This is a genomic window from Aeromonas sp. QDB23, from assembly GCF_027707745.1.
GTDB lineage: Bacteria > Pseudomonadota > Gammaproteobacteria > Enterobacterales > Aeromonadaceae > Aeromonas > Aeromonas allosaccharophila.
In genome coordinates this window covers 1-56928 of the sequence record NZ_JAPCJA010000005.1, presented here as the reverse complement: position 1 = coordinate 56928, position 56928 = coordinate 1, and the positions used below count along the sequence as shown (strand labels likewise).

Genomic DNA, 56928 nt, shown 5'->3' with positions numbered 1-56928 from the left:
TGAGCTCAAGTGCAGCAAGCGCTCGGTGGCGCAGGCGCTGTCACTCTCGCTGGAGGAGGTGGATCGGGTGTTCCACCATCTGCTGTCGCAAGGGGTACTGGGGCAGGGGAGTAATCGCCACTACTACCTCAATCCGGCGCTGGAGCAGCAACCCGGGTAATGAGAAGGCCACCGGAATGCGGTGGCCTTTGTCGTTATAAAGCGGCGGTAGCACTCAGTGAGTCAGCACCATCATCAGGCTGAGGAAGGCGGCCAGTCCGCCACCGATACCGATGATCCAGTAAAACCCCTTGGCCCCCTGTTTGAGCGGGATGCGGAAGTAGAGCAGAAACGCCCACCACCCCAGTGCCAGCAACAGAGGAATAAGAAACATTCGAGCCATGGTGTCCTCGCTGTTATTCTGTTGACCCTTGATCAATCAACAGGATGGATTGTGCAATGACGCAACTACAGATTACCGCATTCGGTGACCCCTCGGTACTCAAGCTCAACCCTTCCCTCGATAAGGTGCCAGCCGATGGCGAAGTGCGGGTGCGCATCTGCTTTGCCGGGGTCAATCCCATCGATGCCAAAACCCGTGCAGGCCTTGGCTGGGCGGCGGCCCAGAACAAGGACAAGCTGCCCTGGACGCCGGGTTATGACGTCTCCGGCGTGGTGGAGAAGGTGGGCCCCGGCGTGACCTCGCTGGTCGAAGGTGATCAGGTGTGCGGCATGGTTGGGTTTCCCCTGAGCGCCGGTGGCTACGGGGAGTCTGTGGTGGCAAGCGAGAGCGAGCTGGTCAAACTCGACGGGGTGAGCCTCCAGCAGGGGGCTGCGTTGCCCTTGGCCGGTCTCACCGCCTGGCAGGGGCTGTTTGAGCACGGGGCCCTCCAGAGCGGCCAGCGGGTGTTGATCCTCGCCGGTGCCGGTGGTGTCGGCCATCTGGCGGTGCAGTTTGCCAGCGCCTATGGCGCCGAGGTGGTGGCTACCGCAAGCCCGGACAACCATGGCTTCCTGCACGCTCTGGGGGCGCGCTGGATGGTGGACTACCACGACGCAAACTGGCCAGCACGGGTGGTGGCAGAGGCCGGTCAGGTCGATCTGGTGCTGGATCTGGTGGGCGGCGAGAGCGGCAAGGCGGCGCTCGCCTGCGTCAAGCCGGGTGGCCGTCTGGTGACGGTGCCCACTATTACCGCCCAGCTGATCAAGGATGCGGGTGCTGCGGCGGGTATCGAGGTGGTCGGCATGCTGGTTCACCCCGATCAGAAGCAGCTGGGTCAGATGTTGATGCTGCTGCGTCAGGGGGAGGTGAAGGTCACCCTCGCCGGTGAGTTCGCTCTGGCTGAGGGTGCGCTGGCCCATCAGGCCATCGAAGGGGGCCATGTGCGTGGCAAGCTGTTGCTGCGGATGCCTGCGGCCGACGGCCTGCCCGGATGAATGGCATTACCGAGATGGGTCTGGGGTGGCTGTTTCTGAGCGCCTTCACCTCCGCCACCCTGCTGCCCGGCAGCTCCGAAGTGCTGCTGGGGGCCATGGCGGCCAAGGGGGAGTGGAGCATGGCGAGCCTGCTGCTGTGGGCGACGCTGGGCAATACCCTCGGCTCCATGACCACCTGGTGGCTCGGCTGGCTCGCCACCTTCAAGAAGAAACCGGAAGATTTTCAAGGCCGTGGGGAACAAAAAGCCTTAGGCTGGCTCAAACAACATGGTCACTGGTGTCTGCTGCTTGCCTGGACGCCGGTGGTCGGTGATGGTCTCTGTCTGTTGGCCGGTTGGCTGCGCTTCTCCTTCTGGCGCTCTCTTATCCTGATCGGGCTCGGCAAATTGTTCCGTTATGCCCTGGTTTTTCTGCTGGCCAGTCACATTTTCTAGCCTGTTTTTGTCACTCACGAGGTTACCGTGAACAAAGTCATACCTTTAACGATTCTGCTGGGCTTCACCCTGCCGGTGCTGGCGGCACCGACCCTGATCGCCGAACAGGGCAAGGAGGAGGGCAAGCTCGCCATCCCCTACCAGATGTACAAGCTGGACAACGGCCTGACCGTGATCCTGGCCCCCGATCGCTCCGATCCGCTGGTGCACCTCGATGTGACCTATCACGTCGGCTCATCCCGCGAGACGGTCGGCAAGTCCGGCTTCGCCCACTTCTTCGAGCACATGATGTTCCAGGGCTCGAAACACGTCGGTGATCAGGAGCATATGCGGATCATCAACGAGGCCGGTGGTGACATGAACGGCACCACCAACAAGGACCGCACCAACTACTACGAGACTGTGCCTGCCAACCAGCTGGAAAAAGTGCTCTGGCTGGAGGCGGATCGGATGGGCTTCCTGCTCGATGCTGTGAGCCAGAAGAAGTTCGAGATCCAGCGCGCCACCGTCAAGAACGAGCGGGCCCAGCGGGTCGATAACCAGCCATACGGGCTGGTGAGCGAGAAAGTGGGGGAGGCGCTCTATCCGCGCACTCACCCCTACTCCTGGCAGCCCATCGGTTACGTGGAAGATCTCGACCGGGTCGATGTGAACGACCTCAAGCAGTTCTTCCTGCGCTGGTATGGCCCCAACAACGCCACCCTGACACTGGGCGGCGACTTTGACAGCAAGCAGGCCCTCGCGTGGATTGAGCAGTACTTCGGCTCTATCCCGCGCGGCCCGGATGTGGCTGAGCCTGCTCCCAAGCCGGTGACCCTGCCCGAGACCCGTTATGTGACGCTGCAGGACAAGGTACACCTGCCGTTGCTCTATATCAGTTACCCCACCGTCTCTCTTGGCGATCCGCAGGAGCCGGCGCTCGACATGTTTGCCGACGTGCTCGGCGGCTCGGCCAGCTCCATGCTCTACCAGTCGCTGGTGAAAACCGGCAAGGCGATCGATGTGGGGGCGTCCCACTACTGTGAAGAGCTGGCCTGTACCCTGACCGTCTACGCCTACCCCAATCCGTCGCAGGACGGCAGCCTCAAGACCCTCAAGGGGGAGGTGGACAAGGTGATCGGCGAGTTCGCCCAGCGCGGTCTCAAGCCGGAAGATCTGGAGAAGGCGATCGCCAAGTACCGTGCCTCCGCCATCTGGGGTCTGGATAGCGTCTCCGGCAAGGTGAGCCAGCTCGCCATGGGTCAGGTGTTTACTCAGGATCCCAACTATGTATTCAAGACTCTCGATGCCATCGGCAAGGTGACCCCGGAGCAGGTGAAGGCCGCTTACGACCAGTTCATCGCGGGCAAACCGGCGGTGGTGCTGAGCGTGGTGCCCAAGGGCAAGACAGAGTGGCAGGTCGCTACCCCGAACTTTACCCCCGCCAAGCGTGAGCTGCCGGATTACAGCAAGCATGACGAGGCGCTGGCCGAACGACCGGTGAAAGACAATTTCGATCGCAGCGTGCAGCCCAAGGCAAGCGAGGCGGTGAGCGTCAAGGTGCCCGCCATCTGGCACGGCAAGCTCGACAAGAACATCGAGATTATCGGCACCAAGAGTGACGAGATCCCCGCCGTCTCCATCATGATCGCCCTGCCGGGCGGCATTCGTGCCGAAGATAAGGGGCAGCTTGGGCTGGCCAATCTGACTGCCGCCATGATGGGGCAGGGCACGGTGCGCCTGACCGAGGCTCAGCTCAGCGACGAGCTGCAAAAGCTGGGCTCTTCCATCGATGTCTCCAGCGCCCAGTACAACAACCTGATCACCGTCAGCTCTCTGGCGGACAAGTTGCCCCAGACGCTGGCGCTGGTGCGCGAGGTGCTGGAGCGCCCGGGCATGCGGGAGGCGGACTTCGAGCGGGTCAAGGCGCAGCTGCTGCAAGGGATGCAACAAGCGCAGCAACAGCCCGAGTGGCTGGCCGGGCAGGCGTTCCGCGAGCTGGTCTACGGTAAGCAGAACCGCCTCGGTCAGCCTTCCGACGGGGTGCCGGCCGATGTGGCCAAGCTGACGCTGGCGGATGTGAAGCACTTCTATCAGGCCTACTACAACCCCACCAATGCCAAAGTGGTAGTGGTCGGTGATGTGGGCCAGAAGCAGATCGAGGAGCAACTGGGCTTCCTGACCGAGTGGAAGGGGGCCACGCCGACCCTGGGGGATCTCAAGCTCAAGGGTGAGCAGGCCAAGCCGGGCATCTATCTGGTCGACAAGCCGGGGGCGCCCCAGTCGGTGATCCGCATCGGTCGTCGTGCCATGCCGTTCGATACCACGGGGGATTACTTCACCGCCGGGCTGATGAACTTCAACCTGGGTGGTAACTTCAACAGCCGCATCAATCTCAACCTGCGGGAAGAGAAGGGCTACACCTACGGCGCCAGCTCCGGTTTCTCCGCCAACCGCGAGGTGGGTACCTTCGCCACCGGCGCCAATGTGCGGGCCGATGCGACCGTCGATGCCATCCGTCAGTTCCTCAAGGAGATGGACACCTACCGCAAGAGCGGTCCGACCCCGGTCGAGCTGGCCTATATGCGCAGTGCGGTCTCCCAGCAGGATGCCCTCTCCTACGAGACCCTAGGCCAGAAGGCAGGCTTCCTGTTGCAGATGGTGATGTATGATCTGAAGCCGGACTATGTGCAGGCCCAGAGCAACCTGATCAAGACGGTGTCGCCCGAGGCGCTGAAGGCCAGTGCCGCCCGTTGGCTCAATCCGGCCGACATGGTGATCGTGGTGGTGGGAGACAAGCAAAAGCTTGAAAAACCCCTGCAGGAGCTTCATCTTCCCATCTATCCGCTGCAGTTGCCGTAACTGACGCTTTATAAAAATCAAGAGCCGCGCCGGATGGGGCGGCCTCACATGAGCCGTGAATATGACTACAACAAGCTTGTCGCTCACCGAGTTGCTGAATGCGTTGGGATCACCGGAGCGCCGCACCGCGCTCAAGGGGATCCGGCGCGGGATCGAACGTGAATGCCTGCGCATCACGCCGGATGGCCGACTTGCCCAGAGTGACCATCCCCGGGCGCTGGGCTCGGCCCTGACCCATCCCAATATCACCACCGACTACTCGGAGAGCCTGCTGGAGTTCATTACCCCGGCCACCGACTCCATCGACAGTCTGATGGATCAGCTCGGCGACATCCATCACCATGTGATTCAGCATCTGGGTAACGAGCGGATTTGGCCGCTCTCCATGCCCTGCTTCGTCGGCGGGGAAGAGAGCATCCGGCTGGCCCAGTACGGCAGCTCTAACATCGGCAAGATGAAGACCCTCTACCGGCAGGGCTTGAAGAACCGCTATGGCAGCCTGATGCAGGTGATCGCCGGGGTGCACTTCAACTTCTCCATGCCCGATAGCTTCTGGTGCGAGTGGCAGGATCTGGAGTGCGTCGGCTGCTGCAGCCAGCGCTTTATCTCCGACAAGTACATGGGGCTTATTCGCAACGTCTACCGCTTCGGCTGGCTGGTGCCCTATCTGTTTGGTGCCTCCCCGGCCATCTGCGAATCCTTCCTCAAAGGGCGCAAGAGCAACCTGCCGTTCGAGAAGACCGGCAAGGGCACCCTCTATCTGCCTTACGCCACCGCGCTGCGTCTCTCTGATCTCGGTTACACCAACAGTTCCCAGGCGGGGCTCAAGATCAGCCACGACAGCCTGCCGGCTTATGTCAGTAGCCTGCGCCGTGCCATCAATACCCATGACCCCGAGTTCGCCAAGATCGGGGTCAAGGTGAATGGCGAGTACCGTCAGCTCAACGACAACGTGCTGCAGCTGGAGAACGAGCTGTACGCCCCGATCCGCCCCAAGCGCACCCCGCGCAGCGGCGAGAAGCCCTCGGATGCGCTGGATCAGCGCGGCATCGAATACATCGAGCTGCGCACCGTGGACGTCAACCCCTTCACCCCGCTCGGTATCGATGCGGATCAGATTCGCTTCTTCGACCTGTTCCTGGTCTGGTGCCTGCTGCGCCCCTCTCCGGTGCTGAGTGACGAGGAGATTGCCCGCAACCGCCGCAACCAGAACAAGGTGGTGCTGGAAGGGCGTCGTCCCGGCCTGATGCTTGAAGATGAGCAGGGCAATGCCATTGGCCTCAAAGAGTACGGTCTCAAGCTGTTCGACGAGCTGGCTCAGGTAGCCGAGCTGCTGGATCGCTGCTGCGGCCGCAACCGCTACCGCGAGACGCTGGCGATGCACCGGGAGAAGCTGCTCGACCCCGAGCTCACCTACTCCGCCCGCATGCTCAAGGAGCTGCTGGAGAGCGGCAAGGACAATGGCTGCTACGGCGACAAGCTGGCGACCCGTTATCGCGAGGAGCTGCTTGCAGGGGAGCTGCAGTACTGGGATGAGGCCTACTTTGCCGGTGAGGCGAAGGATTCGCTGGCCAAGCAGCGGGAGCGCGAGCGCAGCGACAGCCTGTCGTTCGATGACTTCCTGGCCGACTACTTCGGTACCAGTACCACCACAGCCTGATATCAAATAAACCAGAAGCCGCTCGATGAGCGGCTTTTTTATTGGTTAAGGCGTTATGGATTGCGGCTGAGGCAAACCAGCCAGATGACGTAGTTGGGTCAGCAGATAATCCCGGTAGAACTGCCCGAACAGTTTGTTTGGCTCTATTGAGTCTAAAAATGTCTGACGCAGCCGCTCCAGATTGCTGGGCAGGCGGCGCACATGGGTATCGATCCAGACGATATTGCCGGCAGGGGATAGCATCAGGTTGCCCAGATGAAGATCCCGATGATAGTAGCCGTGCTTGGCCAGGTGATAGAGATCCTGGGCGAGCCGATGCAGCAGGGCCAGGCGATCGTTCTCCCCTGCCTGTTTGAAGTAGTGTTCGCCGGAGCAGTGCTCCGCCAGGTAGTGCACTGCCAGAAAAGAGGCATGGGGATTGAGTGGATTGAGGGCGATCCCGGCGGCCTTGCAGGGAACCACCTGTAGCCCGGCTTTGCGCAGACGGCGATTGCTCTGCCACTCGCGCAGGGCATCGATATGACCCACCAGACGCTTGCCGAGCAGATCCCGACGCCACCAGCCAAGGCTCCAGCGCGGGTACTTGTCTGGCACTATCTTGCACAGGCTGTTGCTGGCGGGATGTAGCCAGAATTGGCTGCTGGCAATGGACTCCAGCCTGCGGGTCAGCTCGCTCTGTTGCAGGGCCCAGTGATCCAGTCCGAGCTCGTCGTGGAGCAGCAGGTAATAGTGTTTCTTGCCGTGCAAGTCGAGAGTGGTCAGCGTCATGGCATCGGGTGTCAAATGGGGGGATGAATCTCATCCATAGGGGATGATGAATATCTGAACCACTTTATGCCCCCCTTGCTGACCGAGGCTGAATGAGCAACAAAAAAGCCGTCCCGGGAGGGGACGGCTTTCTTGGGGAGGACGTAGAGGCGATATCAGACGTGGTTATACATGGCCTCGATTTCGCTCTGGTACTTGGCCTCGATGATCTTGCGGCGCAGCTTCATGGTGGGGGTGAGTTCACCCAGCTCCATGGAGAAGGCGCTCGGCAGCAGGGTGAACTTCTTCACCTGCTCGAACTTGGCCAGCTCTTTTTGCAAGTCAGCGATGCGTGCTTCGAAGAACTCCTTCACCCGGGAGTTGCGCAGCAGCTCGCTCTTGCACTGGTATTGCAGGTTGATGGAGCGGGCGTACTCTTCCAGCGACTCGAAGCAGGGGACGATCAGTGCCGAGACGAAGTGGCGGGCATCGGCGACGATGGCGATCTGCTCGATAAAGCGATCCTTGCCGATGGTCCCTTCCACCAGTTGCGGGGCCACATATTTGCCGTTGGAGGTCTTCATCAGCTCCTTGAGGCGCTCGGTGAAGTAGATATTGCCCTGGCTATCGAGCTCACCGGCATCGCCGGTACGCAGGAAGCCATCTTCGGTCATCACCTCGGCAGTGGCGTCCGGTTTGTTGTAGTAGCCGCGCATCACGGTGGGGGAGCGCACCAGCAATTCGTTGTTCTCACCCAGCTTCACTTCGATGCCGTTCAGTGCTGTGCCGATGGAGCCGAGCTTGAACTGGCTGTCTTCATAGCAGCAGACGGTGGCTGTGGTTTCGGTCATGCCGTAGCCGTACTTGAGATTGAGCCCCATCGCCTGGAAGAAGAGGTTTACATCATCGGCCAGACGGGCGCCTGCCACCGGCAGGAAGCGGGTACGGCCGCCAAAGCGGGCACGCAGCTTGCGAAACACCAGTCGCTCCGCCAGCCAGAGCTGGGCATAGAGTTGCGGGGAGGCGGATTTGCCCGCCTGACGGGTAGCAACCATCTGCTTGCCTACCTTGGTCGCCCAGCCAAACAGGGCGCGACGCAGGGCCGGCGCCTGAGCCACCTTGGCCTGGATCATGGCGTAGGCCTTCTCGTAGAGGCGCGGCACGGCGCACATCACGGTCGGTTGTACTTCGCCAATCACATCCATCACTTTCTGCGGGTCGCGGATATAGACGTTTTCACCACCGCAGTAGAGCACGTAGAAACTCCAGACCCGCTCGAACACATGGCTGAGCGGCAGCATGCAGAGCGACACATCCTGCGGATTGAGGTCGAGGCGGCTGTTGTGCATCTCGAAACAGGCGGCAACGTTGGCAAAATCGAGCATCACCCCCTTGGGTTCGCCGGTGGTGCCGGAGGTGTAGATCAGGGTCAGCAGGTCGTCCATCCGGTACTGACTCTCGCGCTCCCGTAGCACCTGTTCGCTGGGCTGATGGTTGCCGGAGACCAGAAACTCCTGAAAGTGGCTCGCTTGCGGGCAGCCGTGCAGATTAACGTTGCCATCGAGGGCGACGATCTGGCGGATTTCGCCATCCTTTAACAAGTTGAGCGCCTGATCGAACTGGGGCTGTTCACCGACGAACAGCAGGCCGATGTTGGCATCGCGCACGATATAGCGCAGCTGTTCGAGGGTGCTGGTGGGGTAGATTGGGACACTGACGCCGCGGGCGGCAAGGATGCCGAGATCGGCCTGGGTCCACTCCGGCATGTTGCGGGCGTAGATGCCGACCATTTCGGTTGGCTGGTGGCCGGCACGGATCAGCGCCTGGGCGCAGTAGTCCATGGCCTGGCCCAGAGTACGCCAGCCGATGGCGCGCCACTGGCCATCTTGCTGAACCCGCAGGGCAGCCTTGTTGCCAAGCTGGGCAATACGTTCACGCATCAGTCGAACCAGATGAAGCTTCGGCATCAGTCAAACATCCTTTAATTACAGTTGTACGCCCGCGAGGGCACTAAAAATCGGGCTAGAGTTTAAACTCCAACATTACAGCTTACAAGTGTTCGCCGTTTGTCTTGGATCACAAAGAGTGCAAATAGCTACGCCTTCGGGCAGGCTGGCCGATACTGCAAGGGAGTGCAAAGAGGGTTAACGATATGAATCTGTGGGTGAAAGTAGCGTTGGCCGCAGTCGGGCTCATGGTGGTGGGTGGCGGTGCAGCCTGGTTCTTTTTTGGCAAGGGGGCTCAGGGGCCCGCCAATCCCTGGTATCAGGGAGCCGAGGGGTATCATCAGGCCCAGCAACAGGCGCTGGCGTTGGGTTATCCGCTGCTCTATGTGCTGGAGACCCCCAAGTGCCGCCGCTGCGGCGATCTGGAGAAGAAATTCTGGCAGAGCAAGGAGATGGCAGGCCCGCTCGCCCGGCTGGTGAAGGTGCGGCTCAACCCGGGCAAGGGGGATGGCAGCGAGCAGATCCTGCGCCGCTTTCCCAAGGTCGCCACACCGCCCGGTATCTATATCCAGCAGCCGGGTCAGCCCCTCAGGCCTATCAAGGTCGTGGTGGATATCGACCAGATCTGGATGCCCGGAAAAACCTGGCAGCGGGGCTTCTATATGCCGCTCTCTGCCGCCGGATTCGAGGCGGTGGTGCACACGACCCTCTCCTTGCAGGACCCCGCGCTGGACAACGCCCCCCTCGATTGAGGGGGCCAAGACGCCTGAGCACGGCGAATTGGCCGGATCAGCCGAAATCGAACAGTCGCGACATCAATACCGCATCTTCCCGATCGTTGCCGGTGCCGTAGTAGTCGGCGCGGCGGCAATATTCGGCAAAACCGGCGCTCTCGTAGAGGTTGATGGCGGTCTGGTTACCGGCCCGCACCTCGAGAAACCAGGCCTCTGCGCCGGCTTGCTTGCTGCGTGCCAGATAGGCCTGCAACAGCGCCCGTCCCAACCCCTTGCCCTGAAACGCCGGATGCACGCAGATGTTCATCAGCGAGCTGTCACCGGCCACCAGATCCGAGATATAAAAGCCCGCCGGGCGACCGTCGACCAGCATCAAGCCGTTGAGATAGCGAGGGCCGAAGCAGGAGAGCAGGTTGGCCTGACTCCACGGCTCCTTGTGAGCGGCTTGCTCGATGGGGTAAACAAGGTCGAAATCGCTCTCGAGCAGGGGACGAAACTCAGGCATGGGGGCTCCGGATGGCAAGATATTGGGCACTGGGGGTGGCAGGGGCGGCGTGTATAAAATCAGGTAAAAAGAGCGGCATCACGGTGGGGCTCGGCGGCATGATGCAGGATCACGCCGCGCTGGCCGCAAGGTGCTGGCGCAGTTGTTGCCACAGGGCGCGCTTTTGCGCGGCGCTGGGGACGAGCGGGCAGATCAGCGCATCCGGCCGCGCGGGGTTGGCCTCCGTCAGCCAGAGCAGGGGGGAGGTGTCCGCCCTTTGCAGGTCGGCGGGCGGCAGCTCGCTGAGCAGGGAGACCTCATCGGGCGTCATGCCGAGCAGCTGGCAGATATCCGCCAGCAGCGTGGTGGCAGGCAGTCTGGGCGCCAGCAGCCAGAGTTTGCCGCTGGGCAGCGGGGCGCTGCTGGCCGGGGCCGTCTGGCCGGTATGTTGCTCAAGTTCGGGAGCAGGTTCTGCGCCCAGCAATGCCGGACGACGCAGCTGCCAGCTTTGAATGCCCATGCGGGCCAACATGCTCTGACGAACGGGATCTTGCATCTGGGGCGACTCACTCTTGATCTGCATTGGGGAAAATCGTGTTGCGCAGGGTACACTCGAACCGGTTTTGCTGCACCCTTTGCAACGTATCATCTGGCGCATGCGGGCATGACACGCAGATCATGATGCTGATAACCACTCTGGTCACACATGGGCGCTGCAACGGTATCGCACCGCCCTGGCGTTTTTTCCTGCCAGAGTCGGGTATTCTGTGGCAAGAGATACCAGAATAAACATCATAACAAGACAAAACCCAAGGTCGAACAAATGGATATCGCACCTTGGGGCTATCATCATCCCAGCTTCGGAACAGTCTCTATGTCGTCTTTAGCTCAAGCCCAGAACCCCGCGCGTCTTATTCCCATCCAGGAGCGGCTGCCCCGGCTGCTGGCGGCCCTTGGCGAGGGGCTCTACGAACGGCAGGATGCCCTGCGCCTCGGTCTGCTGGCCGCCCTCAGCGGCGAGAGCCTCTTCTTGCTGGGCCCGCCCGGCATCGCCAAGAGCCTGATTGCCCGCCGCCTCAAGCTGGCATTTCACGACGCCCGCCACTTCGAATACCTGATGACCCGTTTCAGTACGCCGGAGGAGGTGTTTGGCCCCCTCTCCATTCAGGCGCTGAAAGAGGACGGCAAATACCTGCGCCTCACCGCCGGTTATCTGCCGGAGGCCGAGGTGGTGTTCCTCGACGAGATCTGGAAGGCGGGCCCCGCCATCCTCAATACCCTGCTCACCGCCATTAACGAGCGGCAGTTCCGTAATGGCGACAGTCAGCACCCCATCCCGATGCGCTTGCTGGTGACCGCCTCCAACGAATTGCCCGCGCCGGATAGCGGGCTGGAAGCGCTCTACGACCGGATGCTGGTGCGGATCTGGATGGACCGGGTGCAGGAGAAGTCGAACTTTCAGGCGATGCTGGCCAGCGATGGCCATGCTCACCAGAACTTGCCGGAATCCTTGCAGATCCGGGGCGATGAGTACGAGCAGTGGCAGAGCCAGATTGAGCAGGTGCGCCTGCCGGATGCCTGTTTCGAGCTCATCTACCAGCTGCGCCAGCAGCTCGACAGCCAGCTGGCCCACCGCTGTTATGTGTCGGATCGCCGCTGGAAGAAGGCGGTACGGCTCATCAAGGCGAGTGCCTTCTTCAATGGCCGCGACGAGGTGGCCCCCCTCGACCTGCTGCTGTTCAAGGATTGCCTCTGGCATGACGAGGAGTCCCGCACCACCCTGATGGAGATGATGACCGAGTTCTCCCGTCTCTATGGTTATCAGCAACTGGCGATGACTCGCCAGTTGCTGGCGCTGCGGGATCAGTTCAAACAGCTCAAACAGAGCGTGGCCCAGCGGCTCTGCACCAAAGCGCGCCAGCGTAAGCAGTGGTTTGGCCGCCGCGCCCGGGGCATCGAGATCCCGCTCGCCAATGCCAGACCCTTTGGCAAGCAGGTGCACTTTCATCTGCTCACTCCGGCGCCGCTGGATGGCAGCGATCCCGAGCGCCTCACCCGCACGCTGGTGTTCGATCGTACCCTGCTCTCCCACTGGCGCCCCACCGGCGAGGCGCTGGTCGGCTATCAGTTCGGCAACCCGAAAGAGGGGCACTACGAGTTGGTGCTCGATGATGAGCTGCGGCTGCAGGTGCTCGATATCCAGCGCCAGCAGATCCCGCTGGTATTGATGGAGCGCAACGCCATTCCCGAGGTGGTGCTGGAGCCCTGGTTGCAGGCGCTCGACGAGCAACTGGTCCAGGTCGGCAAGGTGATGCAGGAGCTCAAGCAGCAGCGCAGCCTGTTCGAGCGTCATCAACAACACCTCTTTATTTCCTCACGCTGGCTGCAGCAGGTGGAGGACAGCTTCTTCGTACTGAACCGGGATCTTGAACTGCTGCGCAGCGAGTTGGTGCAGTGGCGCGAACGGTTGCCGAGGCTGGACGAGTAAGGGACGCACATGCTTGAGATTGGCATGCTGGATCTGGGGCTCCTGATGGGCGAAGGGGAGCTGGCGGGTGAGGTGGCGCTCCTGCTGGCAGCCTCGCCCAAGATATCCGAATTTATCAAACGCTCCCCGCTGCAAGGCAAGCTGCTGAAAAAGCGCCTGCAGAGCTGGGGCGAACAGCTCGGCGAGGAGATCCGCCACAAGCCGGTGCCGGTGGCGCTGGAGCAGGAGTACCTGCTCTATCAGGCACACCGGCAACTGCCGATGACCGAGTTGATTGGTCGCCTGCCCGGCCTGCTGGAGTCGCTGGATCAGTACAGCCCCTTCGCCGGTGAGGCCCGCTCCTTGGTGCGCCAGCTGATGGCTCACCCCACCGAGGGGCTGCGCCAGCTCTTTATCGACAAGTGGCGCGCCAGTCTGGTGGGGAGCCTGTTGCAGTTGCAGCAGCAGATCGCCGAGTCGGAGCGGGAGAAGCAGCGTCAGGAGATTGAAGATCAGCTGCTGGCGAGCCGCACTCTGGCCGATGCCCTCGATCCCAACCAGATTTCTGCGGGCGGCCTTTGGGATCTGGCGCAGGGATACTGGCACAAGCGCAGTCTGGTGCTGATCAAGCAATATGCCCGCATGTTGCAGCGCGAGCCCTTGCTGGCGGAGATCGCGGGTCTGCTCGGGCGCAGCGAGCGGGATCGGCGGGCGCAGGAACAACCGGTGCCGCCGGTCGAGGTACTGGAGCTGGAGCCCGCCCCCAGCGATGATGTGCCGGACGATCTGGTGGGCATTCATCAGGCCAGCGATCTGATGCGCCTGCTGCCAAGCGAGGCGGTGATGCTGGGCTTGCCCGAACTGGAGCTGGAGTTCTACCGTCGCTATCTGGAGCGGCGCCTGCTCAGCTACCAGTCGCGCGGTACCCTGCCGCGCCAGCGTATCATGCTGCGCACCCCGGAGCAGGGCGGCAAGCAACTGCAGCAGCGCGGCCCCTTTATCGTCTGTGTCGATACTTCCGGCTCCATGGGCGGTTATCCCGAGGAGTGTGCCAAGGCGCTGTTTCTGGCGTTGCTCAAGGTGGCGATGGATGAGAAGCGCGGCTGCTACCTGATGCTCTTTTCCACCGAGGTGGCGACCCTCGAGATCACCGCCGATACCGGTCTGGAGAAGGCGGAGCGCTTTCTCTCCATGAGTTTTCACGGCGGTACCGATCTGGTGCCCTGCCTGGAAAAAGCGCTGGCCAAGCTCGATGATCCTGCCTTTGCCAAGGCCGATGTGCTGGTCATCTCCGACTTTATCGCCCAGAGCCTGCCGCACGCCCTGCTCGATCAGATGAATCGCTATCGTCAGCGCCAGACCCGTTTTCACGCTGTCGCCATGTCCCGCCATGCCAAACCGGCCTTGCTGCGGGTGTTCGACAACAGCTGGCTGCTCGATTGCGGCTTGCGTGGTCGGCTGCTGCGGCGCTGGCAGCATCACTAGTAACCGGGAGGGCCCTGCGTTACGTTGCGCCCTCTTGCCGCCGTGATTGTCCCGCGAGCGTTCAACTCAATGATGTCGCTGTAAAATGTGACCAGACAGCCATTCGGGCGGCAGCGTGGGACTCAGGTCTTTACAACCCTTGTTGCAGGGGAAAAGATAGTGATTTTCCGGCATCCACTGCCCGATGACCTCTCCCATTCACCCGGAGTCTTTATGCGTCACCTTGCTTTACTGCTGTTGCTGGCGGTGTTCGGGCTGGCGGCCCAACCCTTGTCACCCGCCCAGCTGGAGAGCGAACTGGATGATATGGAGCGGGTCTATCAGCCGATAGAACTGTTACATGAACGGATCGACCGGCTGTTGCAGGATGGCGATGCTTATTCGCAGCCACAGCAGATGCGGATCCGGCGGTTGGCTTGCTGGGCGCACTCGGCCGATGACATGCAGGAGTCCCGTCGTGCCATTGCATATGCCGACAGCCAGCTGGCGCTCGCTAAAAAGCGGGAAGATGGCGCCGCCATGGCCGATCTGACTATTTGCCGTGGCTGGTTCAATCAGTTGCTTGGCGAGGTGGCACAGGCTCGTCATGACTTCGATGAGGGATTGCGCCTTGCGAGGGTGGCGGCCTTGCCAAAGCTGGAGGCGCTGGCGCTGTCCCGACGGGGGGCCATGCTGTCGTTTCAGGGGGCGTCCGGGCAGGGGCTGGTGGATCTTACCAAGGCGCATGACATCTATGAAGAACTGGGGCTGGTCACCTGGTATCACCAGGCGCAGCTCGAGATCGCGGCAGCATTTCGCCGGATGGGGCTCTATACCGAGGCGCTAACCACTCTGCACCGGCTGGATGAACACTTTGTCAAGAACCACAACGGCTTCGGGGCGGCCAGGATGAGCGAGCAGTTGGCACTGGTCTATCTGGATACTGGGCGCTATCAGGAGGCGCAACAGGAGCTTGAGCGAAGCCTCGCTTTTTTCCACCAGCCGGAATACCGGATTGAACATGCCGATCGTCAGGTGATGCTGTCGGAGGCTCTGCTCGGTCAGGGGCGCACGGAGGAGGCTGGGCGCTTGTTGGGGCAGGCTGCACGGGTGCTCTCTCCGCAAGTGGATCTCATTCTCCATGCCCATCTCGAGCTGGTGATGGCCAAGCTGCAGGTAAAAAAGCGGGAGCCGATTTCGGCCCTGCGCGCGCTTGCGACAATTGAACCGATCCTGAAGGCGGAGGGGCACATTCGTTACCTGATGGATCTCTACGGCGTGCGTAGCGAAGCATTCGAGTTGCAAGGGGACTATCCGGCGGCGCTGGCAGCGTTGCGGGATCATCTGGTGCAGGAGCAGCGTCTCGATCAGTTGCAACGGGAGCAGAGCACTGCCTGGGTGCGCGGCGAGTTTGAACTGGCCCGCCAGGAGGTGGAGAACAAGCAGTTGCGGATCGAGCAGCAGTTGCAGCAGCAGGAGCTGGCGCAGATCAAGGAGCGTCGCTTCTGGTTGCTGGTGGTGATGGTACTCTGCGGGGGGCTGGCTTTGCTGACCATGGGGTGGCTGATTGAGCGCAATCGTCGGATGCATCGGTTGGCCTTTACCGATGAGCTGACCGGCATCAATAACCGGCGCCGGGTTTTGCAGCACGGCAGCGATATGTTTGCGCTGGCTCGCAGGCAGGGCACACCCTTTTGTCTGCTGGTGTTCGATATCGATCACTTCAAGCGGATCAACGACACCCTGGGCCATCATCAGGGAGACCGGGTGCTGCAATGGGTCTCGCAAGCGGTAGTGAGTCAGTTACGCCAGCATGATGTGTTGGGACGTATCGGGGGAGAAGAATTTTTGGTCCTGTTGCCGGATACCGGTATCGAGGAGGCGTGCCGGGTGGCTGAGCGGATCCGCGAGAGGGTGGCCAACCTGACGCTGCCCGGTCTCTCCCATCCGGTGACCATCAGCATAGGCGTCGCTTGCCAGCAGGCTGATGATCCGGATCTGGCTGCCCTGACCCGGCGCGCAGACGAGGCCCTCTACCGCGCCAAGGAGGCTGGTCGCAACCGGGTGGAAACAGACGACTGACGGGCTGGGTATTTTTCACTCGCGCGGGTATAATGTCGCGCAATTTTGCTTTGACTCAGGCGAGAAGACCCATGTAACGCAACCCTCCTCCCTCTCTCCACCAGGTTGGCAACACGCCAGCTGGCGTGGCTTTCGTTGCGTATACATGTGCCGTGAGCGGCATTCCGGATTTATTCCCACGGTGGCTGATGCCACCGCTCAATAGAAGAACGTTGAATTATGTCAGCTGAATTTCTGAGTGAAGTCTCCAAGAGGCGCACTTTTGCGATCATTTCGCACCCGGATGCGGGTAAAACCACCATCACCGAAAAAGTCCTGCTGTTCGGACAGGCCATTCAGCGCGCCGGTACCGTCAAGGGCCGTGGCTCAGGCCAGCACGCCAAATCCGACTGGATGGAGATGGAGAAGCAGCGTGGTATCTCCATCACTACCTCGGTGATGCAGTTCCCCTATGCCGACTGTCTGGTCAACCTGCTCGACACCCCGGGTCACGAGGACTTCTCCGAAGATACCTACCGTACCCTGACCGCGGTCGACTGCTGCCTGATGGTCATCGACGCCGCCAAGGGTGTTGAAGACCGGACCCGCAAGCTGATGGAAGTGACCCGTCTGCGCGATACTCCCATCCTCACCTTCATGAACAAACTGGACCGCGAAGTGCGCGACCCGATGGAAGTGATGGACGAGGTGGAGCGCGAACTGAAGATCATGTGCGCCCCCATCACCTGGCCGATCGGCTGTGGCAAATCCTTCAAGGGGGTCTACCACCTCTACAAGGATGAGACCTATCTCTATCAGACCGGTCAGGGCCACACCATTCAGGAGAAGCGGGTGGTCAAGGGGTTGAACAACCCGGATCTGGATGCCGCCATCGGCGAGGATCTGGCTGCCCAACTACGCGGCGAGCTGGAGCTGGTGCAGGGCGCCTCTCCCGAATTCGACCACGAGGCTTTTATCGCGGGCGAGATGACCCCGGTGTTCTTCGGTACTGCACTCGGTAACTTCGGTGTCGACCACATGCTGGACGGTCTGACCGACTGGGCGCCGTCTCCGATGCCGCGCAAGGCCGAGAGCCGCGAAGTCGAAGCGACCGAGGAGAAGTTCTCCGGCTTCGTGTTCAAGATCCAGGCAAACATGGATCCGAAACACCGCGACCGTATCGCCTTTATGCGTATCGTGTCAGGCACTTACAGCAAGGGCATGAAGATGCGCCACGTGCGCATCGGCAAGGATGTGAACATCTCCGACGCCGTGACCTTTATGGCTGGTGACCGGGAGCAGGCGGAAGACGCCTTCGCCGGTGACATCATTGGTCTGCACAACCACGGCACCATTCAGATCGGTGACACCTTCACCCAGGGTGAAGATCTCAAGTTCACCGGCATTCCGAACTTCGCACCGGAACTGTTCCGCCGCATCCGCCTGCGCGACCCGCTCAAGCAGAAGCAGCTGCTCAAGGGGTTGGTGCAGCTCTCCGAAGAGGGCGCGGTGCAGGTGTTCCGTCCGCTGATCAGCAACGATCTGATCGTGGGTGCGGTCGGTGTGCTGCAGTTTGACGTGGTGGTATCGCGCCTGAAGAGCGAATACAACGTCGAAGCGCTGTACGAGGCGGTCAACGTCTCCACCGCCCGCTGGGTGGAAGGGACCGACGTCAAGAAGTTCGAAGAGTTCAAACGCAAGAACGAGGTCAACCTGGCCCTCGATGGCGGTGACAACCTCACCTATATCGCGCCGACCATGGTCAACCTGCGTCTGGCGCAGGAGCGTCACCCCGACGTTCACTTCCGCCAGACTCGCGAGCACTGATCACCGCTGGTTTGCCTGTTGGCAGATGATCAAAGAGACCCCGCTTCGGCGGGGTCTCTTTTTTGTATCGCTTTGCCTGAAAGGAGAGATGCGGGTGGCAATGGCATCACACCTGGCCGGTCGCCAGCGACCTTTGCTCTGGTGATCTCCCGGAGGGAACCATCCGATATCTGTCCGAAAGATAGCGGAAGTGTTTTTGCTCCCTTCTCCCCTTGCGGGAGAAGGGGTGGGGATGAGGGGGCTTTACTCCAGCGTCAACACCATGCAGATCTCGCAATCCCCGTGACCGGTGCAGCCGAGGGGGCCGGGAAGGTGTTCAAAGCCGAGGGATTCATAGAGGCTGGTGGCTTCGCGAAGTACTTCGGTTGTCTCCAGATAGCAGCGTTGATAGCCCAAGTCACGAGCGGCATCCAGCGCCTGCAGCACCAGCCGCTTGCCAAGGCCCAATCCGCGCAGGGCGGGCATAAAGTACATCTTCTGCAGCTCGCAGACTCCCTCTTCTCCCGCCAGCGGCGCTATGCCGCCACCGCCGAGGATGGCACCGTCCGGCCCTTCGATCACCCAGTAGCGGCTTTTCTCCCCCTGATAGCTTCGGGAGAGGGTATCGAGATTGGGATCGGAGACCCCATAACCCTTGTCGGCGGTGAGGCCATATTCGGCCGATACGGCGCGGATCACCGTGGCGATCCGGGGATCATCTGCCGCCGTGATGGGGCGAATGCGGTAACCCTGCTGGCGGCGGGCACGGGAGAGGGCGCTGCGGTAGAGCAGCAGGCCGCTCCACAACTGTTCACGCTCGGGCTGGCTCAACTGCGCCAGCATCTCCTCCATCGCCCCGTCCATCTCCCGGTGCAACTCCAGCAGCATCGTTTGCCCCTCGGCAGTGAGACGGGCCTCCTTGCTGCGCCCGTCGGAGGGGTGCGGGTGCCAGCTGATCAGCTCCCGTTCGGCGAGGCGAGCCAGCGGGCGGCTGGCATTGGATTTGTCGATGTGCAGTTTTTCCGCCAGTTGCTGGTTGGTGGCGGGGGCGTTTTCCAGCTCGATCAGCAGGTGAGCCTCGATGGGGGTGAGGGCCAGATTGCCGCACTGCTGTGAGAGCATGCCGAGTTCGCGGACCAGATCGCGCGACAGGGCGCGCAGGGGACGGGGATCCATATCGTGGTTTCCTTTTTAGTTGTGCATAACAACTAAAGTAGCGTAAAAGTTGTAATTCGCAACCTTTTTTCTCCGTCATGTTGGTCCGAGGGAGGCGGGTCAGGCCAACCCTGTGCCATGGGGTGGGCTCAGGGTTGGCTGCCGTGATTACCCGATATCAGCCTTTGGCTACCGGAATGCCCCATTCGTTCAAAATCCCCCACTCGCTCAATCTGGCCTGCCACTGGGGGCGCCCTTCATTGATTCGAAATGGTCCGAGTTGCCATGGTGTTGGCATGGCTTGCTCCAGCGTGCGGGCCAGCAGCTGTTTGGCCCAGCCTGCGCGGTCGATCCCCTGCCAGCTGCCACCCTGTAACTGCAACAGGGTGATGACCTGCCGCAGCTCGTGCAACTTGCCGATGCTCTGCTCCTGTTTGAGCTGGCGCACCCTGGCCTGAGCGGGCAGTAACCAGCCCAGCAAGCGGCCGGTGCGGCTGGTGGCCGGTTGCCGCAGTGCCTGGATGCCATCGTCCAGCACCTTGAGGTAGGGCTGGGTGAACGTTATGCCCAGCATGTCGAGGGTATGAGGGGAAAACCGATCCGCATCGGCGTGGGTCGGCAGATGCACGGTATGCTCCTCGACCCGTCGCAGGTAGCGGTTGTTCTCCTCTGTCAGCTGGGCAGCCAACTCGCGTACCTGCGGCAGCGTGAGTGCAGCCAGAGTCGCCATATCGATATGGGTTACCGGAATGGATTCGGCTGGTGGCAGGTGCTTTCCATCCAGTTCAGCCTGCAGATTGGCGGCCGATCTGGTCAGCTTCGCCAGGATTTGGCAGGCAGGTCGGTTGCCCAGCTGGCGGGTGATCTCCTTTTCCAGATTGAGATGTTCTTCCGCCTCGAGGCGGCGTAGCTGTTCCGCCTGCTGTTGTGCCAGCGCCGGGTCTGCCGTTCTTGCTTGGGGGTCTGCGCGCTGGGCTGTGGATGGAGTGGCAACGACGGCTGGCGGCAGTGGTTCGGCTCGCACCGTGAAGCTGAGCGCCAGCATGCCTTCGAGTTTGAAGTGGCGGCCCAGCATGCCTGCCCGTCCGCTCTCTTGGGCGAAGGCGTGATAGAGCGCGCCACGGCCATGACCGGCCAGCAGGCGGTTCATCACGTTTGCAATCTCCTCCTTGCGGGAGGGAAGGGCGTTGATCTTGACCTGTGCGCCGTCGGGCGTGTCGAGCAAGCCAAGATAGCGGCCGATCTCGGGTTGTTGCAGGTAGTCGCGTAGATACGCAGTATGGCACTCACGCTTGGCCGGGTTGGCATCCAGATAGTGCTGCAACACCTGTTTCAGCTCCAGCGCCAGTTGCTGCAGTTCGGGTTTGCCCAAGGCTCTCGGTGGAAGGGGCTGACTGCGTAATTGGCAGGATTTGCTGCCAAAGGATCCCTTGAGGGTGACATAGCGTCCGATCTCACCGGCAGGATCCTTGACCAGCGCGTTGGTGAGCGCCTTGCCATCCGGCAGTTTTTTCAGCCGGTTGAGCAGGGTGACCAGATGGGTCAGGGGATCTGCGGTCGCCAGCGTCGGCTTGCCGAGTTCATTGCGCATCTGTCCGGCTCTCAGCAAGTCATCGAGTGCGGTTTGCTGTTCGGGGTGTTGTTGCACATAGCCAGAGAGCCCCTTGCGTAGTTCGCGATTCAACTGCTGCTGGCTATCGGGGGCCAGCGCTGGCGGGGCCGGCAGCGCCAGTTCGGGGCGATCGGTGGTAGGGGCGGTCAGGTTGCGACACGCGTTCACAAAGCGACTGCCGGGATTGCTTCGGGGGCGGGAGGGCGTTGCGACAGTCGCGAGTGGGGCGGTGGGTTCGATTTTCATGGTGGGCTCCTTGCTTGCTATTGCTCTGCGTAGAGTCGGGGCGTGAGGTCGTGGGCCAGTTCGGCAAGCTGACCCATCAGGTTGTCGAGCAAGGGTTCATCGCAGTGTGCGAGAAAAATCTGGGCGTAGAGGGTGAGGGTGGGTACATCCCCCTCCAGTCCGAGCCAGGCACCGCCCATCCGGTTGACCTCGCTATTGAGGCTCAGCCAGTGCTGCAGGTTGGCGGGGGTCAGGCGATTGGCATCCAGCTGGCATGTCATCGGGGTGGTGATGAGCAGCACGCTCTCATCGGGATCAACCTCCAGCCACCACTCCCTGTCCTGCTGGTCGAGTAATAGAAACATCCGGTTTTTCCCATCCGGAGCAGCGGTAGCCTGCGTACCGGAGAGGCGTGCGATCCAGTGATAAGCATGGTGGTGTGACATGGTGTGCTCTCCCCTTGGCAAGGTGTCGGGAAGAGTATTCCATGGCGAGGCGGCGCTATCTGTCAGTGCTGGCCGCGATTATGGCGGGAAAGGACGAACGGTAGCCCCGTTGACGGGGCTGCCGCAGGTAAGGAGGGGCGTCAGGCGGCGGCCCTGATGGCCAGTTCCGGGCGGCGGGAGAAGCAGCGGGCGAGCAGCAGCATGGTGGCCACGCCTATGGTGCCCAGCACCAGCCAGGGGAGGGCTGGTTGCCCCTGTTGCAGCGAGAAGTCATAGAGAGAACCGCCGCCCACGTAGCCGGTCATGCCGCCCAGTGCCAGCCCAAGGCGGCTGAAGCCCATGTAGCTGCCACGGGCATTGGGGTTGGCGAGCTTGGTCATCAGGGTCTCCCGCGCCGGTTCGCAGATGATGATCCCCAGATAGAAGCAGGCCAGCAGCACGAAGATGCCGGAGAGGGTGCTGACAAACGCAACCAGCCCAATCCCCACCGTCATCAGCAGGATACCCGCCATCAGTCGGCTCTCCAGCCGGTAGCGCCGCTCGCTGAAGCGGGCGATGGGGTAGAGCAGCGCCAGCGACAGCGCCGTTTCGAGACTGTACATCCAGCCCACCGCCGTGGTGGTACCCACCAGTTGCTTGACCAGGATCGGGAAGATCAGCATCACCTGCACCCACAGCATGTAGTAGCCGCTCAGGATCAGCACCAGCCGACAGAAGGCGCGATCGGCCAGTACCTGCCCCAACCCTTCCCGCATCGGCGTCGGTTTTACCGAGAGGCGATAGGCGGGCAGCAGGGTCCAGTTGCAGAGCGCCGCCAGCGTGAAGAGCCCGGCGCCCAGCAGGCAGACGTAGGTGAAGTCGAAACGCAGCAGCCAGCTGCCGAGCAGGGCACCGGTGACGGCGCCTGCGCTCTCCAGCATCATCAGCAGGGAGATAAAGCGGCCCCGCTCATGGGGACGGGTAAATTTGATCACCAGCGCCGCTCGTGGCGGGTCAAACAGGCAACCACCGAGCCCGGAGAGGAAGCAGGAGAAGATCAGCATGGCGCCGCTGTCGGCCCAGGCCAGGGTGGCGAAGCCGACGGCGCGCAACAGCATGCCGGTGACGATGAGCGGGCGGGCGCCAAAGCGGTCGGCCAGCGAACCGCCGAAGATCCCCAGCCCCTGCTGGGTCAGCTGGCGCAGGCCGAGGGCCAGCCCCACCAGACCCGCCGCCCAGCCGAGTTGATCGACGAAGCGCAGGCTGATCATCGGCATCACCACAAAGAAACCCAGGATCACCAGTGTGGTATCCAGCGCCAGAAACCAGCGTCCCCAAAACCTCGCCCTATCGACCATAACACCCTCTCATTCACAGATAACTTCATTCTGGAGAGGGTTTAGATATAGTGGTAGACGACAACTACCTATATTTCATATCAGGATTATTTATGTCTATGGATCTGGACGATCTGCAACTGCTGCTGGATGTCGCCGAGTTGGGCAGTTTCAGTCAGGCGGCTGCCATTCGTGGCTGGTCGCAGCCGCTGGTGAGCCAGCGCATAGCCCAGCTCGAACTCAGTCTCGGTGCGCCGCTGTTTCAGCGCCATCGGCGCGGGGTAACGCCGACCCGTGCCTGCGAGCAGTTTCTGCCATCAGCCCGTTCGGCACTGGCCACCTTGAGTGAGGGACGTCTGGCACTGCAGGGGGCGCCAGCCTTGCCTTGCATCCGTCTTGCCAGCCTGCCCTCTCTGACTGCTGTGGTATTCGGTTCCTTGTTGATGGAGCTGGTGGACGAGCCCTTCGAGATCCGCTGCACCACGGATCACTCCGGGGTCATCATGCAGGAGTTGCTGACCGGGGTGACCGATATCGGCTTTGTGCTCAAGTGTCCGCCGGTGGCAGGCCTGCAGATGGAGCTGCTCTGCTGCTCCCCCATCATCGCCATCGCCTCGCCGCTGCATCCGTTGGCTGGATGCCATGGCCTGACCCTGCAGGATATCGCCGACCAGCGGCTGGCGCCTCAGGTGTGGGGGCCAGGGTGTGACGTCTTTATCCAGCAGTTGCGGCGGCTACGGCGGGCGGCCAGCCCATTGCATGCGGTACAGCCCGCCAGTGCAGCGCGCGATCTGGCGCTGGAGCACGGTTTTATTACCCTGATGCCGGAGCTGGCCATCAAGCGGGATCTGGAGGTGGGGCGGCTGGTCAGGCTCGATGTGCGCAATCTGCCGCAGGAGCATTGGGATGTGATGATGGCGTGGCGCGGTGGCAAGCGGCCCAATCCGGCCCGGGAAACCGTGTTGGCCACCGCCCGCACACTGGCGAAACGGTGGCGGAATGAGGGGTGAATGGGAAGAGGGGGGCTGCAGTGTAAAAGGGTTGGCGCGGCCAGTGGCGATTGGCTACATTGGGTGGCTGGTTCGCTATTTGATCACTGATTTGAAAGGAGAATTCCATGTTTTCATGGCAGTTGGACGACGAGCTTGCGCTGCTCTTCTTGCAGCCCGATATGGCGAGCGAACTGTTTGCCCTCTGCAATGACAACCGGGAGTATCTCTCCCAGTGGCTACCCTGGCCGCCGCTGATCCAGCGCCCCGTCGACAGCGCCCTCTTCATTCGCAGTGCCATCGAGAAGTTCGCCCGCGGCGAGGGGCTCACCACCGCCATCGAGTATCAGGGGGAGGTGGTGGGGGTTATCGGTTACAACAGCATCGATCACGACCTTGGCAAGGTGGTTATCGGTTACTGGCTGGCGGAGCGCTGGCAGGGCAACGGCATTATCACCCGGGCCTGTCAGGCCCTGATCCATCACGCCTTCGAGGAGATGGGGATGGAGAAGGTGGAGATAAGCGCCGCCACCGATAACGAACCCAGCAGAGCCGTCTGTGAACGGCTCGGGATGCAGCAGGAGGGGGTGACCCGGCGCGCAGAGCGGCTGGGCAACCGGATTGTGGACCATGCCCACTACAGCCTGCTGCGCGACGAGTGGCTAAGACAGAGGGAGTCCTGATGGCACTGCCACATATCAAGACGGCCCGAACCCATCTGACCATACTGGCGCCGGATCAGGCTCCGATGATGCTCGACTTCTACCGGCGCAACCGCGCCCATCTCGCCCCCTGGGAGCCGTTGCGTGACGAGCACTTTTACACACTCTCTTACTGGCATGCCCGGTTGCAGGACAGTTACAGCCAGTTCTTCAACGGCACCGGCGTCAATCTGGTGGCGCTGGACCCCGCTGGTGAGCGGGTGATCGCCACCTGCAATTTCAGCAATATCCTGATGGGGGTCTTCAAGGCGTGTCATCTGGGCTATGCCATCGACCAGCAGCATCAGGGGCAGGGGGTGATGCGGGAGGCGTTGTCCGCCGCCATCGACTACCTGTTTCGGGAGCACGATCTGCATCGCATCATGGCTTGCTACATGCCTGCCAATCAGCGCAGTGGAGCCTTGCTGGAGCGGCTCGGTTTCGAGCGGGAGGGATTCGCACGGGCGTATCTGATGATCAATGGCCGCTGGGAGGATCACATCCTCACCTCGCTGATTAATCCGGCGCTCTGAGCGACAGATAAAAAAACGGGCCCGAAGTTGCCTTCGGACCCGTCTTCGAATGAGGTGCAGGCTTAGTTGGCCTTGGCATCGCTCACTGCAGCTTCAACCTTGGTAGCCACTTCGTCAGCAGCTTTCTCAACGGTTGCAGCCGCTTCGGAGGTGGCCTTCTCTACGGTAGAGGTGGCTTCGCTAGCGGCTTTTTCTACAGTTGCAGCAACTTCGGCGGCCGGAGCAGCAGCAGGCGCGGCAGCTTTTTCTTCTTTCTGACCGCAAGCGGTCAACATCAGACCCAGGATACCGGCTACCAGTACTTTGTTCATGTGCATACCCTCAAAAAAAGATGGAGAGATGGTCTGTGCAACCATCACAGCGCCCACCGTTGCCCGGTATTGAAACAAGAGGCCGGGAGGCAGCAGGCGGGCGCAATATAGCCCCATTAGTTACCGATGAAAACGGATATCACAATGACATTTTTTCGTGCCGTGGATGAAAAGCACTACTGCAACGACTGATATCAATACAAGATGCCGAACAAAGGCCGGTTTTGCACAATAAAACACCGCTTTGCTGCCATCTCCTGGCGGTTTAACAAGGCCAAGGTTAGCCGATGGCCAGCGCCTTAGTCAGACAGCTTCTGACAGGGCAGCCGTTTTCCCTCAAGGTGGCTCTGACGGGCCAGATCCAGCAGTGCCATCACCGCCAGTGCTTCGCATGCTGGCACCGGGTTGCTCCCTTCGCCCTTGATGGCGGCGCAGACACCGCGATAGTAGGCACCATAATCTCCCGCTTCACCCACCACGCTCTGCTGCTGTAACTGACCATCGACAATGCGGCTGAGCTGACCGGGCTCGCTATCCACGCCCCAATCCCCCGCCGGTGGCCGTTTGCCCAGCTTGAGCTGATCTTCCTGCACATCCATACCGAATTTGACGAAGGAGCCCTGGCTGCCGTGTACGATGAAACGCGGCATGGTGGCCGATACCAGACAGCTGCCGTGCAGAACGACCCGCAGCTCGCCATACCGTTCACCATAGCCCAGCACTACGTGGAAGTAGTCGTCCGCCAGTGCACCGGGGCGCTGCTCGGCCAGATCGGCCTGCAACCAGTCCGGCTGCCCGAATAGCTGCAGCGCCTGATCCAGCACGTGGGGGCCGAGATCGAACCAGAGGCCGGAACCCGGGCCACCCGCTTCGCGCCAGCGCTGGCGCACCTCGGGGCGATAGCGATCGAAGTGCGATTCGAACTGGGCGATCTGCCCGAGCGTCCCTTCTGCCAGCAGACGGCGCACGGTGAGAAAATCCCCGTCCCAACGGCGGTTGTGGAAGATGCTGAGCAGTCGCTGCTGTTTTTCGGCCAGTTCGACCAGTGCTTGTGCCTCGGCCAGATCCAGTGCAAACGGCTTGTCGATCACCACATGTTTGCCTGCCAGCAGCGCCTGGCGGGCGAGGGGGGCATGGGTGTCGTTGGGGGTGGCGATCACCACCAGATCGACGGTCTCATCGCTCAGCACTTCTTCCAGTGAACCGACCCGGCAGCCGGGCAGATCGGCCTGCACCTTGGCGGCATCACGGCTTACCACCCAACTCAGGGACAAGCCCGGCGTGGTGGAGAGGAAAGGGGCGTGGAAGGTCTTGCCTGCAAAGCCATAGCCCACCAGGGCTGCGTTGAGAGTGTGGCTCATCGGGAGTTCTCCGCTGACATCGAGTGAGTGGGGTTGCCATCGCAGCCGGGCTGCCGGATGGCCATACGCTGTAAAGTCGATACAAACGAGAAGGGGGCCGATGGCCCCCTGAGTGTGCTCATCAGAACACAGGATTTATTGCAAACACAAGCGGCGTCCGCGACGGGTCATCAGCATCACCAGGGGCGGCAGCAGCAGCCACATATGCAGCGCCAGCTGGCTGAGCGGGTCGTACATCAGGGCGCCGGTCAGGCCAACCAGCGCGCCGGATCCGCTCATCTGGAACAGGCCGAGCAGGGCCGCGGCGGTACCGGCGCAGTGGCCGAATGGTGCCAGCGCCATCCCGGCGGCCGAACCCAGAATCATGGCAAAGCCGATGCTGGAGAGGAATACCGGCCCCATCATCGCCAGCGGATGTTCTATGTGCATCGCCAGGGTCAGGGTGATGGCCGAGAGCATCAACACCAGCAGGCCGATGCGCAGGGTGCGTCTTGGCCCCACCTTGGCGATAAAGCGCGGCGCCATAAAGCAGGCCAAGATGTTGAGCGCGGCGTTGGCGGTAAACCAGTAGCTAAAGCCGCTCATATCGAGCCCCAATTTCACCATCAGCTGCACCGGTGCGGCTGTGACATAAGCGAGGATCACCGCCATCGCCAGCATGCACAGCGCCGCGTTGAACAGGAAGCTGGGGGAGCGCAGCACCGGGCTGTAGCGGGACCAGCTGATGAGGGCCCCTTCACTGCGGGTCTCCTCCGGGCGGGTCTCCGGCATCCGCCACATCAGCCAGCTGCCGACGATGAGCGCATAGCCAGCCATAAACCAGAAGTTGGCAGACCAGCCCGCCTTGGCGGTGAGCCAGCCACCGAGCAGAGGTGCCAGCGCAGGAATAAAGCAGATGGCGCCATTGAGATAGGAGATCATCTGACCGCTCTTTTTCGGGCCGTAGCTGTCACGTACCACCGAGAAGGCGGCGACCGAGGTGGCGCAGGCGCCGAAGCCCTGCAGCACTCGCGCCAGCATCAATTCGCCGAGGCTGGCGGCAAAACCGGCCCCCAGCGCGCTCAGGCCATAGAGCAGCACGCCGCCCAGCGCGATGGGCTTGCGACCGTAGCGATCGGCCAGCGGGCCAACAAGCAGTTGTCCCAGCCCCATGCTGAACAGGAACCAGGTGATGGTGCCCTGCATCAGGGTTACTTCGGCACCCAGCTGCTCGGCCATCTGCGGAATGGCGGGCAGGTAGATGTCGATAGCCAGCGGACTGAACAGCACCAGTAGTACGAGTAAAAGTATTAATGGCATCTGTCACCTCTTTAGTCAGCCAGGTTAATGAATTGGGGCGCGAGTCTACTGACTCACAGTAATGAATAGAAATGGTATTTAATCACTTTGGTTATTCCATTATGGAAACATGTATTAAAAAGCTGGTTATTCGATGGCGGCAAATCCCCCGTAACCCCATCACAGCGGGTGTAATTGACGCTTTTACTAAACGCTTGCGCCGCATAGAATGCGCAGATTATTTTTGCGGAGGTGCTCGATGAACAAGCTTGTCCTGGCAACAGGTAACCAGAAAAAGGTGAAGGAATTGGCCACCATGCTGGCCGATATGAAGATCCAGGTGATCCCACAGAGCGAGTTTGCGGTCTCCGATGCCGATGAGACCGGCACCACCTTCGTCGAGAATGCCATCATCAAGGCCCGCCACGCTGCCCGCATTACCGGTCTGCCCGCCGTGGCCGATGACTCCGGTCTGGAAGTCGATCTGCTGCAAGGGCGCCCCGGCGTTTACTCCGCCCGTTTTGCCGGTGTGGGGGCCGGTGACAAGGCCAACATCGAGAAGCTGCTCGGCGAGCTGCAAGGTGCCCCCGAGTACCTGAAGAGCGCCCGCTTCTGGTGTGTGCTGGTCTATATGCGCCACGCCGACGATCCCACCCCCATCATCTGTCAGGCGAGCTGGGAAGGGATGATCATCGACGAGCCACGCGGTCAACATGGCTTTGGCTATGACCCGGTATTCTTCGTGCCGGATCACGACTGCACCGCCGCCCAGATGCCGGCCGAACTGAAAAACCAGCTTAGCCATCGCGGTCAGGCGCTGGCCAAGCTCAAAGCGGCGCTGGCTGCGGCGCACTGAGCCACTTCGCCACCTTGTCGGTTACACACGGTCAATTACACATAGTCATCTACAATGGGGGCCTTGAGCCCCCGTTTTATTGGAAGCCCCATGCTGCAACTGCCGCCGCTATCTCTCTATATTCATGTGCCCTGGTGCGTCCAGAAGTGCCCTTACTGTGACTTCAACTCCCATGCCCAGAAGGGGGAGCTGCCTCACCTCGAATATGTCACTGCCCTGCTGGAGGATCTGGATCAGGATCTGAAGTGGGCGCAGGGGCGGCCGCTCTCCTCGATCTTTATCGGCGGCGGCACCCCCAGCCTGTTGACGGTGGAGGCGATGCAAACCTTGCTGGATGGGGTGCGGGCCCGTATTCCGCTCGCCGCGGATTGCGAGATCACCATGGAGGCCAATCCGGGCACGGTGGAGGCGGACAAGTTCGCCGGTTTCCAGCGCGCCGGTATCAACCGCATCTCTATCGGCGTGCAGAGCTTCCAGCAGGAGAAGCTGACCCGCCTCGGCCGCATTCACGGCCCGGAAGAGGCGCGCAAGGCCGCCGCACTGGCCCATGCCATCAAGTTGCCTACCTTCAATCTGGATCTGATGCACGGTCTGCCGGATCAGAGTCTGGATGACGCCCTTTATGACCTGCAGCAGGCTATCGACTGCGTCCCGCCGCACCTCTCCTGGTATCAGCTCACCATAGAGCCGAACACGGCCTTTGCCTCCAAACCGCCCACACTGCCGGAAGATGACACCCTGTGGGACATCTACGAGCAGGGTCACGCCATGCTCACCGCCAGCGGTTATCGCCAGTACGAGATATCGGCTTATGCCAAAGAGGGCTACCAGTGCCATCACAACCTCAACTACTGGCGCTTTGGTGACTATCTGGGGATCGGCTGTGGTGCTCACGGCAAGGTGACTGATCTCGCGGCTCAGCAGATCCTGCGCACCGCCAAGGTGAAGCATCCGAAAGGGTATCTGGACAAGAGTCGCCCCTATCTGGACGAGCAGTGTCAGGTGACGGCAGACGATCTGCCGCTCGAATACTTTATGAACCGCTTCCGCCTGTTTGAACCTGCCCCCAAGGCGGAGTTCGAGGCCTATACCGGCTTGCCGCTGGAACGGGTGGAGACGGTGCTCGCCATCGCACAGAGCAAGGAGCTTATCGAGGATCTGGGAGAGAGCTGGCAGCTCACTTCTCTCGGCCATCGTTATCTGAACGTATTGCTCGAACTGTTTATGGATGAGTGAAAACTGGCTCACGATCTGGCTGCGAAGCCGTGATCAAGGTTCATGCGCTGCTCGGAAGCCTCACGTATATCTATACGCTCCGGTTCCTGCGCTGCTCTTCACCTCGCTGACAGCTTCTCGCAACAGGTCGTGAGGCAGTTTTGGCGAACCGTGTTTCGAGATAACAATCAGGGCGCCAATGGCGCCCTGATTGTTTATGGTCGGTAGAAACCCGCTCAGCAGCAGACGCGGATCATCTGCTGTTGGCCGGGCTCCCACCGCTTGCCGAATTTGGCCTTGCGCTGGTAACTCCCCTTGCCCTTCTTGTTGCGCTCGACCCGGTTGCGAAACAGCGGATCGGAGAGCAGGGCGTGCAGATGGTTATCCTTTATCTCGCCGCGCTGATGGGCATAGTTGCCCCCTTGCGCATTTTCCTCACGGGGGAGGGCGGGTTGGTCGACCCGAATTTTGGCCATGATGGCTCCTCTTCTTTTCTCTTGGTGTGTTGATTCTTGTGTCTGGCTGGTGGTTTTCGCTGCGAGCGCCTGTGCAGGCTAGCGCCCAGCAACCGGATGCACTGGCACCGGTTAAAAACGCGGCGATTTTGTCACCAAATCGCCGCCGGAGCAATGCGTCGGCGGCGCCGAGTCAGTCACTCTGAGCCAGGCACGCTCAGTCAGGCGTAGCATGTCAGCCGTGAACAGTGTCATTTTGGTCGTGGCTATGATGCTCGTGATGGGCCGGGGCGCCAGATTCCAGCGTCTCGAGGATGGCGCAGTGCTCCGCCGAGCGGGGGCCGCCGCAGCAGATATTGGAGAGCTCGCGCAGGTTGTCGCGAAAGCGGGTCAGTTCGATGATCTTCTGCTCCACCTGGGCCAGCTTGGTGTCGGCCACCGCTTTCACCTCCTGACAGGTGACTTTGGCCTTGTTGGTATCGAGGTCGAGCAGCTCGCCGATATCGGCCAGCGAGAATCCCACCGACTTGGCGCGGATAATAAACTCCAGCCGCCGCTTGTCCTGCTCGCTGTAGAGGCGGTAGCCGGATTCGTTGCGGATCCCCGGTGAGATAAGCCCGTTCTTCTCGTAAAAACGCAGGGTATCTGCCTTGACCCCGCACGCCTTGGCCAGTTCACCGATCCGATACATGCCCTTTTCTCCCCTTGAATGTATGCCGCCACAAAAACCGGAATCCACTATCACCCCTTTGCCCATGGATTGCCAGCCAAGGGCATAAAAGGGGCAGATAAACATCTCCTGGCGACCCTTTTTCCCATAAAACACTGAAAGTGCAAACGTTTCGAGAAAATCAAGTAGAAAACGTTTAACGCCGCGCCAAATAAGGCTTTGCTGTTTCAAAAAATCCACCACAGGTCACATTTTTTGTGTAGAATACGCGCCCATAACAGAGCGCCGCACCAAGCGGGCATTTCCTAAAACGCTTTTGCCGGATGTCGGGGCGAGAGTGGTTTGCGAAATCCCCCACTTCCATTTATTTGGGGACTCTCTGTGTTGAGCCTCGCCTCCCATGGAACGGTCCCCGTTATGTTGAGGACGATAGTGTGATGGAACAAGCTCGACCCATTCGCCGTGCACTGCTGAGTGTGTCTGACAAAACTGGCATTCTGGAATTTGCCAAGGCACTCAACGAGCGTGGTGTTGCCCTGCTCTCCACGGGCGGTACCGCCAAGCTGCTTGGCGAGGCGGGTCTGTCGGTGACAGAGGTCTCCGACTACACGGGTTTCCCTGAAATGATGGATGGCCGGGTCAAGACCCTGCATCCCAAGGTTCATGGCGGCATCCTCGGCCGTCGGGATCAGGATGACGCCATCATGGCCCAGCACGCTATCTCCCCCATCGACATGGTTGTCGTCAACCTCTACCCCTTCGCCGCGACAGTGGCCAAAGCGGGCTGCACCCTGGCCGATGCGGTCGAGAACATCGACATCGGCGGCCCGACCATGGTGCGCTCTGCCGCCAAAAACCATAAAGATGTCGCTATCGTCGTCAAAGCTGCCGACTATGATCGGGTTATTCGCGAAATGGATACCAACGGCAACAGCCTGAAACTGGCGACCCGTTTCGATCTGGCCATCGCAGCGTTCGAGCACACCGCTGCCTACGACGGCATGATCGCCAACTACTTCGGCACCATGGTGCCCTCTTATGGTGACAACAAGGAGGGTGACGAGGAGTCCCGTTTCCCGCGCACCTTCAACAGCCAGTTCATCAAGAAGCAGGACATGCGTTACGGCGAAAACAGCCATCAGGCAGCCGCCTTCTACGCCGAAGAGCATGCTGCTCCGGGTTCTGTCTCCAGCGCTATCCAGCTGCAGGGCAAGGCGCTCTCCTACAACAACATCGCCGATACCGATGCGGCGCTGGAGTGTGTTAAGGAGTTTGACGAGCCGGCCTGCGTCATCGTCAAGCATGCCAACCCCTGCGGCGTGGCCATCGGTGACGATCTGCTGAGTGCCTACGATCGTGCCTACCAGACCGACCCCACCTCTGCCTTCGGCGGCATCATCGCCTTCAACCGTGAGCTGGATGGTGCCACTGCGACAGCCATCGTGGCCCGCCAGTTTGTCGAAGTGATCATCGCCCCGACCGTCAGCCAGGAGGCCCGCGATGCGGTCGCCGCCAAGCAGAACGTGCGTCTGCTCGAATGCGGGCAGTGGACTGCTCCGGCGCAAGGGTTTGACCTCAAACGCGTCAACGGCGGCCTGCTGGTGCAGGAGCGGGATCTCGGCATGGTGACGCTGGGTGACCTGACCGTGGTCAGCAAGCGCCAGCCGACCGAGGCCGAGCTGCAGGATCTGCTGTTCTGCTGGAAAGTGGCCAAGTTCGTCAAATCCAATGCCATCGTCTACGCCAAAGATGGCCAGACCATCGGCGTCGGCGCAGGCCAGATGAGCCGTGTTTATTCGGCCAAAATCGCCGGCATCAAGGCGGCGGACGAAGGGCTGACCGTGGCGGGCTCCGTGATGGCGTCCGATGCCTTCTTCCCGTTCCGCGACGGTATCGATGCTGCCGCGCAGGCCGGTATCTCCTGCGTGATCCAGCCGGGTGGCTCGATGCGCGATCAGGAGGTGATCGATGCCGCCGACGAACACGGTATGTGCATGGTGTTCACCAACATGCGCCATTTCCGTCATTGATGGGTCAGGGGCTGCCGATGGCGGCCCTTTTGTTGTCTCTTTTCAACTGACTATTTCCACTGACTGACGGCCCGGGTGGCCGTCCAGTGACCACAAATAGAAGCGAGCGATACGATGAAAGTACTGATCATTGGCAACGGTGGCCGCGAACACGCCCTGGCCTGGAAGGCCAAACACTCCCCGCTGGTGCGCCACGTTTTTGTAGCGCCGGGCAACGCAGGTACCCAGCTTGAGCCGGGGGTCGAGAACGTTGCCATCGAGGCGACCGATATCGAAGGGCTGCTGGCCTTTGCCAAAGAGAAGCAGGTCGGCCTCACCATCGTCGGGCCGGAAGCGCCACTGGTGAAAGGGGTGGTGGATGCTTTCCGCGCCGCCGGCCAGCCGATCTTTGGCCCGACCGCTGCCGCTGCCCAGCTGGAAGGCTCCAAGGCTTTCACCAAGGATTTCCTGGCCCGCCACGCCATCCCGACCGCCGAGTACCAGAACTTCACCGAAGTGGAGCCAGCACTCGCCTACTTGCGCGAGAAGGGTGCCCCCATCGTCATCAAGGCCGATGGTCTGGCGGCGGGCAAGGGGGTGATTGTCGCCATGACCTTGCAAGAGGCGGAAGACGCGGTGCGCGACATGCTCTCCGGCAATGCCTTTGGCGAAGCGGGCTCCCGGGTGGTGATCGAGGAGTTTCTGGATGGTGAAGAGGCAAGCTTCATCGTCATGGTCGATGGCGAGCACGTGCTGCCGATGGCCACCAGTCAGGATCACAAGCGGGTTGGCGACGGTGATACCGGTCTCAACACCGGCGGTATGGGGGCTTACTCCCCGGCACCGGTAGTGACCGCCGAGGTACATCAGAAGGTGATGGAGCAGGTGATCATGCCGACCGTGCGCGGCATGGCGGCCGAAGGTAACGTCTACACCGGTTTCCTCTACGCCGGTCTGATGATCGACGGCGCAGGCAATCCCAAGGTGATCGAGTTCAACTGCCGTTTCGGCGATCCCGAGACCCAGCCCATCATGCTGCGGATGCAATCCGATCTGGTGGAGCTCTGTCTGGCCGCTTGCGCGGGCAAGCTGGATCAGAAAGAGGCCATCTATGATCCCCGCGCCGCCATCGGCGTAGTACTGGCAGCGGGAGGCTATCCCGGCGATTACAGCACCAATCACCCCATCAGCGGCTTGCCGGTGGATGAGGTTGCGGGCGAGAAGGTGTTCCATGCCGGTACCCGCCTGGAAGGCGATACCAGCCTGACCCAGGGTGGCCGTGTGCTGTGCGCCACCGCCCTTGGCCACACTGTGGCAGAAGCCCAGCAGCGTGCCTACCAGCTCGCTGGCCGCATCAAGTGGGATGGCGTCTTCTACCGCAAGGATATCGGCTGGCGCGCCATTGCTCGCGAACAGGAGTAACCGACGCAAGCCATTGGCCCGCTGATCCAGACCCCGCTGCGGCGGGGTTTTTTGTCCCTGTTTACCGCTTTCAACCATCCTAATGGTGCGCGTCACCTGCGTTCAATCAGTTACCAAGCGCAAACAAGCGCGGCATATCTGTCACTATTTGCCACAAAAAACAGCATTTTTCACAAACATTTCACCATGAGTCATGGCATCATGCCCTGATGAATTCTTGTTGGGATTCATAAGTACCCCTAACAATTCGAGCATGTCGTTATATAAGGAAATCCCATGTTGAAAACCGTCCGCCCCCTGCTGCTGCCCCTGATGTTTGGCCTGATGACCCTGCCTGCCGTGGCGGGTGATCTGGAACAGCCGATGAAGAAGATTGGCTTCAACTACAAGCAGGCCGTCAAGGCTGATGATGCAGCCACCATGGAGCAGCACATCAACGAGATGAAGGCCCAGCTGGATGTGGCCAAGCAGAAGAACATGCCAGCCGCCAAGAAAGAGAAATTCCTTGAAGGGATGAACGAGGTACAGACCGAGCTGGACGCCAGCCTGGCCGCACTCAAGGCGGGTGATGAGGCCAAGGCGCGCGAACATCTGGCCAAGGTCAACGACCTGAAGAAGGAGTACCACAAATATGCCAAGCAAAAAGGGTGAGCCCTTTCGCTGGGATCCGCTGGTTCGCCTGACCCACTGGGGCTTGGCGGCGGTCTGCATCGGCAACCTCTGGGTTAACGAAGTGGGGGAGGAGTGGCACGAGTGGCTGGGTTACGGCGCCATTGGGCTGGTCTCCTTGCGTCTGCTCTGGGGGCTCACTTTCGCCCGTGGCTACGCCCGCCTTGGTGCCCTCATCCCCAGCGGGGAGGATTTTCGCCAGCAGGCGCGCGAGATGCGTGAGCGGCAGCCTCCGGCACCGGGTCATCATGGCAGCGGCAAGCTAGCCGTGTGGGCGCTCTGGCTGGTCGTGCTGGCGACAGCAGGCAGCGGCTGGTTTCAAAATACCGAGACGGGATTTGAACTGGGGGCTGACGAGTGGCATGAGTGGTGCGTGGTGGCGTTGCAGGGGCTGATTGGTCTGCATCTGCTGGCCATCGTCTTCACCTCCTGGCGTCAGCGCAGCAATCTGGTCACCCGGATGCTGCCTGCTATCGGGCGTCGCTCATCCATCCAGAGCGGCAGCAACGAGCAAACCTGAGGCTCAGCATTAGGCTCCTTGTCTCTGAGTGAGGCGCCTGATCCGGACCCTGCCCAGACCCGCCCCTGGCGGGTCTTTTCTATGACCTCATCGAGCTCATCACTGGAGATTGCCCGATCGGCAGATGCAAAAAGGCCGCTCATGATGAGCGGCCTTTTTCAAGTTGGTGGCCCCTGGGGGACTTGAACCCACGACCAATCGATTATGAGTCGTGAATTTAACGTTTTCACAACGTTTCACCCTGTCTCGAAATTGGCATAAAAACCCCTTAAATCACAGACATATAGCAAAAACACTTGTATCATTGAGTCTCACAAAGTATCAGGTAGCTTCACCTTAAAAGCACCCATTACAGCACCCAATTTAACGTTTGGGTGCCTTTAGCTGAGACCAATCGACTATGCCGCTAACACACAACGAGATCGCCGCGCTGGTGGCGAAAGAAAGCGCCTATTACAGGATGGATGATGACCGCACCCGTGGAGCTGGTGGGCTAGGCGTCAAGGTGTTGCCGAGTGGCGGCAAGATGTTTGTGTTTCGCTATACCCGCAACGAGAAGCGCGCCTTCATTCAGCTTGGCCGCTTTCCGACCCTCTCCCTTGCCGATGCCCGCGAAAAGGCCAAGGCATTCAGCCAAATGATCCGTGATGGCCTAGACCCCAAAGACGAACTGGCCCGCCAAGACAGGGCGCGGGAGCAGGAGAAGCGGGAGCATGAACAGCAAGGCACCATTGAGCAGCTATTCAAAAGCTACACCGAGCAGATGAAGAAGGACGGCAAGCGCACCCATGCCGCCGTGCTGCTGGCCTTGGAGAAAGAGACCTATCCAGTCATCAAACCCACGACCAAAGCCAAGGACGTGGCCGCGCACGACATAAAAATCATTCTGGCGCACATGATCCGCCGTGGCGCTGATACCCAATCCAATCGCGTCAGAAGCTACCTGATGGCGGCGTTTAATCACGGCCTTAAACATGACAACGACCCCGCCAATTTCATAGACGATGCCAAATTCGGCTTGGTGCTTAATCCGGTGGCGGCCATACCCAAGCAAAAGGCTGCTGAACGTGTCGGGGAACGCTTCCTGACGTGGGCAGAGGCTCGCCAGTTGCTCGATGATATGGAGCAGCCCACCAGCCTAGGTTTGACCCTGCGCACCCTGATCCGGCTCTGTTTCTTCACGGGCGGCCAACGCCCTTATGAGCTGGCCGCCTCACGCTGGGCGAGTATCGACTGGCAAGCCAAAACCCTGACGATTACCGCCGAGCTGTCCAAGAATGGCCGCCCGCACCTGATCCCGCTCACCGATAGCGCCTTGCGGGTGTTGAGAGAACAACAAGCGGCAACGGGGGACGGTCCCTTTATCTTTGCCCACGCCACCAAGCCGAGCGAACCAATGCCGATGGCCTCACTGAGCCAAGCGATGGACCGTTACCGCAAACGTGCCGAGATGGCGCACTTTATCCCCCGTGATTTCCGCCGAACTTGTAAAACCCTGATGGGCGAGCTGGGCATAGCCAAAGACCTGCGCGACCGCCTACAGAATCACGCCCTGAATGACGTATCCAGCAAGCACTATGACCGCTATGAATACCTGCCGGAGAAGCGGCGAGCGCTGGAGCTATGGGAGCGGCGGTTGTTGGATTTGGCAGCGGATAACGTGGTCAGTGTAAAGTTTGGGGATCAGCGATGAGCCAGTCAGCAATCAACCACGAATTGAAGGAACCATTGACCGCTGAAGAACTAAAAAAACATTGGTGGGATCTGGGCTGCTGTGAGCTTGGTGCCGTGTATGACCGTTCCGGTGGCCTGATGGAGAACTGCGAAATTTTGGAGCTCTTACAGACAAGGGCATTGACCGCAATCAACAACCGATGGACCACGATAGGCCAATCAAAAGATTGGCGGACAAAGCGAAAACAGCTAACACCTGAGCAGGCAAGATGGTGTGAAGTGAGTCTTTGTGTTCAGTTGGCTGAATTAGCACCCGATATGAGAACAGGCCACGAAAGTATGTGGAAAGTGGGGCATAAAAAACCTACAGGACGAAAGCCTAGTCATTCAGCTGATCTCATCAATGATTGGCTTCGTGGCATAGTTAAAAACTATGAACGCTTGATAGAAAATGAAGAGCGGTTTGGCTTGTCGATAACTTTGCATGGTGAGGAAAATGTTTATCCGAGCGAGATCGTCAATGCGGCCAAGCTACTTGCCAAGGTCAAGAAAACTGAGGAAAAGGAGCGTGATGAAAACGCCAAAGCTTTGCTGACTTCAATAGAAGAGGCTAGGGTCAAATTCGGCCAATTTGGGATTGGAACGAGCAGTGATAAAGATCATGCCAAGTGGATTCTGCTGTTAGCCGATGCTTGGGAACTCGAGCCCGATAAGATAAGCAACGCTGTAAGGTCGATCACTCGTCGCACTAAGGGACAAAAATAGCGGAATTGTTGTCCCTTTGATTTTTCAGAAATCTGTTTTCATAGCTCCGAAGCCACGGCAAGAGACCCGATGGCATTAGGAGATTATGTTAATGTTAATCCCGATTTCAGAAGTAACCCGCCGCCTTGGTGTCAGCCGCGCAACAGTTGAGCGACTGCGTAGAAGACCCGAATCCCAATTCCCCCAACCAATTCGTATTGGCCCCAACTCAATCAGATTTGACACGGCAGAGCTTGAGCGGTGGATCGTCGCTCGTCGCCAAAAAGGGGGTGAGCAATGAACCCATTGTTAAATGTCAAAAACTGCATCTTGTTGGGGCTACCAGAGCCCCGTAAGCAAGAGACCCAGCGGGAATACATAAGGCGGATTTTGCTGGCGGGGCATTCAATCAACACCAGACAATGCCGCTTTATTGGCATCGGCAATCTTCACTCTGTGGTATCTGCGCTGCGCAAGCGGCGCTTTCCACTGCGAGTAGAGCACAAGCCAGCAATTGATCCCCGTTCTGGTGAACTGTTACCCCAACCAGTGGATCACGTTTCCGCTGACTTTGCTGAGGTGGCCAGCATAGAAAACGCCCCGAGCGAACCCGAGGCGTAATCAATAACCTGCTGGTGGCCCTACTTTGGCGAGGACGGCCACCAGCACCATCGAGCATATCACCCATGATGAAAACCACCAACGGCAAGCCTTGCCGCCCGTTGCTGTGCCCGTTCGCTGGCCTGATACAGCGTGAAACTATTTACGCTAATTGGGACATGCTAATTGGGATCTATGAACAGGGTAAACCCCAGCATTGGTGCGGTTTGGCGGGGAGAGTAAAACCGGAAAATCGAGCGGTATTTTATAATATCTATGAGGGAAGAGATCTCTTTATGGGGGGTAATCAAACCAAGCTGGGGCTAGAACAGGGAACGGCCCCATGATGTTAGCTGATGGCCTGCCAAGTGCTGTTGCTGCCAAGGTAACAGGCAAAGCCAAGCGGAAGCAGGGCAAGCGCTATGGCTATGTAACCCACCAGTGCGTTTACCGTTATCAAGGTATCGAGTACCCGATCAACACCACGCCTGCGAGCGGCGGCTACACCAAACCACTGAGCGAGATGATCCGGCGGATAGTGGAAGCTGTTAGGCGTTATCGGCGGGTGCTGTTTGTTCGGCTCGACCTGAGCATGGGAGAGGGAGAAGCCACTAGCGAGCGCCTGAGCGCATTCCTAAAGCAAGCTGGCCGCTATGTAACGAGAGAGCACGGGACGCGATTAGAATACGTGTGGTGTCGTGAGCAGGAGAAAGCTAAGCGCCAGCACTACCATTTGGCCCTTCTCATAGACGGCGACAAGTTACGCCACCCCGCCCGATTGTATGAAGCATTGGCCGAGATCTGGCAGCGCAAAGGGGGGCGGTTATCCATTCCCGAGAACGGCTATCTGATGACTGACAGCCACAATATCACCGAGGCTGTTTACCGTATCTCATACCTTGCCAAGGAGCGGGGCAAAGGCTACCGACCGGATGGGGTGCGTGACTTCGGCTATTCACGGATTGGGCGGGGCATTCAATTTGAATGAGTTTGAACAGGCCCGCCCCGTTGAGGCAAATTTGAGCGAGTTGAACAGGAATTGAAGAGACCATGGCTAGACCACTTAAGGCTCTATCTATGACTTTTTAGCCAACCAGGCTACAAAAATTGTGAGCAGTAAGCCACTCATCCACAGCAACCAGAAAGGGAAGAAGATGATCACGTACAACAGGCGGTAGATATTCCTAACGCTGTCTGCCTCAATTAATGCGCAAGTGAATCCAATCCCTGCCACTAAATACGCAGCCCAGAACATTACATCCATTCTTATCCATCTTTTTATCCGCTAACCCCCAACGCATCTGCGCAAGTCGTGTAGCGAAATCACTAAGTAGGCCCAGAAAAGTACCACTTTACCAATCTGAGCCCCCCACTGCGAGAAGATATTCTTGGCCCACACGAAGGGGTAGCAAGTTACAAAGGAGGGGGATGGGGATGGGTAGCATCACCTTAAAAGCACCCATTAAAGCACCCAAAAATGTCAGATAAGCAAAAGGCGTAGCGGTTACTAACCGGCTACGCCTTTCTGGAATTGGTGGCCCCTGCCCGACTTGAACGGGCGACCAATCGATTATGAGTCGACTGCTCTGACCAACTGAGCTAAGGGGCCAAATTGTGCGTTTAGCGGCGTGGATTATAGGGGAAGAGGAAAGGGCAGTCTATAGGCATATCAACCACTTGGCGACTAATTGTCCAGCTTGATAGAGGGGGCAAAGCGGGTCGCAAGGGGAAATGCCAGACAAAACAAAGCCCCGCATGGCGGGGCTTTGGCAGAGCAGTTTGACACAGGGTCAGGACTATTCGTCCAGGAAGCTGCGCAGCACTTCCGAGCGGCTCGGGTGGCGCAGTTTGCGCAGTGCCTTGGCTTCGATCTGACGAATACGCTCACGGGTAACGTCGAACTGCTTGCCCACTTCCTCGAGGGTGTGGTCAGTGTTCATGTCGATACCGAAACGCATCCGCAGCACCTTGGCCTCGCGGGCGGTCAGGCCAGCCAGCACTTCGCGGGTGGCGTTGCGCAGGCTTTCGCTGGTCGCCGCATCCGCTGGCAGAGCCAGGGTGGTATCTTCGATAAAGTCGCCCAAGTGGGAATCTTCATCATCACCGATGGGCGTCTCCATGGAGATAGGCTCTTTGGCGATTTTCAGTACCTTGCGGATCTTGTCTTCCGGCATGCCCATGCGCATGGCCAGCTCTTCCGGGTTCGGTTCACGACCCATCTCCTGCAGCATCTGACGGGAGATACGGTTGAGCTTGTTGATGGTCTCGATCATGTGTACCGGGATACGGATGGTACGGGCCTGATCCGCGATGGAGCGGGTAATGGCCTGACGGATCCACCAGGTTGCATAGGTCGAGAACTTGTAGCCACGACGGTATTCAAACTTGTCTACCGCCTTCATCAGACCGATGTTGCCCTCCTGGATCAGATCCAGGAACTGCAGACCACGGTTGGTGTACTTCTTGGCGATAGAGATAACCAGACGCAAGTTGGCCTCAACCATCTCTTTCTTCGCACGGCGGGCTTTGGCCTCACCGATGCTCATGCGACGGTTGATATCCTTGATCTGGGCAATCGACAGACCGGTCTCTTCTTCAATCTGCTGCAGTTTGCCGATGGCGCGCTGAATATCCTCGTCCATTTCAACCAGACGGGGAGACCAGGCTTTGCCAGCCTGCTTCTGGTATTCAAACCAGGCAGTTTCACACTCGTTGTTGGTGAAGGCCGCGACGAAGGTTTTCTTCGGCATCTTGGCCTGCTCAACGCAGAGCTTCATGATGATGCGTTCCTGCACGCGGACGCGCTCCATCATCTCGCGCATGTTGTTGACCAGGCGATCGAACTGCTTGGGCATCAGGCGGAATTGACGGAATACATCGGCCAGCTGGGCGATGGCAGCCTGTGTATCTTCGTGCGCGCGACCATTCTTCTGAATGGAGAGGCGGGTCACTTCATACTGGGCACGCAGTTCGCCAAACTTCTCGCGAGCGACTTCCGGATCCGGACCACCGTCACCGTCGTCGTCAGAGCTGTCACCATCTTCGTCTTCGTCTTCTTCGTCTTCTTCATCTTCGTCGGCCAGATCGTCTTCGCCGAGTTCGGAACCGATGTGCGTGGCGGTAGGTGCCATGTCTTCAGTTTCGTTCGGATCAATAAAGCCAGAGATGATGTCAGAGAGACGCAGCTGCTCGGCTTCGTACTTGTCGTACTGTTCGAGCAGGTAAGTAATTGCTTCAGGGTACTCGGCTACGGAGCTTTGTACCTGGTTGATACCGTCTTCGATCCGCTTGGCGATGTCGATTTCGCCTTCACGGGTCAGCAGTTCGACGGTACCCATTTCCCGCATGTACATGCGGACGGGATCGGTCGTGCGACCAATCTCAGATTCAACAGATGCCAGGGCCTGGGCCGCTGCTTCGGCAGCGTCCTCATCGGCGGTACCACCTTCAGCCATGATAAGGTCATCGGCATCCGGAGCGTTTTCAACCACTTGAATGCCCATATCGTTGATCATCTGAATGATGTCTTCGATCTGGTCTGAATCGACAATGTCTTGCGGGAGGTGATCGTTCACCTCGGCATAGGTCAGGTAGCCCTGTTCTTTACCTTTGGCAACGAGGAGTTTAAGCTGAGACTGCGGGGTTTGCTCCATAGAACTCATCCGGTTGGTGTTGCTAGGTTGCGCGTACAGTGCGCTGCTGCGCAAATAGCCAATTCTAATAGAAAACCGCCAGACATGCTATGTCTGGTTGCGGCGTCGGTCATGAGAAACCCCTGCCCGCAGTATTGTCGGGGCCAGGCGGTTATAAAATTTTTGCTTTTCATCCCGTCGATTCGGGCAACGCTATTCATATTGGGACTAATCACTCAAATATCAAGCCCCACTCTCATTTCTTTTCTCAATTTGCACCTCTCTTATCAGCATCATCAGCTCTTGGGTTTCTTCGGAGCTTAGTCCTTCCTGAGCCACTTTGGCCTGCAATTCTTCGATCCGTTGCTTCAGGAAAAGGTTGATGAAACCGACAAAGGTATCCTGCAATTCTCCCAGAATATCCGGTTCCTGGTCGAGCCTGACCTCTTCAAAGAGGTCGTGCATCGCCAGCTGAGCGAGGATCTCTCCCTCCTTGGTTCCACGCCAGTGTTCCAGCAGGATACCGGTGGTGATACCGGGCTGGGCCAGGATCTGCTGGTGCAGCTGCAGCAGGAACTTGATGCCCTGTACGCGCAGTCCGGCCAATTCCGGCATAGGGGGAAGTTCGGCCGTTACCGCCGGATATTGCACCATCAGTGCCAGCGCACGCCGTAGTGGCGTCAGCTTGGCTGCCTTGGGTTTGTTGACCTCGGCCTTAGGCTGACTGTTGCGGGCAAACAGTTCGGCGATGCGCTGCTTGTTCTCGCCCCAGCGCATCATGCTGGAGAGACGGGTGATCAATCCTTCGCGGGTAAACCCTTCCGGTACGCGGCGAATAAGCTCGGCCGCCTTGTTGGCCACTTCGAACTTGCCTGCCTCACCGGAGAGTGCCGCATCGCGACCGAGACGCTCGAACATGAAGTCGGCGAACGGTTGGGCTTCATCGAGCAGGGCTTCGAAGCCCTCCTTGCCGATCTGGCGTACCAGCGAGTCGGGATCTTCGCCATCGGGCAGGAACACGAACTTCAGCTCGCGGCCATCCTGCAGATGGGAGAGGGCATTATCCAGCGCCCGCCAGGCGGCTTCACGACCGGCGTTATCACCGTCGTAGCAGCAGACCACCTCGGCGGTGGTGCGAAACAGGGTGTGGATATGGTCGCTGGTTGTCGCAGTACCCAGCGCCGCCACCGCATAGTCGATGTCGTACTGACCGAGTGCCACCACATCCATGTAGCCTTCCACTACAAGGATCCGACGCGGATCCTTGTGTGCCTGTTTCACTTCGTAGAGACCGAACAGCTCCCGCCCTTTATGGAAGATGGGGGTCTCCGGCGAGTTCAGATACTTGGGGGTGCCATCACCCAGCACCCGGCCACCGAAACCGATGACTCGGCCCCGCTTGTCGCGGATCGGGAACATGATGCGATCGCGGAAACGATCATAACTACCCGGGCCATTGTCACGGGTGATCAGCATGCCACCCGAGATGAGCAACTGCTCGTGATCCCGGCTGGCACCAAAGCGGCGGCGCACCTGATCCCAGTCACTGGGGGCATAGCCGATATTGAATCGTTTGACCACTTCACCGGTCAGACCGCGCCCTTTGAGGTACTCCACCGCATGGGGAGCATTCTTGAGATTGCTCTCGTAGAAGCGGGCAATCTGGTTCATCAGCTCGAACAGATCCTTGCTGACGGCGGGCTGGCTATTGGCCGAGCCGCCAATGCTCTGTTCGCGAGGCACCTGCATGCCTTGCATGCTGGCGAGCTCTTCGATGGCATCGGGAAATTCGAGACCGTCGTACTCCATGACAAAGCCGATGGCGTTGCCGTGGGCGCCACAACCGAAACAGTGGTAGAACTGCTTCTCCTGGCTGACGGTAAAAGAGGGGCTTTTTTCGTTATGAAAAGGGCAGCAAGCCTGGTAGTTCTTACCGGCTTTTTTCAGCCGCACTCGCGAGTCGATCAGCTCGACTATGTCTGTGCGTACGAGCAGATCGTCGATAAAGGATTGGGGGATCCTGCCTGCCATAACCGTCCTGTTTCATTGCGGAGAAAATAAAAAAGCCGCGCATTCCAAGGGAAGCACGGCTTCTTCGACCAAACAAGAGAGTTGCCTGTTACGCCAAGCGGGTTTTCACCTGAGCACTGACGGCGCCGACATCGGCACGCCCCTGAATTTTCGGCTTCAAGACAGCCATGACCTTGCCCATATCAGCCATGACGGCAGCACCACTTTCAGTGATGGCTTGCTCGATCAGAGCGGCAATTTCATCTGCAGTCAGCTGTTGCGGCAGGAATTCCTGCAACACAACGATCTCGGCGGACTCTTTGTCGGCGAGATCCTGGCGACCGGCAGCTTCAAATTGGCTGATGGAATCGCGGCGCTGTTTGACCATTTTGGTCACGACAGCGAGGATATCCTCATCATTCAGCTCGATACGGGTATCGACTTCACGTTGCTTGATTTCTGCCATCAACAGGCGGATCGCTCCCAGACGTGCCTTATCTTTGGCAAGCATGGCGAGTTTTTGTTGATCCTTGAGTTGATCCTTCAGAGACACGGCAATATCTCCCGATTAGTACAGGCGGATACGACGTGCGTTTTCGCGAGACAGCTTCTTGGCGTGACGCTTAACAGCAGACGCTTTGGCGCGCTTACGAATGGTAGTCGGCTTCTCGTAGAACTCACGGCTACGAACTTCGGACAGGATACCGGCTTTTTCGCAAGAACGCTTGAAACGACGCAGAGCAACGTCAAACGGCTCATTTTCACGGACTTTGATTACTGGCATGTGCCTTTCACCTCAGTGATAAATTGTTAGCTGACCTTCAATCGATCAGCATGTCTTAAAATGGTGCGAAATTATACTCTGGACAGGGAATGAAAGTAAACCCGCAGAGATCGCTCTGGTTTAAAAAACCCGCGAAGGTTACCATAGCCGTCTCATTTTAGCAGTGAAATTTTTTAGCAATGCGTGTATTGGGCATAGAGACATCCTGTGACGAAACCGGGATCGCGATCTTCGACGATCAAAAAGGGATCCTTTCCCATCAGTTATACAGCCAGGTCAAGCTGCATGCGGACTACGGTGGCGTCGTCCCCGAGCTCGCCAGCCGGGATCATGTTCGCAAGACGATCCCGTTGATCCAGGCCGCATTGCAAGAGGCGGGACTGGGCAAAGATGACATCGACGGCATCGCGTATACCGCGGGTCCGGGTCTGGTTGGCGCCATTCTGGTGGGGGCCACTATTGGCCGTTCGCTGGCGATGGCATGGAACAAGCCGGCCATCGCCGTCCATCATATGGAAGGCCACCTGCTGGCCCCCATGCTGGAGGAGAAGGCCCCCGAGTTCCCCTTCGTGGCGCTGCTGGTCTCCGGTGGTCACTCCATGCTGGTGCGGGTTGACGGTATCGGCAGCTATCAGCTGCTGGGGGAATCCATCGATGATGCCGCTGGCGAGGCGTTCGACAAGACCGCCAAGCTGATGGGGCTGGACTACCCGGGCGGCCCGCTGCTTTCCCGCCTGGCCGAGAAGGGCACCACCGGGCGTTTCCACTTCCCCCGTCCGATGACTGATCGACCGGGACTCGACATGAGCTTTTCCGGTCTCAAGACCTTTGCCGCCAACACCATCGCCGCCAACGGTGATGATGAGCAGACCCGTGCCGATATCGCCCGGGCGTTTGAAGATGCGGTGGTCGATACCCTGGCCATCAAGTGCCGCCGTGCCTTGAAAGAGACCGGTCTCACGCGTCTGGTGGTCGCCGGTGGCGTCAGTGCCAACCGTCATCTGCGTGCCCAGCTGGCCGAGCTGATGGAGAGCCTCAAGGGTGAGGTGTTCTATCCGCGCACCGAATATTGCACCGATAACGGCGCCATGATTGCATACGCCGGTATGCAGCGCCTGAAAGCGGGCGTGTTCGAGCCGCTGGCGGTCAAGGCCGTGCCGCGCTGGCCGCTGGATACCCTGGATCCGGTCTGATCCGCAGGATCCCGCCTTCTGGCGTGGTGGTGAGTATCAGGGTGGCCTACTGCCCCTGCAATCCGGCAGCGGCGGTTATAGCGCCGCCGGCACGCTGTTGCGCTGGCAGCTGTCGCCGTGGTTGAGCCATCCGGATAAGACGTCGGGTCTGTTGCTGGCAGACAGCAAAGCACACAGTAAAGAGATAAAAAAATCCCCGCCAGTTGGCGGGGATTTTTGTTTGGCTATCGGCAGGCGATGCGATTACAGCAGGATGCCGCCGAAGAAGAAGCCCAGCGCCACGGCGATGGCGATGGTGGCGGTGCCCGGCACGAAGAAGGGGTGGTTGAACACCGCTTTACCGATACGGGTGGAGCCGGTGTCGTCCATCTCTACCGCGGCCAGCAGGGTCGGGTAGGTCGGCAGTACGAACAGGGCGCTTACGGCTGCGAAGGAGGCAATCGCAGTCAGCGGGCTGACACCCAGTGCCAGTGCGGCAGGCATAAGGGCTTTGGTGGTGGCGCCTTGTGAATAGAGCAGCATGGCAGCGAAGAACAGCACTACGGCCAGCAGCCAGGAGTACTGGTTCAGCAGGTCGCCAGCGATCAGCTGGATGGTGTCCATGTTGCCTTTTACGAAGACGTTACCCAGCCAGGCGACACCCAGCACACAGATACAGGCGGACATACCGGATTTGAAGGTCGGCATGTTGGTGACTTGAGTGGCGTCCAGTTTGCACACCAGAGTCATGATGGTGGCTGCGGCCAGCATGATGCCCATGATGGCGCCGTCACGGGGGATCGGCGGGTTGGCGATCAGGCCCACTTTACCGGAGATGGCAGTGGCATAGGCCATGACAGCTACGATGGCTGCAATGAAGATCCAGACAGAAACCTTGGCGTAAGGCTTCAGCTCAAGCTTGGTAGTGCCACGCAGTTTGATCAGGCCCTTGGCTTTACGCTCCAGATAGACTTCGTCCTGATCCAGCGGTTTGCCCATCATGTTGGCAATGAAGGCGCCCAGGATACAGGCCAGGAAGGTAGAGGGGATGCAGATGGCCAGCAGGGTCAGGTAGTCAACACCGAACGGCTCGAGCATGCCGGAGAAGGCAACCACAGCGGCAGAGATCGGGGAGGCTGTGATGGCGATCTGGGAGGCAACAACCGCGATGGAGAGCGGACGGGATGGGCGGATCCCTTGCTCTTTGGCCACTTCAGCGATCACCGGCAGGGTGGAGAAGGCGGTATGACCGGTACCGGCCAGCATGGTCATCAGATAGGTGACGACCGGGGCGGCGAAGGTGATGTATTTGGGGTTCTTGCGCAGCGCTTTCTCTGCCAGAGAGACCAGGTAGTCCATCCCGCCAGCCAGTTGCATACAGGCGATGGCGCAGATGACGGACGCGATGATCATGATTACATCCCAAGGGATGTAGGTGACCAGTTGGTCGCTCGGGATGGGCATGCCCAGACCCCACGTCAGTACCAGTACCCCCAGACCACCGGCAAAGCCGATGCCGATGCTGCCTATCCGGGCCCCCAGATAGATAGCGGCGAGCACGACAAGTAACTCGATTCCAATCATAGCGATAACTCCATTTTTTAGTTTTTTGGTTTTTATTTGGCAAAAAGCCAATTCCCGATCGGGCTGGGGATAAAGACCAATCGGGAACTGACTTTATGGGCCGGGAAGATCCCGGCCCACACTCGCTTATACGGCAGCTTCGCGGGTGAAACGCTTGGCTTTGTATTGCGGGTTCATCAGGTTCTCGATGGAGAGAATTTCGTCCAGTTGCTCGGCGCTCAGCAGGCCGCGCTCCAGAACGACTTCGCGGACGTTCTTGCCGGTCTGGGCACAGATCTTACCGACGATGTCACCTTCGTGGTGGCCGATGAAGGGGTTCAGGTAGGTCACGATACCGATGGAGTTCAGCACGTGGTTCATGCAGATTTCCGGGTTGGCAGTGATACCTTCCACGCACTTCTCGCGCAGGGAAATACAGGCTTTTTCCATCAGGCTCAGGGATTCGAACATCGCCTGACCAATCACCGGCTCCATGACGTTCAGCTGCAGCTGACCGGCTTCGGCGGCGAAGGTGATGGTGATGTCGTTACCGAATACCTTGAAGCAGGACTGGTTGACCACTTCCGGGATAACCGGGTTGACCTTGGCTGGCATGATGGAGGAACCCGCCTGCATTTCCGGCAGGTTGATCTCTTTCAGTGCAGTACGCGGGCCGGAGGAGAGCAGACGCAGGTCATTACAGATTTTGGACATTTTCATGGCCAGACGCTTGATGGCGCCGTGCAGCATGACGTAGGCGCCACAGTCGGAGGTCGCTTCGATCAGATCTTCTGCCGGTACATAGGCACGACCGGTGATCTCGGCCAGACGCTTGATGGCCAGCTCGGAGTACTCGGGCGGAGTGTTCAGACCGGTACCGATAGCGGTAGCGCCCAGGTTCACTTCCAGCAGCAGCTCCTGGCAACGCTTGATGGACTTGATCTCTTCACGCAGGGTGACGGCGAACGCGTGGAACTCCTGACCCAGGGTCATCGGAACCGCATCTTGCAGCTGGGTACGGCCCATCTTCAGGATGTTTTTGAACTCTTCAGCCTTGGCATCGAATGCCGCGATCAGGTGCTCCAGCGCGTGCAGGGTCACATCGGTGCTGTTGACTACCGCTACGCGGAAACCGGTCGGGTAGGCATCGTTGGTGGACTGGCACTTGTTGACGTGGTCGTTTGGGTTGATGACGTCGTAACGGCCCTTCTCCAGACCCATGATTTCCAGGGCGATGTTGGCCAGTACTTCGTTGGTGTTCATGTTGACGGAGGTGCCGGCACCACCCTGGTAAACGTCGACCGGGAACTGGTCGAAGCATTTGCCGGTGTTCAGCATCAGGTCGCAGGCTTCCACGATCTTGTCAGCAATTTCAGGACGGATGGTACCCAGTTCGCCGTTTGCCAGCGCAGCCGCTTTCTTGGTCAGAACCATACCGCGGACGAATTCCGGAACGTCAGAAATCTTCTGAGAGCTGATCTTGAAGTTCTCGACAGCGCGCAGGGTGTGCACACCGTAGTAGAGATCATTGGAAACTTCTTTGGTGCCCAGCAGGTCTTCTTCAATGCGGACGTTCTTGATGTCGCTCATTGTAATGCCTCAGAAATCAGATAAATGGAAAAATCCTCACCGAGTGGTCGCGAGTTCCTTGCGCACAGCTCATCCTGAAGCACCACACATCGAGTGGGGCGGTAGGGAGAATGACCTCCCGAAAAACTAATCAATATACTACTCCAATTGAGGTATCGGTTATTAGAGGTGGATCACTAAATTTGAGACATTTTCAAATTACTTTGAGGAAAGTACACATATGTTATGACGCTTTTATCATGATGATTATTATAAATTTTTGTGAATTTTTGCCGGTTTTTTAGATGGTTGCTGACGCAGGTGTCATTTGAGAGGCTTGAAAAGGGCAGGGAAGACCCCACTTATTCAGAGTAAAAGTGGTGATGATGCGATGAACGCATCGCGCATGGGCCGCCCTGTGAAGGGCACCACTTTTTCTCAATTTACCGGTGCTGGAGTGGATATGGGCAAGTTGTTTCTGTTGTTGGTGGGTCTGGTGGTACTGGAGCTCACCGTGATGATCGAGGTCGGCTCAGTGATTGGGGCGCTGCCGACAGTCGGCTTGCTCATGCTGACCGCGGTATTGGGCTCCTCGCTGGTGCGCAGTGAAGGGATCAAGACCCTGTTCAGTGCCCAGCAAAAGATGCAGATGGGCGAGATGCCGGGCCGCGAGGTGATGGGTGGCATGATGCTGGCGTTGGCTGGTTTGCTGCTGATTATCCCGGGTTTCGTGACCGACATTTTCGGTGTGCTGTTGCTGCAACCCTGGCTGCGCAACAAACTGGCCGACAAGCTGATCGGCAGCAGCCAGTTCCGGATGCAGATGGGTGGTTTCCAGCAGGGAACACAATCGCCGTTTGGCAACGCGCCGTCAGATGATCATCTGGGTCACGCCAAGCAGGGCGGTACCACCATCGAAGGCGAATTTGAGCGCAAAGAGTGAGCGTAAAGAGTAATCGACGAGACGAAAACCCGAGGCGAGTGACTGATCAGGGTTTGCCCTGATGGCACAGCGCCTCGAAGCGGTGTCGGGCATACCACCACGCGAGGGTGCCCGCCGCCAGATTGGCCAGCAGTATCCCCAGATAGATCCCCTGTTCTCCCCCCAGCTTTGCCCCCAGCCAGGCTCCTGGCAACAGAAAACCAAACAGTCGTAATCCGTTGAACAAGAACGAGATACTGGATGCCCGCACGCCATTGAGTGCCGAGGCCAGCAGCATCACCATGCCCTGAAAGCCGTAACCGATCGGTACCAGATGCAGATAGAGAATGATGAGGCGAATGACCTGCGGATGATCGCTGAACAGATTGGCGATCAGCGGGGCGAGCAGCCAGGTCAGGCCATAAATGGCGAGCTGGAACAGTAACGCAAAACGCATGCAGCTTTGCAGCGCAGCCTTGGCGCGTGCCGGATTGCCAGCACCGCAGTTTTGCGAGATGAAAGGGGCCAGCACGGAGGCGAGGGCCATCATCACGATCAGCAGCAGCGCCTCGACCCGCGACGCGGCACCATAAGCGGCCACCACCTCGGTACCCAGGCCCGCAAAGATCGTCATCAGCACCGCGTTGGCCAAGGGGTTGAGCATATTGGTAAAAGAGGCGGGGACGGCGACATGGAGCAGCGATCGCCAGTGGTATAGCAACCGCGCTCGCGGCGAGAGACGCCAGAGCAGCAAGCCTTCCCGATGGCGCAGGATATAGAGGCTGACCAGCATCGCCATCAACCAGGAGATAGAGGTTGCGATGGCGGCCCCGCGGATCCCCCATTCTGGAAAGGGGCCTATGCCGAAGATCAACAGAGGATCCAGCACTCCGTTGACCAGCCCGGCCACTGCCATCACCAGACTGGGGGTTTTGGTATCGCCGGTCGCCCGGATGGCGGCATTGCCCACCATGGGCAGCACCAGCATGGGGACGGTGAGATACCAGATCAGCATGTAGTCATGGATGAGGGAGATCAGCTCGGCACTGGCGCCCAGCAGGGTAAACAGCGGTGTGATGGTGAGTGCGCCGCCCGTGGAGAGCAGGGCCACCATGATCACCGCCAGAAACAGACTGTCGGTGGTGAGGTGGGCCGCCTCATCGTGTTTGCCCTGTCCCAGGGTGTGACCGATCACCGCTGACAATCCGGCGCCCAATCCCATCGCCAGCGAGGTGACCACAAAGGTGACCGGAAAGGTAAAGCTGATGGCGGCCAGAGCCTGGGTGCCCAGCATGCCGATAAAAAAAGTGTCGACCAGATTGAAGGCCAGAATGGCGATGATGCCGAAGATCATGGGGCCCGTCATCTGGCGCAGTACGACCGGGATAGGGGCTGTCAGCATGGGGTTGGTGCGGGTCAAGGGCTCGTCTCTACAGCTGGCTTTGAAGGTTCTGGCATGAAAAACGGGCGGGGTGAACCGACCTTGCACCATGGTGCGGACATGGGTGAACCATCGAAGATATTCATAGTACGTGAAAAAATTTTTTTTGTATTTGCCCTTGAAGGGTTAGCAACTCTGCCCCACATCAGGGACATATCTAATTTGGCCTGGAACGGCCATTCCTCAAAGCAACAATGAGACTCATTTTGGGAGAGTTATCGATGAAAATTCGTCCACTGCACGACCGCGTCATCATCAAGCGCATCGAAGCTGAAGCCAAATCTGCCGGCGGTATCGTCTTGACTGGTACTGCGGCCAAGAAGTCCACCCGTGGTGAAGTGCTTGCCGTGGGGACTGGTCGCATCCTGGATAATGGCGAAGTCAAAGCGCTGGCCGTGAAGGTTGGTGACAAGGTTATCTTCAACGAAGGCTACGGTGTTAAGACCGAGAAGCTGGATGGTCAGGACGTCCTGATTCTTTCCGAAACCGACATCCTGGCGATTGTCGAAGAGTAATCCATCCTCCTTTTCCCCGAATTGATTTAAGGATTGAAGAAAAATGGCAGCTAAAGACGTTAAGTTTGGTAACGAAGCCCGCATCAAGATGCTGGAAGGCGTAAACATCCTGGCTGATGCCGTCAAGGTGACTCTGGGCCCGAAAGGCCGCAACGTGGTGCTGGACAAGTCCTTCGGCGCCCCGACCATCACTAAAGATGGTGTGTCTGTTGCGCGCGAAATCGAGCTGGAAGACAAGTTCCAGAACATGGGCGCCCAGATGGTCAAGGAAGTGGCTTCCAAGGCCAACGATGCCGCCGGTGACGGTACCACTACTGCAACTGTTCTGGCTCAGGCGATCGTCAACGAAGGTCTGAAAGCCGTTGCCGCCGGTATGAACCCGATGGATCTGAAGCGCGGTATCGACAAAGCCGTTGTGGCTGCGGTTGCCGAGCTGCAAGCGCTGTCCCAGCCGTGTGCTGACAGCAATGCCATCGCTCAGGTGGGCACCATCTCCGCCAACTCCGACGAGAAAGTGGGCAAGCTGATTGCTGAAGCCATGGACAAAGTGGGTCGCGATGGCGTCATCACTGTTGAAGATGGTCAGGGTCTGGAAGACGAGCTGGCGGTTGTCGAAGGTATGCAGTTCGACCGTGGCTATCTGTCCCCCTACTTCATCAACAAGCAAGAGACCGGTTCCGTTGAACTGGACGACCCGTTCATCCTGCTGGTTGACAAGAAAGTCTCCAACATCCGCGAAATGCTGCCGGTGCTGGAAGGCGTTGCCAAAGCTGGCAAGCCGCTGCTGATCGTTGCCGAAGATGTAGAAGGCGAAGCGCTGGCGACTCTGGTGGTCAACACCATGCGCGGTATCGTGAAAGTGGCTGCCGTCAAGGCTCCGGGCTTCGGTGACCGTCGCAAGGCCATGCTGCAGGATATCGCCGTACTGACTGGCGGTACCGTCATCTCTGAAGAAGTGGGCATGGAGCTGGAAAAAGCGACGCTGGAAGATCTGGGTCGTGCCAAGCGCATCGTTATCACCAAAGAGAACACTACCATCATCGATGGCGTGGGTGATGCCGCTGTGATCGAAGGCCGTGTTGCCCAGATCCGTCAGCAGATTGAAGATACTTCTTCCGATTACGACCGTGAGAAGCTGCAAGAGCGCGTAGCCAAGCTGGCGGGCGGTGTTGCGGTGATCAAGGTTGGTGCTGCCACCGAAGTCGAGATGAAAGAGAAGAAAGCACGCGTGGAAGATGCCCTGCATGCTACCCGCGCCGCTGTTGAAGAAGGTGTGGTTGCCGGTGGTGGTGTGGCGCTGGTGCGCGTAGCTGCCAAGCTGACGGGCCTGCGTGGTGACAACGAAGACCAGAACGTGGGTATCAAGGTTGCCCTGCGCGCCATGGAAGCCCCGCTGCGTCAGATCGTGATCAACGCCGGTGAAGAAGCTTCCGTCATTGCCAACGCAGTGAAGAACGGCGAAGGCAACTTCGGTTACAACGCTTACACCGAGCAGTATGGCGACATGCTGGCCATGGGTATCCTGGATCCGACCAAGGTAACCCGTTCTGCCCTGCAGTTTGCCTCTTCCATCGCCGGTCTGATGATCACCACCGAGTGCATGGTCACCGAACTGCCGAAGAAAGATACCCCTGCCATGCCTGACATGGGCGGCATGGGTGGCATGGGCATGATGTAATCATCATCCTTGCTCTGTTTGAGAAACGGCTCGCCCAAGGCGAGCCGTTTTTTTATATCTGACTAAACTGAGTCTGTTGAGACAGCAAATTTGGGGGCGATATGAAGATATTTGGTTGGCTGACGCTACTGTGCTCATTGGTGATCATGCCGGTTATGGCTGCTGAGGCACTGACCGGGCCGGTGATCCTGAAAGTGGGTGGCAACATCAGTTCGACAGATGAAGTTGATGGCAAGGTGTTGTTTGATCTGGCCAAACTGCAGGCACTGCCGCAACATGAGATAGTGACCGGCAACCCCTGGGTCGATAAACCTCACAAATACAGAGGCCCCAAACTGGCCGATGTATTGGCTGCGGTCGGGGCTGATGGCAAGACCATTACGCTGACGGCGCTGAACAGTTTCCAGATCCGTATTGAATGGGACAAGGTCGCTAAATATGACCCTATCCTTGCATGGGAAGACAATGGCGCTGTCATGCGGGTGCGTGACAAGGGGCCGGTCTGGTTTATGCTGCCTCTTGATCAATATCCGGAATTGAAGCGATCCGAATATACCGACATGATGATCTGGCAACTTGATTTGATAGACATTCAGCACTGATAAAAACAGCACGGGAGCATGGGGTGAAAGGAAAGACCAGGGCGTGGCCACTGCTCGTCATTCTGTATGTATCCATCCTGTCGTTTACCGGGAGCACGCTCTATTGCCTGATGCAGATCCAGAATGCGACCAGAGCGATGGAGAAATACACCTACGATGTCTCCTGGGCGCTGATGCAGTTGCAGTTGGAGCTCGGACGTTTCCTCAATGCGGTAGAGGTCTATCACTATGGCGGAATTGATCATGACACCTTGATGCTGCGCTATGACATCCTCTGGAGTAGAACGCCAATCCTGTTGAGCGGTCAGCTGCGCAAAAGCATGCAGGACAAGCAGAAAACCTTGCGTCTGGTGCAGCTGATTGAAACCAATATTCGCCAAATAGAACCCGATATCACCAAGTTGCAGAGCGGGGCGCCCGATTATCAGCAGATCATGATGCGCCTAGCCCCGCTGCAAGAGCCACTCTCCTACTCCCTCGCTTCTGTGATGCAGAAAAACATCAACGTCTATTCCGAGAACGATCGCCATTTTGGCCAGCTGCGCAATGCCTTGTTGCTGATGGTCTCTGGTCTGGTCATTTCGGTGCTGCTGCTCAGCATGCTGCTTATATATGAAGGGCGTCGTCATTTCAGGGCGGCCAGACGGGATCCGCTAACCGGGTTGTCCAATCGGGTTGCCTTGCTGGAGCGGATGGAGCTGTATGCCACTCAGGAAGTACCGTTCGGGCTGGTGCTGGTCGATATCAATGACTTCAGGGATATCAACAGCAAGTTCGGCTATGACACCGGTGATCATCTGCTCAGCGAGTTTGCCAAACGGATCAAGGTGCTCTGTGAGGAGGGCGAGTGGAGCGGGCGCTTGGGGGGCGATCAATTTGCCATTATTCAACGAGGCAGCAGTGATCTGCGTCAGGTCAGGGAGCTGGTTGCGCGGCTGCTGCACGCGTTGAAGCAGGATATCGTCTATGACGACTATCCCTTCCGGCTGGAAGTCGGGATCGGCATTGCGTTCTATCCGATGGACAGTGACAAGACCCAGGAGTTGTTAAGCCGTGCGGAACAGGCCCTGTTTCATAGTCGCAAGACCCACGTTCCCTATGTGATTTACGATAACTCCCTGCTCAACGAGACGGCTCGGCGCAAGCATCTGGCCTCGGACATGATCATGGCGCTGGAGCACAATGCCCTGGAGCTCTATTACCAACCCATCGTCAATCTCGAGAGTGGCCGCTGCGAAGCTGTCGAGGCATTGCTGCGCTGGCGGCATCCGGAGCTCGGTTTTATTCCGCCAAACGAAGTTATCATGGTGGCAGAGGAGTTCCAGCTTGCCGAACGGGTTGGCAGCTGGGTGCTGAACACCGCGTGCGAGCAGCTCTATCAGTGGCACCAGCTTGGTATGGTGGATCTGCAGATGTGCGTCAATATTTCACCAGGCATGTACCAGCGCAATTTGCTCAAACTGGTAGCCAAGGCATTGATGGAGCACCACCTGCCTGCCAGCAGTCTGGTTCTGGAGGTCACGGAAGATACCACCATGCGGGAAGTGAAGAACTCGCTGCAACTGATGCAGGATCTCAATCAGCAGGGTGTTCTGTTGGCTCTGGACGATTTTGGTACCGGTTATTCATCGTTGAGTTATCTGCAAAAACTGCCGGTCAGTAAGGTGAAGATCGACCGCTCCTTTATACAGGGCATTGACACCTCAATGGAGGCATCCGAGCTGGTCGCCAATATCTGCCGGATGGGGTCCATGCTGGGCAAGAGTCTGGTTTGTGAAGGAATTGAGACTCAGGCCCAGCTGGATGTGCTGCGATCTCTGACCGATATCCATCTTTATGGGCAGGGGTATCTGTTCAGCCGGCCAGAGCAGGCGGAGAAAATCTATCAAACCTTGCTGGAGATGGAGGAGCTTTGGCTGGCGCGTCAACAATCTGAAATGGTTTATATGAGTTGAAGGGTGGAGTACTTGGTTGTCATCTACCTCCGGAATGTGTGATTCGGTTCAAATGTCCCTCTCATTGTTTGTTGTTTGAACGGTTGTGCGGTTTTATCAAAAAAACATGCAATTTACCCTTGCCAGAAAGATTCAACTCCCTATAATGCGCCTCCATCGACAGGGCAAGCGGCAACGCAGAAAGCCAAGTCGATAACCTCGAAAAGCCTTTGAAAATAAGGCTTGACTCGAGAAGGCGGTTGAGTAGAATTCCACTCCCGCAGC

At 59.0% G+C, this 56928-nt stretch carries 53 protein-coding genes and 1 tRNA gene (1 of these 54 only partly in view); 31 read left to right on the top strand and 23 right to left on the bottom strand.

Going from position 1 to position 56928, the window contains the following annotated elements; translation table 11 throughout:
• Positions 1–160: the end of a Preprotein translocase subunit SecY gene (locus tag PG888_RS03830; protein WP_182938786.1), read on the top strand. It extends 851 nt beyond the left edge of the window; only the last 160 of its 1011 coding nucleotides appear in the window; its start codon lies off the left edge, out of view; it ends in the stop codon at positions 158–160.
• Positions 161–214: 54 nt separating this feature from the next.
• On the opposite strand, the gene PG888_RS03825 is transcribed toward PG888_RS03830, so the two are convergent.
• Positions 215–382: a hypothetical protein gene (locus tag PG888_RS03825; protein WP_005308905.1), complete on the bottom strand. Its 168-nt coding sequence runs from the start codon at positions 380–382 to the stop codon at positions 215–217.
• A 56-nt stretch (positions 383–438) separates the two neighbouring features.
• Here PG888_RS03825 and PG888_RS03820 point away from each other — a divergent pair, with 56 nt between their 5' ends.
• From PG888_RS03820 to gshA, 4 genes are all read left to right on the top strand, one after another.
• On the top strand, positions 439–1416 hold the full coding sequence (locus PG888_RS03820; protein WP_270692746.1) for an NADP-dependent oxidoreductase: 978 nt from the start codon (positions 439–441) through the stop codon (positions 1414–1416).
• Positions 1413–1850 carry a YqaA family protein gene (locus PG888_RS03815; RefSeq protein WP_182938788.1) on the top strand — a complete coding sequence of 146 codons (438 nt, stop codon included), beginning with the start codon at positions 1413–1415 and terminating at the stop codon, positions 1848–1850. Before PG888_RS03820 ends, PG888_RS03815 begins: the two co-directional genes overlap by 4 nt.
• Positions 1851–1877: 27 nt before the next feature.
• Positions 1878–4691 (top strand): M16 family metallopeptidase, encoded by a 2814-nt coding sequence (locus PG888_RS03810; RefSeq protein ID WP_182938789.1) that lies wholly within the window; start codon positions 1878–1880, stop codon positions 4689–4691.
• 61 nt (positions 4692–4752) lie between these two features.
• Positions 4753–6351: a glutamate--cysteine ligase gene (gene gshA / locus PG888_RS03805; RefSeq protein ID WP_182938790.1), complete on the top strand. Its 1599-nt coding sequence runs from the start codon at positions 4753–4755 to the stop codon at positions 6349–6351.
• 45 nt (positions 6352–6396) lie between these two features.
• On the opposite strand, the gene PG888_RS03800 is transcribed toward gshA, so the two are convergent.
• Both PG888_RS03800 and PG888_RS03795 read right to left on the bottom strand, forming a co-directional pair.
• Positions 6397–7119: a lipopolysaccharide kinase InaA family protein gene (locus tag PG888_RS03800; protein WP_182938791.1), complete on the bottom strand. Its 723-nt coding sequence runs from the start codon at positions 7117–7119 to the stop codon at positions 6397–6399.
• A 155-nt stretch (positions 7120–7274) separates the two neighbouring features.
• Complete coding sequence (locus PG888_RS03795) at positions 7275–9065, bottom strand: AMP-dependent synthetase/ligase (RefSeq protein WP_182938792.1); 1791 nt, start codon at positions 9063–9065, stop codon at positions 7275–7277.
• A gap of 185 nt (positions 9066–9250) precedes the next feature.
• Between PG888_RS03795 and PG888_RS03790 the strand changes: the two genes are divergently transcribed.
• Complete coding sequence (locus PG888_RS03790) at positions 9251–9796, top strand: hypothetical protein (RefSeq protein WP_182938793.1); 546 nt, start codon at positions 9251–9253, stop codon at positions 9794–9796.
• 37 nt (positions 9797–9833) lie between these two features.
• Here the strand turns inward: PG888_RS03790 and rimI are convergent, their stop codons facing one another.
• Both rimI and PG888_RS03780 read right to left on the bottom strand, forming a co-directional pair.
• The gene (gene rimI, locus PG888_RS03785) at positions 9834–10283 is read right to left on the bottom strand and encodes a ribosomal protein S18-alanine N-acetyltransferase (protein ID WP_042656300.1); all 450 of its coding nucleotides are present in this window, start codon (positions 10281–10283) and stop codon (positions 9834–9836) included.
• 109 nt (positions 10284–10392) lie between these two features.
• Positions 10393–10818 carry a DNA polymerase III subunit psi gene (locus PG888_RS03780; protein WP_182939696.1) on the bottom strand — a complete coding sequence of 142 codons (426 nt, stop codon included), beginning with the start codon at positions 10816–10818 and terminating at the stop codon, positions 10393–10395.
• A 318-nt stretch (positions 10819–11136) separates the two neighbouring features.
• Between PG888_RS03780 and PG888_RS03775 the strand changes: the two genes are divergently transcribed.
• The 4 genes from PG888_RS03775 (at position 11137) to prfC (ending at position 18081) form a co-directional block, all read left to right on the top strand.
• On the top strand, positions 11137–12750 hold the full coding sequence (locus tag PG888_RS03775) for an ATPase RavA domain-containing protein (RefSeq protein WP_162518083.1): 1614 nt from the start codon (positions 11137–11139) through the stop codon (positions 12748–12750).
• A gap of 9 nt (positions 12751–12759) precedes the next feature.
• A complete protein-coding gene (viaA, locus tag PG888_RS03770; protein ID WP_182938794.1) occupies positions 12760–14214 on the top strand; it encodes an ATPase RavA stimulator ViaA in 1455 nt (484 codons plus the stop codon).
• Positions 14215–14427: 213 nt separating this feature from the next.
• Entirely contained in the window at positions 14428–16275 is a 1848-nt protein-coding gene (locus PG888_RS03765) for a diguanylate cyclase (protein WP_182938795.1), read from the top strand.
• A 216-nt stretch (positions 16276–16491) separates the two neighbouring features.
• Positions 16492–18081 carry a peptide chain release factor 3 gene (gene prfC / locus PG888_RS03760; RefSeq protein WP_139406888.1) on the top strand — a complete coding sequence of 530 codons (1590 nt, stop codon included), beginning with the start codon at positions 16492–16494 and terminating at the stop codon, positions 18079–18081.
• A gap of 243 nt (positions 18082–18324) precedes the next feature.
• On the opposite strand, the gene PG888_RS03755 is transcribed toward prfC, so the two are convergent.
• From PG888_RS03755 to mdtH, 4 genes are all read right to left on the bottom strand, one after another.
• Positions 18325–19236: a bifunctional helix-turn-helix transcriptional regulator/GNAT family N-acetyltransferase gene (locus PG888_RS03755; RefSeq protein WP_111807567.1), complete on the bottom strand. Its 912-nt coding sequence runs from the start codon at positions 19234–19236 to the stop codon at positions 18325–18327.
• 157 nt (positions 19237–19393) lie between these two features.
• Positions 19394–21073: a hypothetical protein gene (locus PG888_RS03750; RefSeq protein WP_182938796.1), complete on the bottom strand. Its 1680-nt coding sequence runs from the start codon at positions 21071–21073 to the stop codon at positions 19394–19396.
• A 17-nt stretch (positions 21074–21090) separates the two neighbouring features.
• Positions 21091–21498: a type III secretion system chaperone gene (locus PG888_RS03745; RefSeq protein ID WP_182938797.1), complete on the bottom strand. Its 408-nt coding sequence runs from the start codon at positions 21496–21498 to the stop codon at positions 21091–21093.
• 140 nt (positions 21499–21638) lie between these two features.
• Positions 21639–22835 carry a multidrug efflux MFS transporter MdtH gene (mdtH, locus tag PG888_RS03740; RefSeq protein WP_182938798.1) on the bottom strand — a complete coding sequence of 399 codons (1197 nt, stop codon included), beginning with the start codon at positions 22833–22835 and terminating at the stop codon, positions 21639–21641.
• A 92-nt stretch (positions 22836–22927) separates the two neighbouring features.
• Here mdtH and PG888_RS03735 point away from each other — a divergent pair, with 92 nt between their 5' ends.
• The 3 genes from PG888_RS03735 (at position 22928) to rimJ (ending at position 25037) form a co-directional block, all read left to right on the top strand.
• Complete coding sequence (locus tag PG888_RS03735) at positions 22928–23824, top strand: LysR family transcriptional regulator (RefSeq protein ID WP_075113960.1); 897 nt, start codon at positions 22928–22930, stop codon at positions 23822–23824.
• A gap of 107 nt (positions 23825–23931) precedes the next feature.
• The gene (locus PG888_RS03730) at positions 23932–24486 is read left to right on the top strand and encodes a GNAT family N-acetyltransferase (RefSeq protein ID WP_005341258.1); all 555 of its coding nucleotides are present in this window, start codon (positions 23932–23934) and stop codon (positions 24484–24486) included.
• Positions 24486–25037 carry a ribosomal protein S5-alanine N-acetyltransferase gene (gene rimJ / locus PG888_RS03725; RefSeq protein WP_058053977.1) on the top strand — a complete coding sequence of 184 codons (552 nt, stop codon included), beginning with the start codon at positions 24486–24488 and terminating at the stop codon, positions 25035–25037. Before PG888_RS03730 ends, rimJ begins: the two co-directional genes overlap by 1 nt.
• A 62-nt stretch (positions 25038–25099) precedes the next feature.
• Here the strand turns inward: rimJ and PG888_RS03720 are convergent, their stop codons facing one another.
• From PG888_RS03720 to PG888_RS03710, 3 genes are all read right to left on the bottom strand, one after another.
• Entirely contained in the window at positions 25100–25348 is a 249-nt protein-coding gene (locus PG888_RS03720; protein ID WP_058053978.1) for a hypothetical protein, read from the bottom strand.
• Positions 25349–25647: 299 nt separating this feature from the next.
• Positions 25648–26709: an oxidoreductase gene (locus tag PG888_RS03715; RefSeq protein WP_182938799.1), complete on the bottom strand. Its 1062-nt coding sequence runs from the start codon at positions 26707–26709 to the stop codon at positions 25648–25650.
• Positions 26710–26844: 135 nt separating this feature from the next.
• Positions 26845–28008, bottom strand: a complete 1164-nt coding sequence (locus tag PG888_RS03710; RefSeq protein WP_182938800.1) for a multidrug effflux MFS transporter — start codon at positions 28006–28008, stop codon at positions 26845–26847.
• Positions 28009–28246: 238 nt separating this feature from the next.
• Between PG888_RS03710 and rdgB the strand changes: the two genes are divergently transcribed.
• Together rdgB and hemW are read left to right on the top strand one after the other, a co-directional pair.
• Complete coding sequence (rdgB, locus tag PG888_RS03705) at positions 28247–28843, top strand: RdgB/HAM1 family non-canonical purine NTP pyrophosphatase (protein ID WP_182938801.1); 597 nt, start codon at positions 28247–28249, stop codon at positions 28841–28843.
• 90 nt (positions 28844–28933) lie between these two features.
• Positions 28934–30079 (top strand): radical SAM family heme chaperone HemW, encoded by a 1146-nt coding sequence (gene hemW / locus PG888_RS03700; protein ID WP_182938802.1) that lies wholly within the window; start codon positions 28934–28936, stop codon positions 30077–30079.
• 215 nt (positions 30080–30294) lie between these two features.
• On the opposite strand, the gene PG888_RS03695 is transcribed toward hemW, so the two are convergent.
• Positions 30295–30534: an alternative ribosome-rescue factor A gene (locus PG888_RS03695; protein ID WP_232093604.1), complete on the bottom strand. Its 240-nt coding sequence runs from the start codon at positions 30532–30534 to the stop codon at positions 30295–30297.
• 214 nt (positions 30535–30748) lie between these two features.
• Complete coding sequence (zntR, locus tag PG888_RS03690; protein WP_182938803.1) at positions 30749–31204, bottom strand: Zn(2+)-responsive transcriptional regulator; 456 nt, start codon at positions 31202–31204, stop codon at positions 30749–30751.
• Positions 31205–31620: 416 nt separating this feature from the next.
• Here zntR and purH point away from each other — a divergent pair, with 416 nt between their 5' ends.
• The 10 genes from purH (at position 31621) to PG888_RS03645 (ending at position 39809) form a co-directional block, all read left to right on the top strand.
• On the top strand, positions 31621–33213 hold the full coding sequence (purH, locus tag PG888_RS03685) for a bifunctional phosphoribosylaminoimidazolecarboxamide formyltransferase/IMP cyclohydrolase (RefSeq protein WP_182938804.1): 1593 nt from the start codon (positions 31621–31623) through the stop codon (positions 33211–33213).
• 114 nt (positions 33214–33327) lie between these two features.
• Positions 33328–34614: a phosphoribosylamine--glycine ligase gene (gene purD, locus PG888_RS03680; protein WP_182938805.1), complete on the top strand. Its 1287-nt coding sequence runs from the start codon at positions 33328–33330 to the stop codon at positions 34612–34614.
• A gap of 276 nt (positions 34615–34890) precedes the next feature.
• On the top strand, positions 34891–35265 hold the full coding sequence (locus PG888_RS03675; protein ID WP_042656319.1) for a cytochrome b562: 375 nt from the start codon (positions 34891–34893) through the stop codon (positions 35263–35265).
• Positions 35246–35803 (top strand): cytochrome b/b6 domain-containing protein, encoded by a 558-nt coding sequence (locus PG888_RS03670; protein ID WP_182938806.1) that lies wholly within the window; start codon positions 35246–35248, stop codon positions 35801–35803. Before PG888_RS03675 ends, PG888_RS03670 begins: the two co-directional genes overlap by 20 nt.
• A 400-nt stretch (positions 35804–36203) precedes the next feature.
• On the top strand, positions 36204–37496 hold the full coding sequence (locus PG888_RS03665) for a tyrosine-type recombinase/integrase (protein ID WP_270692752.1): 1293 nt from the start codon (positions 36204–36206) through the stop codon (positions 37494–37496).
• A complete protein-coding gene (locus tag PG888_RS03660) occupies positions 37493–38242 on the top strand; it encodes a hypothetical protein (protein WP_270692753.1) in 750 nt (249 codons plus the stop codon). Before PG888_RS03665 ends, PG888_RS03660 begins: the two co-directional genes overlap by 4 nt.
• Before the next feature lie 85 nt (positions 38243–38327).
• On the top strand, positions 38328–38522 hold the full coding sequence (locus PG888_RS23210; RefSeq protein WP_362806969.1) for a helix-turn-helix transcriptional regulator: 195 nt from the start codon (positions 38328–38330) through the stop codon (positions 38520–38522).
• Entirely contained in the window at positions 38519–38842 is a 324-nt protein-coding gene (locus tag PG888_RS03655; RefSeq protein ID WP_234677512.1) for a hypothetical protein, read from the top strand. The genes PG888_RS23210 and PG888_RS03655 overlap by 4 nt, the downstream gene beginning before the upstream one ends.
• Before the next feature lie 65 nt (positions 38843–38907).
• Entirely contained in the window at positions 38908–39168 is a 261-nt protein-coding gene (locus tag PG888_RS03650) for a hypothetical protein (protein ID WP_111900804.1), read from the top strand.
• On the top strand, positions 39165–39809 hold the full coding sequence (locus tag PG888_RS03645) for a YagK/YfjJ domain-containing protein (RefSeq protein WP_111900805.1): 645 nt from the start codon (positions 39165–39167) through the stop codon (positions 39807–39809). Before PG888_RS03650 ends, PG888_RS03645 begins: the two co-directional genes overlap by 4 nt.
• 544 nt (positions 39810–40353) lie before the next feature.
• On the opposite strand, the gene PG888_RS03640 is transcribed toward PG888_RS03645, so the two are convergent.
• The 5 genes from PG888_RS03640 to rpsU all read right to left on the bottom strand — a co-directional run bounded on the left by PG888_RS03640 (position 40354) and on the right by rpsU (position 45247).
• Positions 40354–40430: transfer RNA gene (locus PG888_RS03640), tRNA-Ile, on the bottom strand.
• A gap of 187 nt (positions 40431–40617) precedes the next feature.
• Positions 40618–42513, bottom strand: coding sequence for an RNA polymerase sigma factor RpoD (gene rpoD, locus PG888_RS03635; protein WP_263718854.1), 1896 nt, complete (start codon positions 42511–42513; stop codon positions 40618–40620).
• 183 nt (positions 42514–42696) lie between these two features.
• Positions 42697–44484, bottom strand: a complete 1788-nt coding sequence (dnaG, locus tag PG888_RS03630) for a DNA primase (RefSeq protein ID WP_182938807.1) — start codon at positions 44482–44484, stop codon at positions 42697–42699.
• 88 nt (positions 44485–44572) lie between these two features.
• Positions 44573–45016 carry a GatB/YqeY domain-containing protein gene (locus PG888_RS03625; protein WP_005349081.1) on the bottom strand — a complete coding sequence of 148 codons (444 nt, stop codon included), beginning with the start codon at positions 45014–45016 and terminating at the stop codon, positions 44573–44575.
• A gap of 15 nt (positions 45017–45031) precedes the next feature.
• Positions 45032–45247 carry a 30S ribosomal protein S21 gene (gene rpsU, locus PG888_RS03620; protein ID WP_005309452.1) on the bottom strand — a complete coding sequence of 72 codons (216 nt, stop codon included), beginning with the start codon at positions 45245–45247 and terminating at the stop codon, positions 45032–45034.
• A gap of 179 nt (positions 45248–45426) precedes the next feature.
• Between rpsU and tsaD the strand changes: the two genes are divergently transcribed.
• A complete protein-coding gene (gene tsaD, locus PG888_RS03615) occupies positions 45427–46440 on the top strand; it encodes a tRNA (adenosine(37)-N6)-threonylcarbamoyltransferase complex transferase subunit TsaD (protein WP_058053987.1) in 1014 nt (337 codons plus the stop codon).
• Positions 46441–46683: 243 nt separating this feature from the next.
• Here the strand turns inward: tsaD and PG888_RS03610 are convergent, their stop codons facing one another.
• A complete protein-coding gene (locus PG888_RS03610; protein ID WP_042063057.1) occupies positions 46684–48003 on the bottom strand; it encodes an anaerobic C4-dicarboxylate transporter in 1320 nt (439 codons plus the stop codon).
• Positions 48004–48129: 126 nt separating this feature from the next.
• Complete coding sequence (aspA, locus tag PG888_RS03605) at positions 48130–49572, bottom strand: aspartate ammonia-lyase (protein ID WP_042063058.1); 1443 nt, start codon at positions 49570–49572, stop codon at positions 48130–48132.
• A gap of 442 nt (positions 49573–50014) precedes the next feature.
• Between aspA and PG888_RS03600 the strand changes: the two genes are divergently transcribed.
• Positions 50015–50494, top strand: coding sequence for an FxsA family protein (locus PG888_RS03600; protein WP_182938808.1), 480 nt, complete (start codon positions 50015–50017; stop codon positions 50492–50494).
• Positions 50495–50540: 46 nt separating this feature from the next.
• On the opposite strand, the gene PG888_RS03595 is transcribed toward PG888_RS03600, so the two are convergent.
• Positions 50541–51875 carry an MATE family efflux transporter gene (locus PG888_RS03595; protein WP_232093648.1) on the bottom strand — a complete coding sequence of 445 codons (1335 nt, stop codon included), beginning with the start codon at positions 51873–51875 and terminating at the stop codon, positions 50541–50543.
• Between the two features lie 260 nt (positions 51876–52135).
• On the opposite strand from PG888_RS03595, the gene PG888_RS03590 reads away from it, so the two are divergent.
• The 4 genes from PG888_RS03590 (at position 52136) to PG888_RS03575 (ending at position 56664) form a co-directional block, all read left to right on the top strand.
• On the top strand, positions 52136–52429 hold the full coding sequence (locus PG888_RS03590) for a co-chaperone GroES (RefSeq protein WP_182938809.1): 294 nt from the start codon (positions 52136–52138) through the stop codon (positions 52427–52429).
• Positions 52430–52472: 43 nt separating this feature from the next.
• Entirely contained in the window at positions 52473–54107 is a 1635-nt protein-coding gene (gene groL / locus PG888_RS03585) for a chaperonin GroEL (protein ID WP_042063066.1), read from the top strand.
• Between the two features lie 101 nt (positions 54108–54208).
• Positions 54209–54709 (top strand): molybdopterin-binding oxidoreductase, encoded by a 501-nt coding sequence (locus PG888_RS03580; protein ID WP_182938810.1) that lies wholly within the window; start codon positions 54209–54211, stop codon positions 54707–54709.
• A gap of 23 nt (positions 54710–54732) precedes the next feature.
• Entirely contained in the window at positions 54733–56664 is a 1932-nt protein-coding gene (locus PG888_RS03575) for a putative bifunctional diguanylate cyclase/phosphodiesterase (RefSeq protein ID WP_042063069.1), read from the top strand.
• A 61-nt stretch (positions 56665–56725) separates the two neighbouring features.
• Here PG888_RS03575 and PG888_RS03570 read toward each other — a convergent pair.
• On the bottom strand, positions 56726–56928 hold a 203-nt coding region (locus PG888_RS03570), incomplete at its 5' end, for a hypothetical protein (protein WP_270692758.1).

What these genes read in the sequence shown, in the direction of transcription:
- PG888_RS03825 (WP_005308905.1), bottom strand. Translation starts at nt 382, where the DNA reads ATGGCTCGAATGTTTCTTATTCCTCTGTTGCTGGCACTGGGGTGGTGG.
- PG888_RS03820 (WP_270692746.1), top strand. Translation starts at nt 439, where the DNA reads ATGACGCAACTACAGATTACCGCATTCGGTGACCCCTCGGTACTCAAG.
- PG888_RS03815 (WP_182938788.1), top strand. Translation starts at nt 1,413, where the DNA reads ATGAATGGCATTACCGAGATGGGTCTGGGGTGGCTGTTTCTGAGCGCC.
- gshA (WP_182938790.1), top strand. Translation starts at nt 4,753, where the DNA reads ATGACTACAACAAGCTTGTCGCTCACCGAGTTGCTGAATGCGTTGGGA.
- PG888_RS03800 (WP_182938791.1), bottom strand. Translation starts at nt 7,119, where the DNA reads ATGACGCTGACCACTCTCGACTTGCACGGCAAGAAACACTATTACCTG.
- PG888_RS03795 (WP_182938792.1), bottom strand. Translation starts at nt 9,065, where the DNA reads ATGCCGAAGCTTCATCTGGTTCGACTGATGCGTGAACGTATTGCCCAG.
- PG888_RS03790 (WP_182938793.1), top strand. Translation starts at nt 9,251, where the DNA reads ATGAATCTGTGGGTGAAAGTAGCGTTGGCCGCAGTCGGGCTCATGGTG.
- rimI (WP_042656300.1), bottom strand. Translation starts at nt 10,283, where the DNA reads ATGCCTGAGTTTCGTCCCCTGCTCGAGAGCGATTTCGACCTTGTTTAC.
- PG888_RS03780 (WP_182939696.1), bottom strand. Translation starts at nt 10,818, where the DNA reads ATGCAAGATCCCGTTCGTCAGAGCATGTTGGCCCGCATGGGCATTCAA.
- PG888_RS03775 (WP_162518083.1), top strand. Translation starts at nt 11,137, where the DNA reads ATGTCGTCTTTAGCTCAAGCCCAGAACCCCGCGCGTCTTATTCCCATC.
- viaA (WP_182938794.1), top strand. Translation starts at nt 12,760, where the DNA reads ATGCTTGAGATTGGCATGCTGGATCTGGGGCTCCTGATGGGCGAAGGG.
- PG888_RS03765 (WP_182938795.1), top strand. Translation starts at nt 14,428, where the DNA reads ATGCGTCACCTTGCTTTACTGCTGTTGCTGGCGGTGTTCGGGCTGGCG.
- PG888_RS03755 (WP_111807567.1), bottom strand. Translation starts at nt 19,236, where the DNA reads ATGGATCCCCGTCCCCTGCGCGCCCTGTCGCGCGATCTGGTCCGCGAA.
- PG888_RS03750 (WP_182938796.1), bottom strand. Translation starts at nt 21,073, where the DNA reads ATGAAAATCGAACCCACCGCCCCACTCGCGACTGTCGCAACGCCCTCC.
- PG888_RS03745 (WP_182938797.1), bottom strand. Translation starts at nt 21,498, where the DNA reads ATGTCACACCACCATGCTTATCACTGGATCGCACGCCTCTCCGGTACG.
- mdtH (WP_182938798.1), bottom strand. Translation starts at nt 22,835, where the DNA reads ATGGTCGATAGGGCGAGGTTTTGGGGACGCTGGTTTCTGGCGCTGGAT.
- PG888_RS03735 (WP_075113960.1), top strand. Translation starts at nt 22,928, where the DNA reads ATGTCTATGGATCTGGACGATCTGCAACTGCTGCTGGATGTCGCCGAG.
- PG888_RS03730 (WP_005341258.1), top strand. Translation starts at nt 23,932, where the DNA reads ATGTTTTCATGGCAGTTGGACGACGAGCTTGCGCTGCTCTTCTTGCAG.
- rimJ (WP_058053977.1), top strand. Translation starts at nt 24,486, where the DNA reads ATGGCACTGCCACATATCAAGACGGCCCGAACCCATCTGACCATACTG.
- PG888_RS03720 (WP_058053978.1), bottom strand. Translation starts at nt 25,348, where the DNA reads ATGAACAAAGTACTGGTAGCCGGTATCCTGGGTCTGATGTTGACCGCT.
- PG888_RS03715 (WP_182938799.1), bottom strand. Translation starts at nt 26,709, where the DNA reads ATGAGCCACACTCTCAACGCAGCCCTGGTGGGCTATGGCTTTGCAGGC.
- PG888_RS03710 (WP_182938800.1), bottom strand. Translation starts at nt 28,008, where the DNA reads ATGCCATTAATACTTTTACTCGTACTACTGGTGCTGTTCAGTCCGCTG.
- rdgB (WP_182938801.1), top strand. Translation starts at nt 28,247, where the DNA reads ATGAACAAGCTTGTCCTGGCAACAGGTAACCAGAAAAAGGTGAAGGAA.
- hemW (WP_182938802.1), top strand. Translation starts at nt 28,934, where the DNA reads ATGCTGCAACTGCCGCCGCTATCTCTCTATATTCATGTGCCCTGGTGC.
- PG888_RS03695 (WP_232093604.1), bottom strand. Translation starts at nt 30,534, where the DNA reads ATGGCCAAAATTCGGGTCGACCAACCCGCCCTCCCCCGTGAGGAAAAT.
- zntR (WP_182938803.1), bottom strand. Translation starts at nt 31,204, where the DNA reads ATGTATCGGATCGGTGAACTGGCCAAGGCGTGCGGGGTCAAGGCAGAT.
- purH (WP_182938804.1), top strand. Translation starts at nt 31,621, where the DNA reads ATGGAACAAGCTCGACCCATTCGCCGTGCACTGCTGAGTGTGTCTGAC.
- purD (WP_182938805.1), top strand. Translation starts at nt 33,328, where the DNA reads ATGAAAGTACTGATCATTGGCAACGGTGGCCGCGAACACGCCCTGGCC.
- PG888_RS03675 (WP_042656319.1), top strand. Translation starts at nt 34,891, where the DNA reads ATGTTGAAAACCGTCCGCCCCCTGCTGCTGCCCCTGATGTTTGGCCTG.
- PG888_RS03670 (WP_182938806.1), top strand. Translation starts at nt 35,246, where the DNA reads ATGCCAAGCAAAAAGGGTGAGCCCTTTCGCTGGGATCCGCTGGTTCGC.
- PG888_RS03665 (WP_270692752.1), top strand. Translation starts at nt 36,204, where the DNA reads ATGCCGCTAACACACAACGAGATCGCCGCGCTGGTGGCGAAAGAAAGC.
- PG888_RS03660 (WP_270692753.1), top strand. Translation starts at nt 37,493, where the DNA reads ATGAGCCAGTCAGCAATCAACCACGAATTGAAGGAACCATTGACCGCT.
- PG888_RS23210 (WP_362806969.1), top strand. Translation starts at nt 38,328, where the DNA reads ATGTTAATGTTAATCCCGATTTCAGAAGTAACCCGCCGCCTTGGTGTC.
- PG888_RS03655 (WP_234677512.1), top strand. Translation starts at nt 38,519, where the DNA reads ATGAACCCATTGTTAAATGTCAAAAACTGCATCTTGTTGGGGCTACCA.
- PG888_RS03650 (WP_111900804.1), top strand. Translation starts at nt 38,908, where the DNA reads ATGATGAAAACCACCAACGGCAAGCCTTGCCGCCCGTTGCTGTGCCCG.
- PG888_RS03645 (WP_111900805.1), top strand. Translation starts at nt 39,165, where the DNA reads ATGATGTTAGCTGATGGCCTGCCAAGTGCTGTTGCTGCCAAGGTAACA.
- dnaG (WP_182938807.1), bottom strand. Translation starts at nt 44,484, where the DNA reads ATGGCAGGCAGGATCCCCCAATCCTTTATCGACGATCTGCTCGTACGC.
- rpsU (WP_005309452.1), bottom strand. Translation starts at nt 45,247, where the DNA reads ATGCCAGTAATCAAAGTCCGTGAAAATGAGCCGTTTGACGTTGCTCTG.
- tsaD (WP_058053987.1), top strand. Translation starts at nt 45,427, where the DNA reads ATGCGTGTATTGGGCATAGAGACATCCTGTGACGAAACCGGGATCGCG.
- PG888_RS03610 (WP_042063057.1), bottom strand. Translation starts at nt 48,003, where the DNA reads ATGATTGGAATCGAGTTACTTGTCGTGCTCGCCGCTATCTATCTGGGG.
- aspA (WP_042063058.1), bottom strand. Translation starts at nt 49,572, where the DNA reads ATGAGCGACATCAAGAACGTCCGCATTGAAGAAGACCTGCTGGGCACC.
- PG888_RS03600 (WP_182938808.1), top strand. Translation starts at nt 50,015, where the DNA reads ATGGGCAAGTTGTTTCTGTTGTTGGTGGGTCTGGTGGTACTGGAGCTC.
- PG888_RS03595 (WP_232093648.1), bottom strand. Translation starts at nt 51,875, where the DNA reads ATGCTGACAGCCCCTATCCCGGTCGTACTGCGCCAGATGACGGGCCCC.
- PG888_RS03590 (WP_182938809.1), top strand. Translation starts at nt 52,136, where the DNA reads ATGAAAATTCGTCCACTGCACGACCGCGTCATCATCAAGCGCATCGAA.
- groL (WP_042063066.1), top strand. Translation starts at nt 52,473, where the DNA reads ATGGCAGCTAAAGACGTTAAGTTTGGTAACGAAGCCCGCATCAAGATG.
- PG888_RS03580 (WP_182938810.1), top strand. Translation starts at nt 54,209, where the DNA reads ATGAAGATATTTGGTTGGCTGACGCTACTGTGCTCATTGGTGATCATG.